This window comes from Streptomyces physcomitrii (genome assembly GCF_012273655.1).
In the GTDB taxonomy this organism is placed as follows: domain Bacteria; phylum Actinomycetota; class Actinomycetes; order Streptomycetales; family Streptomycetaceae; genus Streptomyces; species Streptomyces physcomitrii.
In genome coordinates this window covers 55,451-112,761 of sequence record NZ_JAAWWP010000016.1, presented here as the reverse complement: position 1 = coordinate 112,761, position 57,311 = coordinate 55,451, and the positions used below count along the sequence as shown (strand labels likewise).

Sequence of the window (57,311 nt, the reverse complement as noted above, 5' to 3'; positions counted from 1 at the left end):
GCCGCGAGGGTCGCCGGCGCCCGGCGGGTCGCCGTCGAGGCCGGGCCCGAACTCTCCACTCTGGTGGCGGTCGCCGGTGTGCTCGCCGCCGGGGCGGCAGCCGTGCCGGTGAACCCGGACGCCGGCGAGGAGGAGAAGCGGCATCTGCTGTCCGACAGCAAGGCGGACCTGGTGATCGGCCAGGTCGACCTGGCCGCCCGCGGTCCGCTGCCCGCGGCGCCCGCTGCCGACGAGGACCCCGCCCTCATCCTCTACACCTCCGGATCGACCGGCCCGCCCAAGGGGGTGGTGCTGTCCCGGCGGGCCGTCGCCGCCAATCTCGACATGCTCGGCGACGCCTGGGAGTGGAACCCCTCGGACGTGCTGGTGCACTCCCTCCCCTTCTTCCATGTGCACGGGCTCGTCTTCGGCGGCCTCGGCCCCCTGCGGATCGGCTCGCCCCTGCACTACAGCCCCGGCGGACTGCGGCCCCAGCAGGGCGGAAGCCTCTACTTCGCGGTACCGACGATGTGGACGCTCAGCTCCGACGAACACCTGCGGGCGCTCAAGGGCGCCCGGCTGCTTGTCTCGGGCGCCGCCGCGCTCTCCGCGGAGGCCTTCGCCCGGATCGAGGCGCTCAGCGGCCACCAGGTGCTCAACCGCTACGCCATGACGGAGACCCTGGTGGTCACCTCGCCCCCGCTCGGGGCGCGGCGCAGCGCCGAGGCCGTCGGACCGCCGCTGCCCGGGGTGCAGATCGACCTGCGCGAGGTGCAGGACAGCGGATTCCAGGAGATCCACGTCCGGGGGCCGCAGCTCTTCAGCGGCTACCTCGACGGCCCGCCCGCCTTCGACGCGGGGGGCTGGTTCGCCACCGGGGACCTGGGGCGCTTCGACGACAGCGGCTCGCTGCGGCTGCTCGGCCGCCGCAGCACCGACCTGATCAAGACGTCCGGCTTCCGGGTCGGGGCCGGAGAAGTCGAGGCAGCGCTGCTCGCCCACCCCGCGGTCGCCGAGGCCGCGGTCACCGGGCTCCCCGACGAGGTGCTCGGCGAACGGGTCGCCGCCTGGGTCGTCCTCACCGAACCGGGCAGCACCGAGGTGCGCGCCCTGCGCCGCCATCTCGCCGGGCTGCTCACGGACTACAAGCGACCCGCCGAGATCCGGCTGGTCGCCGCCCTGCCGCGCAACGGGCTGGGCAAGGTGCAGAAGCGGCTGCTGAGCACCCAGGACGGAGATGTCCGGTGAGCCGTTCCCCTGGAGGTCAGATGTTCTCGCACACGCTTCAGCTCCCTGCCCGCCAGGACAGGCCGCGCACCCGCGGGTTGACGATGGTCATCGACAACGGCCTGCCCTCGCGCCTGTTCGAGGACACGATGGCCGACTTCGGCCATCTCGTGGACCTCGTCAAATTCGGCTGGGGCACCGCCCTGGTGACCCCGCGGCTGAGCCGCAAGACCGCCGTGCTGAACGGCCTCGGGATCCCGTACATGTTCGGCGGGACCCTGTTCGAGAAGTTCGTCTCCCAGGACCGGGCCGAGGGCTTCGTCGCACTCTGCCGCGCCCACGAGTGCCCCTACGTCGAGGTGTCCAACGGCACCATCGACCTCTCCGCGTCCCGCAAGGCGGAGTTCATCGAGAAGCTGGCCGCCGAGTTCACCGTGATCTCCGAGGTGGGCTTCAAGGACCAGCCCCGCTCCGAACTGCTCTCCCCCAGCCAGTGGATCGACGCCATCCGCGACGACCTCTCGGCGGGCGCCTCACGCGTGATCCTCGAAGCGCGCGAGAGCGGGTCGAGCGGCATCTGCCGGCCTGACGGGCAGCTCCGCATCGGCCTGATCGAAGACATCCTGCGGGCCGGATTCGACACCGAGAAGCTGGTGTTCGAGGCGCCGAACAAGGCCCTGCAGACCTACTTCATCCGCCGGGTGGGCCCGGAGGCCAACCTCGGCAACATCGCACCCCGCGATCTCGCCGCGGTGGAGACGCTCCGCCTCGGACTGCGCGCGGACACGCTGCTCGACGACCTGCTCCACAAGCACGCACCGGAGGACACCTATGAGGACCGGTAGGGACGCGTTCCATCTGGCCATCCCCGCCCGCGACCTGGACGAAGCCGCCCACTTCTACTGGCGGCAGCTGGGCTGCCCCGTCGCACGCCGCTACGAGGACCGCATCACCCTGGACTTCTTCGGCGACCAGGTCGTCTGCCATCTCGCGCCCGAGACCCCGGTCACCGAACCCCGCCTGTATCCGCGGCACTTCGGGATCACCTTCCGCGAGCGCGCCGACTTCGACAACCTGCTGCGCCTCGTGGAGATCCGCAAGGTCCCGGTCTTCCAGGCGGCGCGGCTGCGCTTCGAGGGCACGGTCGAGGAGCACACCACCCTGGTCCTGCGCGATCCCACCGACAACCTCCTGGAGTTCAAGCACTACCGGGACCCCCGGATGATGTACTGATCCGCCCCCACGAAGAGTAGGGATGCGCAGATGAACGCTGTGGCCGCTCGCCTGCGGCCGATGCGGGAGTCCGCGGCGGCCCGGCGGTCGGAGATGCGTCTCCGGCGGCGACTTGCCGCCTCGGTGCGCTCGGCCGGCCGGCCCCTCGCGGCCGCGGTCTGGGCGGTGAATCTCGCACGGGCCCTGTCACCCGTCGCCGTGGGCCTGTTCACCGGGCTTCTGGTGCAGCACCTGGTGACCTCCCCGCGGGACACCGGCGGGCTGACCCGCCTCACGCTCGCGCTGTGCGTCACCCTGCTGGCGTCGCAGAGCGCCGAAATCCTGGCCGGTGCGGTCAAGTTCAGCGCCGCACGCCGCATCGACCGATGGCACCGCCTGCGGCTGGCGGACCTGATGGGCGCGCCCAGCGGCATCGGGCACCTGGACGACCCCGCGGTCCGGCAGGAACTCGATCAGGCGGCCCCTCTCAAAGGGCTCCCCGGCTGGGTCTCCTACACCTTCGGCACCAGCGCGGTGGGACAGGTCGTGATCAGCACCCGCACCGTCGGCGCCTGCTGCGCCGCCCTCGTACTCGCCTGCTTCTCCTGGCCCCTGGCGCTGCTGGCGCTGGCTGCGGCCATGGGGGTGCGCGCCGCGACCGGCCGGGACTGGATGGAGCAGCACGCGGTGATCCGCGGCTTCGCGCCCGCCACCCGGCGGGCGGAGTACTGGGCCGAGGTGGCCGCCTCCTCCTGGTCGGCGAAGGAGGTCCGCGTCTTCGGGCTGTCCGCCTGGGCGATCGGCCGGTTCCGCGAGGTACTGGCCGCCCGTACGGACCGGGTCGCGCGCGTCCGGCTCCGGCTCCTGCGCCGGCTCGGCGGCGCGGTACTGGTCCTGGCGCCCGTCGCGGCGCTCGGCCTCGGCGTCCTCGCCGCCGCGGGCGACCGGCTGCCTCCGGGCGAATTCGCCCTCCACCTGGGCATGTTCTGGGCGGTGCTGAGCGTCAGCCGCTGGGACGCCGACTCCTACGACGTGCAGTTCGCGGGCCTGCCGGCGCTGCGGGCGGTGGACCGTCTGGAGGCCCTCCTCGCCGACGCGGACCCGTACCCCTCGGGCGGGCTCGCGAGCGGGGCGCCCGCCGCGGGCGCCCCCCGGATCCGGTTCGAGTCGGTCGGCTTCGCCTACCCCGGCTCCGCGCGCCGGGTCCTCGACGGACTCGACCTGGAGATCGAACCCGGGGCCACGGTGGCGCTGGTGGGCGTCAACGGGGCGGGAAAGAGCACCTTCACCAAGCTCCTGACCGGCCTGCTGGCACCGACGACCGGACGGATCACCGTGGACGGCGTCCCCCTGGAAGAGATCGCCCCGAGCGCCTGGCGCGCGCGGGTGTCCGTGGTCCTCCAGGAATTCGTGCACTACGAGCTGCCGCTGTCCGACAATGTGACGCTCGGCGCGCCCGGGCACCGGCCGAGCACCGAGGCCCTGGACCGGGCCGCCCGGGAAGCCGGAACCGAGGACCTGGTGGCCGCGGCCCCGCTGGGCTGGGAGACTCCCCTGGCCCGCGGCTACCCGCACGGAATCGACCTCTCCGGCGGGCAGTGGCAGCGCATCGCCCTCGCCCGGGCCCTCTACGCCGTCTCGCACGGGGCGCGCCTGCTCATCCTCGACGAGCCGACCGCCCATCTGGACATCCGCGCCGAGCTGGAGCTCTTCTCCCGTATCGGCGACCGGGCACGGGACGCGAGCGTCCTGCTCATCTCCCACCGCCTGGCCACCGTCCGCCGGGCGGACCGGATCGTCCTCCTCGACGCGGGGAGGGTCGCGGAATCGGGCACCCACGAGGAGTTGATGGCGCTCGGCGGCCGCTACGCCGAGATGTTCACCCTGCAGGCGCGGAGGTTCACCGAAGACGAAGCGGACCCGCCGGGGGATCTTCCCTTCGTACCCGGACCGGCTCCGGAGGCGCATCCGTGAACCGCCTGTCCGTCCTCGCGGAGCTGTTCCGGGAAGGCTGGCGGTCCCGCCGTGCGCTGGTCCTGGCCTATCTCGGCGTCACCGCCCTCGACATCGCCGCCGTCGCCGGATTCGCCCTGGCGCTGCGGTCGTTCGTCCACCAGGCGCTTGCCCACCACTATCCGGGGGCGGTCCCCGGCGCGCTGGTGGCGGCCGTGTGCTGGTCGTTGAGCACCGCCGGAGTCAGCGCCCGTACCAACCTCGTCTATCTGCTCGCCGAGTCCACCGGACTGGAGCTGAACAGCCGTGTCCTCGCGCTCGTCGCGGGCCTGGAGGACCTGGCCCGGCTCGAACAGCCCGAGTACGCCGACCACGTCGACCTGGTCAGAGGCGGAGGCGACGTCATCGCCCGTTCCGCCTGGCTCTCGGTGGAGGTCCTCTCCGCGCTCACCCGGCTGACGGCGGTCCTCGTCGTGATGGCGTTCATCGCCCCGCCGCTGCTCGCCGTCGCCGCCGGGCTGGTGCCCGCGCTGCTGCTCTCCCGCCGGGGGCAGCACCACATACGCGGTGCCCTGAAGAGGACCGCGCCGCACGCCCGGCTCGCCGAACACCTCCACCACCTGCTCACCGAGCCGGCGCCCGGTATGGAGATCCGGATCGCGGGCGCCCACGAGACCCTGCGGGCCAGGGCACATGGGGCGTGGACCGCGCTGCTGACCGGCCAGGAGAGGGCCCAGTGGCGCGCGGCCGGGCTGTCGGTCACCGGCTGGGCGGTCTTCGCCGCCGGCAACACCCTCGCCCTGCTCCTGTTGGTGCGGTCGGTCGGCGCGGGCGACCTGGCGCCCGCCGACGTACTCGTCCTGCTCACCCTGACCACGACGCTGCGCACCCAGGCGGAGGGGACCATGGCCACGCTGCGCCAGGCGGCGGACGGCGTCCATCTGCTGGAGTCCTACTGCTACTTGACACGCGTCGGCAGCGGCCGTCCCCCCGGCAGCGGTGGCACCCGTCTCCCGCCTCCCAGCGCCCTGCGGGAAGGGATCGCCCTGCGCGGCCTCTCCTTCGGGTATCCGGGCAGCAAGGCCCCGGTGCTGCGCGACATCGACCTCCTGCTTCCCGCGGGCGCCACGGTGGCGCTCGTCGGTGAGCACGGAGCGGGCAAGACGAGTCTGGTCAAGCTGCTGTGCGGGCTGTACGAACCCACCGGGGGGAGCATCCTGGTGGACGCGGTGCCGCTCGGGCGGATACCGGCACCGGCCTGGTGGGCGAAGATCACCGCGGGCTTCCAGGACCACGCCCGCTTCGCCTTCCTCGCCCGCGAGGCGGTGGGAGCCGGTGAGCTGTCGGCCCTGGACGACCGGGAGCGGATCACCGAGGCGCTCACCGCGGGCGGCGCCCGGGAGTTCGTGTCCGCGCTGCCCGCGGGCCTGGAGACCCAGCTGGGCAGCGAGTTCGGAGGGGAGGAGCTGTCCGGCGGTCAGTGGCAGCGCCTCGCGCTGAGCCGGGCGGGCATGCGGCGGGCCCCGCTGCTGTGCGTCCTGGACGAACCGACGGCCTCGCTCGACGCCCGCAGCGAGTACGAACTCCACCGGCGCCAGGCCCGTCTGGCCCGGGTCACCGGCGCCCGGCACGGCACCGTGACCCTGATGGTCACCCATCGCTTCTCCACGGTGCGCATGGCCGATCTGATCGTCGTCCTCTCCCGGGGAAGCATCGTCGAACAGGGCAGCCACGCGGACCTCATGGCGAAGGACGGCAGCTATGCCTCGATGTACCGGATGCAGGAAGCCGGTTACCGCGAGAAGGGCGGCCGCTGACCTTGGAATCCGGCCCTGCCCGCCGCGCGGCGGGGCCCCCGGCAGGTATCGACGAAGCGGGAAGTCACCATGAAAAGGCCCTTGCTCAACCGCAGGCTCGACGGACTCGGCACCACGATCTTCGCCGAGATGTCCGCCCTGGCACAGCGCACGGGAGCGATCAATCTGGGCCAGGGGTTCCCCGACACCGACGGGCCGGAGGAGATCCGCGAGGCGGCCGTCCGCGCGCTGCGCGACGGCCGCGGCAACCAGTACCCGCCCGGCCCCGGTGTACCGGAGCTGCGCGAGGCGGTCGCCGCGCACCAAGCACGCTTCTACGGAACGTGTTTCGACCCGGACACCGAGGTCCTGGTCACCGCGGGGGCCACCGAGGCGGTCGCCGCCTCGATGCTCGCCCTCCTGGAACCGGGCGACGAGGTGATCGCCTTCGAGCCCTACTACGACTCGTACACGGCCTGTATCGCCATGGCGGGGGCCCGCCATGTCCCCCTTCCGCTCCGGGCGCCGGACTTCCGCCCCGACCTCGACGCCCTCCGGGACGCCCTCACGCCCCGCACCCGGCTGCTGCTCCTGAACTCGCCCCACAACCCGACCGGCACGGTCCTCACCCGCGCCGAGGCGAGCGCCGTCGCCGAACTGGCGGTCGCCCACGACCTGCTGGTGGTCACCGACGAGGTCTACGAACACCTCGTCTTCGAGGGCGCCCACCATCCGCTGATCTCCTTCCCCGGGATGCGGGAGCGGACCGTCTCGATCTCCTCCGCGGGCAAGACCTTCTCCTTCACCGGCTGGAAGGTCGGCTGGGTGACCGGCAGCGCCGCACTGGTGAGCGCCGTCCGGACGGCGAAGCAGTATCTGACCTTCGTCAGTTCGGGGCCCTTCCAGCACGCGGTGGCCGAGGCGCTGCGCCTGCCCGGCACCCACTTCTCCGCCCTGCGCGAGGACCTGCGCCGCAAGAAGGAGATCCTGTCGGCCGGTCTGGAGGAGGCTGGCTTCACGGTGTACCGGCCCCAGGGCACCTACTTCGTCACCGCGGACATCGGGCCCCTGGGCGAGGAGGACGACGTCACCTTCTGCCTGCGGCTGCCGGAGCGGTGCGGGGTGGTGGCGGTACCGCACTCCGTCTTCTACGACGATCCCGGCACCGGTCGGGGCCTGGTGCGTTTCGCGTTCTGCAAACAGGACGGCGTGCTGCGCGAGGCCACCGAGCGGCTGAAGACCCTGCGCGACTGATCCCGCCGCTCCCTCCTCGCTCCGGGGGCGCCTACGCCTGGACCGCGAAGGCACCCGGTGTCACCGGCGCCAGCGGGGGCAGGCCCGCGGCGTAGCGCTCCAGTTCGGTCAGCGCGGCGGTGTCGACGAGGGCGCCCCGGGCCGTGTCGACCAGGACGGCTCCGGGGGCAGGGCGGCCAATTCCGCGGCGTCGATGAGGTGGTGGGACTCGGGCAGGGACGGCGCGTGCAGGCTGAGTACGTCGGCCCCCGGCAGCGCCTGGTACTCGGTTTGCGGGATGTCCGGGGCGTTGTGCGCGCGCAGGCCGTTGGTCTGCTGCGCGTAGCCACCGGAGGTCCCGGCGGCGATACGCCGGAGGTCCGAGGCCGCGGACGGGCCCGGTTCCCCTGTTCCGTACGCGGATATGCTGCCCCGGTGGAGGAGCCCGATCAGACGCCGCGGAGCGGGGCCGACGGGCGGTCGACCCGGTGGGAGGCGCACCGCGCCCGGCGGCGGGGCGAGATCCTGGACGCGGCCCTCGCGGCCATCGACGAGGAGGGGCCCGAGGTCGGGGTCCGGCGCATCGCGGAGCGGATCGGCGCACCGCGCTCCGCCGTGTACCGGCACTTCCGGGACCGCGCCGACCTCGACGGCCGGATCCGCAGGCGCGCCCTCGACTCACTGCTCGCCGAACTGGGCCCGACGCTGGAGCCCGACGGCACCGTCCTGTGCGCGATCCGCCGCTCGGTGGACGCCTATCTGGGCTGGATCGCCGCGCATCCGCAGCGGTACGCCTTCCTCTCGGCCGGGGAGCACGGCGGCAGGTCGCCCGACACCGAGGGCACCAAGGCGGTGATCGCGCACCGCGCGGGCACGGTCTTCAAGGCGGTGCTGCGCGCCCTCGGCAAGGACGACGCGGGTCTCGCCGTGCCGCTCGCCTCCGGCCTCGTCGGCTTCGTGGACGCCACCGTCGACAACTGGCTGGCGGGCAGGCCGGACACGGCTGCCTCGGCGCCGCTCGCCGAGTTCCTCACCCGCTCGGTCTGGGCGGTGCTGGACGGCAATCTGCGGGCGCTCGGCGTCCAACTGGCCCCGGATCAGCGGGTGTCCGCACTCCTGGGCGACTGAGCCGCCGCCCCTCCCACGCTCCCCGTCCGGGCACCTTCGGCGCCGGGACTCTCCCCCGCCCTCGCGTGACCCAGCTCACACAGCCGAGCGATATCTGAAACAGGATGTCGCAGGTACTTTAGTGCTACCTCGGGTAACACTAACTTGTCGGCCGACCGCCGATCCAGAACACCGCCCCGGAGCACCGCCCGGTGCCGCGCCCCGGGGGCCCGGCCGCGGTCAGGGCCCGGTGGCCCCGCCCGGCGAGCACCGCCGGGACACCCGTGCCGTACCGGCCGCATCGCACGAAGGACCAGAGGAGCAGTACATGAAGCAGCAGCACGTCGACGTGATGATCCTCGGCGCGGGGCTGTCCGGCATCAGCGCGGCCTGCCATCTGGCCGAGGCCGACCCGGGGTTGTCCTACACGATCCTGGAGCGCAGGGACCGCATCGGCGGCACCTGGGACCTCTTCCGCTACCCGGGGGTCCGCTCGGACTCGGACATGTACACCTTCGGCTACCGCTTCCGCGCCTGGCACGGCACCAAGATCCTCGCCGACGGCCCCGGCATCCGGGAGTACGTGCAGGAGACGGCCGGGGAGCACGGCGTCGTCGAGCACATCCGCTTCGGGCGGCGGGCCGTACGGGCGTCCTGGTCGAGCGAGGACGGGCTGTGGACGGTGGAGGCCCACGACGAGGCCACCGGCGAGAGCGAGCTGCACACCTGCCGCTTCCTGGTCAACGCCACCGGCTACTACGACTACGACGAGGGCTTCCGCCCCGAGTTCCCCGGCGAGGAGCGCTTCACCGGGACCGTGGTGCACCCGCAGCACTGGCCCGAGGACCTGGACTACCGGGGCAAGCGCGTGGTCGTCATCGGCAGCGGCGCCACCGCCATCACGCTGGTGCCCGCGATGGCGGAGGAGGCGGCGCACGTCACCATGGTCCAGCGCTCGCCCACGTACATCATGACGCTGCCCACCCACGACCCGGTCTCGGTGGTGCTGCGCAAGCTGCGCGTCCCGGCCAAGCTGGTCTACGACCTCGGGCGGCGGCGCAACATCGCCCTGCAGCGCGGTCTGTACGCGGCCTGCCGCAAGGCGCCCCGGCTGATGCGCAAGGTGCTGCTCGCCGGTGTACGGGCGCAGTTGGGCCCGAACATCGACATGCGGCACTTCACGCCCTCGTACAAGCCCTGGGACCAGCGGCTGTGCGTGGTGCCGAGCGGCGACCTGTTCAAGACGCTGCGCAGCGGCCGCGCCTCGGTGGCCACCGACCACATCGAGACCTTCACCGAGAAGGGCATCCGCCTGAAGTCCGGCGAGGAGATCGAGGCGGACGTCATCGTCACCGCCACCGGTCTGCGGGTGCAGCTCGCCGGCGGCGCCGCGCTGGAGGTGGACGGGCGGCCCATCGCCACCCGCGACCACGTGATCTACAAGGGGGTGCTGCTCGACGGCATCCCGAACCTGGCGATCATCCTCGGGTACACCAACGCCTCCTGGACGCTGAAGGCGGACATGGCGGCCGACTATGTGGCCCGGCTGCTCACGTACATGCGCGAGCAGGGCCACGAGCAGGTCACCGCGGTCGCGACCGAGTCCGACCGGGCCGCGGAGTCCGCGATGGGCGACTCGCTCAACTCCGGCTACATCCAGCGCGGGGACGCCGTGATGCCGCGGCAGGGCACCCGCGCCCCGTGGAAGATCCTCAACAACTACTACCGCGACCGGCGGGCCCTGAGCCGCTCCCCGATCGCCGACCCCGCCCTGCGCTTCGGCTCCCGGCCGGGAGCCGCCCCCGCGGGCGGGGAGCCGAGGTCCGCGCAGGCGGACAGCACCGCCCGCGTGGCCTGAGCACGGCCCGCCGCCCGCCCACCCGCGAAGGAAGCCGAGGACCGCCGATGACCAGGCAGCAGACGTACGAGGATGTGCTGAGGACCCTGTCCGAGGGCTCGGTGCACACCCACTTCGACGCCTTCACCGACATCGACTGGGACAACCCGGACTGGGCCGTGGACAAGAAGGACCCCCGCTGGGTCCTTCCCGAAGCCGACCCGCTGGGCCGCCACCCCTGGTACCGCGATCTGCCCGTGGAGCGGCAGGCCGAGATCGGCCTGATCCGGATGGCCAATGTCGCCAGGGTCGGCATGCAGTTCGAGAACGTGCTCATCCGGGGCGCGATGGACTACCTCTTCAACCTGCCCAACGGGCGGGCGGAGTTCCGGTACCTCACCCACGAGTGCACCGAGGAGACCCATCACACCCAGATGTTCCAGGAGTTCGTCAACCGCTCCGGCTGCGACGTCCCCGGCGGGCGCCCCGCCTTCCGGGTGGTCAGCCGCTTCCTGCCGCTGGCCGGTTCGCTGTGGCCCGAGGTCTTCTTCACCGGGGTCCTCGCCGGTGAGGAGCCCATCGACCACATCCAGAAGGCGATCCTGCGCTCCGGCGGCCCCGCGCACCCGCTACTCCAGCGGATCATGCAGATCCATGTCGCCGAGGAGGCCCGCCACATCTCCTTCGCGCACGAGTTCCTGCGCACCAAGACCCCTCGACTGGGCGCCTTCCGCAGGGGCTTGCTCTCCCTCGCCTTCCCGCTCGTGATGCGCGCCCTCGGCGATGTCATCGCCATCCCGGACAAGCGGGTCACGCGCCAGATGGGCGTGCCCCGCCGGGTGATCCGGGAGATCTTCTGGAAGAGCCCCGAGGGCCGCAAGATGCTGCGCGACCTCTTCAGCGACGTACGGATGCTCGCCGAGGACAGCGGCCTGATGAACCCGGTCTCGCGCCGGATCTGGAAGGCGCTGCGCATCGACGGCCGCCCCTCCCGCTTCCGCGGCGAACCCCCGGCGCTGTCCGCCTGATTCCCCGACCGAGCACCTCGACCCGTCCGCGCCCGACCGAGCCCGGCTTCGTCCGCACGTCTCCGAACACGTCGGCCTGATTGCCTCCGTCTTCGCCCGTCTTCGCCCGTCCCCGCCCGAGCCACCGGGAAGCCTCATGCCCTACGTCGTCACCCGGTCCTGCTGCGCCGACGCCTCCTGCGTCCTGGCCTGCCCGGTCAACTGCATCCACCCGGCGCCCGGCGAACCCGGTTTCGCCGAGGCGGAGATGCTGTACGTCGACCCGCGCTCCTGTGTCGACTGCGGCGCCTGCGCCACCGCCTGCCCGGTGGACGCGCTGAAGCCGCACACCGCGCTGACCGAGACCGAGCAGCCCTTCCTCGACCTCAACGCCGCCTACTACGCCGACGATCCGGAGCCGCGGCGGACCCCGATGGCCCTGGTCGCCCGGCAGGCCGAACTCCCGCGCACCGGGCTGCGGGTGGCGGTGGTCGGCGCGGGACCGGCCGGCCTCTACACGGCCGACGAACTGCTCAAGAACCAGGGGGTGTCGGTGGACGTCCTCGACCGGCTGCCCACCCCGTACGGTCTGGTGCGCGCCGGGGTGGCCCCCGACCACCAGGACACCAAGAAGGTCACCGAGCTGTTCCGGGCCATCGAGGGGCAGCCCGGCTTCGGCTACCGGCTCAACGTGGAGGTCGGCCGGGACCTGGACCACGAGGACCTGGTCCGCGACTACCACGCCGTGGTCTACGCGGTCGGCGCCTCCGGCGACCGGCGGCTCGGCATCCCCGGCGAGGACCTGCCCGGCAGCGTCTGCGCCACCGACTTCGTGGCCTGGTACAACGGCCACCCCGACCGCGCCGGGGCCGGGCACCGCCTGACCGGCGAGCGCGCGGTGGTGGTCGGCAACGGCAATGTGGCCCTGGACGTGGCCCGGGTGCTGACCGCCGACCCCGAGGAACTGGCCCGTACCGACATCTCCGACGAGGCGCTCACCGCCCTGCGCGCGAGCGGGATCCGCGAGGTGGTGGTCCTCGGCCGCCGGGGACCCGGGCAGGCCTCCTTCACCCTGCCCGAACTCCTCGCGCTGGCCGCCCTGGACGGGGTCGACGTCCTGGTCGAGGGCGCGCCCGGAGAAGCACTCGCGGGAGACTCCGCCAAGGCCCGCGTCCTCGCCGGACTCGCCGCCCGCAGGCCCGTACCGGGCCGCCGCCGCATCGTCCTGCGCTTCCTCACCGCCCCCGCCCGGATCCTCGGCGAGGACCGGGTGACCGGCCTGGAGATCGCCCGCACCCGGCTGCACACCGGGGAGGACGGCACGGTACGCGCGGTCCCGACCGGCGAGCGGGAGGTCCTCGACGCCTCTCTCGTCCTCCGGGCGGTCGGCTACCGGGGCCTGCCGGTGCCCGGGCTCCCCTTCGACGAGGCGAGCGGCACGGTCCCGCACCAGGGCGGCCGGGTGGCCCCCGGGGTGTACGTGGCCGGGTGGATCAAGCGCGGCCCCAGCGGGTTCATCGGCACCAACAAGACCTGCGCCCAGGAGACCGTGGCCGCCCTCCTCGACGACTTCACCGCCGGGCGTCTGCCCGAGGCCCCGGGGCTCCGCGGACCGGTACGCGCCACTCCGGGCGCCCTCGGCCTGGCCGACTGGCGGGCCATCGACCGCGCCGAACGCGATAACGGCCACCGCGAGGGCCGCCCCCGCGTCAAACTCACCGACACCACGGCCCTGCTCGCCGCCGCCCGCCGACGCACCCCCGGGGAACGCGCTCCACGGCGCCGGCTGCCGCTGCTCTCTCTTCGGGAGGGGCGGGGGGCGCGGGGCGCGAAGAGCTGACGGAGGAGCACGGAACACGGAACGGGACGGAAAGCGGTAGGCGATCCGGGCCGCCCTACACCCCGTCCGCGCCCGCCGCCCCGCAGGCGTCCCTCAGTCCCTCAGCCCCTCAGTCCCTCAGCTGTCGAGGCCCCGCAGCCCGTCCTCCCAACGGCGCCTGCGTTCGGCCTCGTTCTGCTCCCACCACGGCGGGGTGCCCCGCTCCCCCAGCGCGACCTTCGCCCGGTGCACACGAGCGCGGGCCGAGCGCTCCGCCGCCTCGTCACCGCGGCGCTTCGCCACCCCGACGGCGGACCGCGCGGCCATCAGGTGGGAACGGAGCCGGGCCGCCGCGTCCTCGGGCACGGCGGGGTCCGTGGCCCGCCAGCGGCGGCCGCGGATGACCACGAAGTGGCCGTCGGGGGTGCGTTCGGGTTCCTGGTGCTGGGTCATCGTCTCGGGGAGCGGCCGGTCGGTGGGGGCTGCGACGATACCCCGCGGCTTCTCGTCGCGCCCCCGCCCGCCTGATCCCTCCCTGATCCGCCGGAACCCTAGATGACCCCCTGAGCCGTCATGGCCTCGGCCACCTTCAGGAACCCCGCGACATTCGCGCCGCGTACGTAGTCGTCCGGGCTGCCGCCGTAGGCCTCGGCGGTTTCGCGGCACTGGGCGTGGACGCCGCGCATCACCTTGGCGAGGCGGGACTCGGTCTCCTCGAAGGTCCAGCTGTCGCGGGAGGCGTTCTGCTGCATCTCCAGCGCGGAGGTGGCCACGCCGCCCGCGTTGGCGGCCTTGCCGGGACCGAAGAGGATCCCGGCCTCCTGGAAGACGTCCACCGCCTCGGCGGTACAGGGCATGTTGGCGCCCTCGGCGACGGCGCGGACGCCCTTCTTCACCAGGGCCACCGCGTCCTCGCGGCGCAGCTCGTTCTGGGTGGCGCAGGGCAGGACGATCTCGCACGGTACGTCGTAGACCGTGCCCCGGGCCGAGAAGCGCGCGCCGGGCTTCGCCTCCGCGTAGGCGGAGATCCGGGAGCGGCGCACCTCCTTGATCTCCTTGAGCAGCTCCAGGTCGATGCCGTCCTCGTCGACGAGGTACCCGGAGGAGTCGCTGCAGGCCACCACGCGCCCGCCGAGGTCGTGCACCTTCTCCACCGCGTACACGGCCACGTTGCCGGACCCGGAGACAACCACCCGGCGCCCCTCGAATCCCTCGCCGCGGGTGGCGAGCATCTCCTGGGCGAAGTAGACCGCGCCGTAGCCGGTGGCCTCGGTCCTGGCCTGGGAGCCGCCCCAGGCCACCGGCTTGCCGGTGAGGACCCCGGACTCGTAGCGGTTGGTGATCCGCTTGTACTGGCCGAAGAGGTAGCCGATCTCCCGTGCGCCGACGCCGATGTCCCCGGCGGGCACATCGGTGTGCTCGCCCAGGTGGCGGTGGAGCTCGGTCATGAAGGACTGGCAGAAGCGCATGACCTCGCCGTCCGAGCGGCCCTTGGGGTCGAAGTCCGAGCCGCCCTTGCCGCCGCCGATCGCCATCCCGGTCAGCGCGTTCTTGAAGATCTGCTCGAAGCCCAGGAACTTCACGATGCCGAGGTTCACGCTCGGGTGGAAGCGCAGGCCGCCCTTGTACGGGCCGAGAGCGCTGTTGAACTCCACCCGGAAGCCCCGGTTGACCCGTACCGAGCCCTGGTCGTCGACCCAGGGCACCCGGAACATCAGCTGCCGCTCGGGCTCGCAGAGCCTGTCCAGGATCCCGGTCTCGGCGTACTCGGGGTGCCGTTCGAGCGCGGGCGTGAGCGAGGTCAGCACCTCGGCCGCTGCCTGGTGGAACTCCGGCTCGCCGGGGTCGCGCCGGCGAACCTCCGCGTAGACGGCCTCGATATGCGCGCTGACGTCCATGGCTGCCTCTCGTTCTGCCTGTCCCTGGGGGTTCCGCTGCCCGTCCCCGAGCGAGGGCATGCGGTACGTGGCAGGGGTCACCCCTGGCGACGGGGCCCCTCCCCGTTCGACGTCCGGAGTCTGCCCGGTGCCGTACCGGCGGGGAAGCGGCTTGACGAAGACTGTGCGTAGCCGAGAGCGAACAATGGCGGGGAGTGACCGGCGCGGCGGAACACGCGTCGAGGCGGCCCGGTGGACCGCGACCGGGACAGGGCTCCCGGAGTCGTCCAGAGGTGCCCAGGGGCGTCCGGAAGAGGCGCTACTGATCCGAACCCGGCAGAACCGCTCAGACTCCGGGCAGGCTCTGGAAGACGCGGACGGCGGCGGTGGTCCGCAGGCCCGCGAGGAGGTCGATCTGGGCGCGTGCCCTGTCGAGGAGGGTCTGCACCCGGGGGCGGTCCAGGTCCGCCCGCGCCTCCTCGACGTCGAGGAGGGTGCGCCAGACCAGGGACTTGCCCTCCACGCCGAGCCGCAGGGTCTCCAGTTCGATGACGGTGCTGAGTCCGGAGCGCCGGTACAGCGAGCCGTTGAGTTTGAGGAGGCCGAGGCGTTCGGCGACCCGGCCGCCGTAGACCTTGTAGCGGCGGGCGGGGACGCCGAGTGCGGCCATGACGTCGAGGAGTGCGCGGCGGTCCTCGGTGATCTCCCGGGCCAGGCGCGCCAGTTCGGGCCCGGCCGCCGAGTCCCGGTGGCGGTGGGCGATGCGGTCGGCGAGTCCGGCCCCGAAGCTGGCCCCGGCGAGGTGGTCGTTGAGGTAGATGCCGAGCAGCTTGCGCTCCATGGTCCCGCCTTCCGCTGTCCGTCCCGGGCGTGCCGACGCGGTGCCGGTCCTCAGCCTTCGAGACGGCGGGCCACCGCTGACGTGCCCAGCCTGGTCGCTCGGCCGCCCGCGCACCACTCGGCGGCACCCGCACCGGGCCCGCTCACTCCGCCGTCAGCGCCGTGACCGGGTCCGGGTCCGCGGTGCCCCGCGGCCACCAGTCCTCCTCCCCCGCCTCGGACTCGTAGGCGTACCAGAGGCCCTCGCGGCCGAGGCGCAGCTGGAGGGTGCCCGAGGGGTGGCTGAGGCGGTTGTGCCAGGGGCGGAAGACGGGGTGACCGGCGGCGCGCAGGACCGGGCGGGCGCGGTCGAAGCGGCCTGCCGGGGGGTCCCAGGGCTCCTCCTCCAGCACGGCGAGGGCGTCGGGGCCGCCCTGGCGCCAAGCGGCGACGGCGCGGGCGAGGTCCCCGGGGGTGCGGCCGGCCGCCTCGGCGAGGGAGACGTACAGGGCCCGGCCCGCGCCGGTGAGTCCGGAGCCGGGGCGGGCGGCCGCCAGGCGGACGGCGTCCTGCCAGAGCCCGAGTCCGGCGAGCGGGTCCTCGCCGGTGCGCAGCCAGGCGTGGGCGCGGGCGGCGGCCTCGCCCGCCAGCTGGTCGAGGGCGAAGGGGTCGGGGCCGCCCTCGACCGCCGGGTACGCCGGAGGGTGGCCCGGGTTCGCGGGCGGTGGCAGCGGGGCGGGCAGCGGCCCCGGCGCGGGTCCGGCGAGGACCTCGCGGGCCGGGACCCCGGGGAAGGCCTCCTCGCCGGGGTCCTGCTCGGTGCGCAGGGCGGTGCCGCGGCGGGTCAGTTCGTCCAGGAGGTCGCGCTCGCCGCGGCCGCGGAGGAGCAGGAGCGCGAAGGGGTCGCCGTCGAGGATGGCCGCGGCGCGGTAGCACAGCGCCGCCGCGTGCTTGCAGGGCAGTCCGTCGTCGGGGCAGTTGCACTCCGCGCGCAGCTCGCCGGGGCCCGGCAGGAGCGGGCCCTCCTGCGCGAGGGCGGCCGGGAGCTCGCCGTCCAGGAGGGCGGCGAGGTGGGCGGGGGCGGCCGCGGCGGCGTCCAGGAAGTCGTCCCACTCGGCGGTGTCCAGGGTGCGCAGGCGGATCAGGGCGCGGTAGGGGCGGGGTCTGCTGCCGTGCACATAGGCGAGGAGCCGGCCCGGGGCGACGCTGACCGTGTCGACCCGGCCCGCCGCCGCGTACTCCCTGCCGCGCCGCAGCCGCGCCGGGTCGAGCGCCCTCTCCTCCAGCGCGGTGAGCCAGGCCCGGCCCCACCAGGAGTGCGGTGCCCCCGGGTCGGCGGTGCGGCGGGACCGGTCCGGGGCCCCGGACTGCCGCCCGGCGGCCCGGAGTTCGCGCGGCAGGGCCCGGGGCGAGGAGCCCGCGGGAGGGTCGGGGGCGAAGGTGCGGTGCAGCTCCGGGGGTACGGCGGCGGGGACGACGGGGCGGCGGCGCGCGGGCCGCACGGGTGCCGCCGGGCTCGCGGTCGGCGCCCGGTCGCGAGCGGCGCGCAGGGCCCGGCGCGCCTCGTCGGCGGCCCCGGGCTCGCCGCCCGCGGGGCTCATCGGGGCCTCCGCAGGGAGACCAGGTCGGTGAGCTCGCGGTCGGTGAGCTCGGTGAGGGCGGCCTCGCCGGAGCCGAGTACCGCGTCGGCCAGGGCGCGCTTGGCGGCCAGCATCTCGGCGATGCGGTCCTCGACGGTGCCCTCGGTGAGCAGCCGGTGCACCTGTACGGGCTGGGTCTGGCCGATGCGGTAGGCGCGGTCGGTGGCCTGGTCCTCGACCGCCGGATTCCACCAGCGGTCGAAGTGCACCACGTGTCCGGCGCGGGTGAGGTTCAGTCCGGTGCCCGCGGCCTTGAGGGAGAGGACGAGCACCGGGACGGCGCCGTCCTGGAAGCGGTCGACCAGGTGCTCCCGCCGGGCCACCGGGGTGCTGCCGTCGAGGAGGGCGGCGGGGACCGCGCGGGCCGCGAGGTGGGCCGTGATGAGCCGGGCCATGCCCACGTACTGGGTGAAGACCAGGGCGGAGCCGTCCTCGGCGAGGACCACGTCGAGGAGTTCGTCGAGCAGGGCGAGCTTGCCGGAGCGGCCCGCGGTGCGCGGCGGCCCGCCCGCGGAGGGTGCCTCCTTCAGGTACTGGGCGGGGTGGTTGCAGATCTGCTTGAGGGAGGTGAGGAGCTTGAGGACCAGGCCGCGGCGGCCGATGCCCTTCGCCTGCTCGATGGCGGCCAGCGACTCGCGGACCACCGCCTCGTAGAGGGAGGCCTGTTCGCGGGTGAGCGGGACCGGGTGGTCGGTCTCGGTCTTGGGCGGCAGCTCGGGGACGATCCCCGGGTCGGACTTCTTGCGCCGCAGCAGGAAGGGGCCGATGAGCCGGGCCAGGCGGTGGGCGGCCTCGGGATCCTCGCCGGTCTCCACGGCTCTGGCGTGCCGGGCGCGGAAGGAGGTGAGCGGGCCGAGGAGCCCGGGGGTGGTCCAGTCGAGCAGCGCCCACAGCTCGGAGAGGTTGTTCTCCACGGGGGTGCCGGTGAGGGCGACCCGGGCCGGGGCGGGCACGGTGCGCAGCGCGCGGGCGGTCGCCGAGCGGGGGTTCTTCACGTGCTGGGCCTCGTCGGCGACGAGCAGGCCCCAGGGCTGGGCGGCCAGTTTCTCGGCGGCGGAGCGCAGGGTGCCGTAGGTGGTGAGGACGAAGCCGCCGGAGAGGTCGTCGAGGCCCCGGCCGGGGCCGTGGAAGCGGCGTACCGGCTCGCCGGGGGCGAAGCGGGCGATCTCGCGCTGCCAGTTGCCGAGCAGGGAGGCGGGGCAGACCACGAGGGTCGGCTCGGGGCGGGCCCGGCGCAGGTGCAGGGCGATCAGGGTGACCGTCTTGCCGAGGCCCATGTCGTCGGCGAGGCAGCCGCCGAGGCCGAGGCGGGTCATCATGTCCAGCCAGGCCAGGCCCTGGAGCTGGTAGTCGCGCAGCCGGGCGTGCAGGGCGGGCGGCGCCTCGACGGGCGGCACCCCGGAGGTGAGCTGCTCGCGCAGCGCGGCGAGGGCGCCGGTGGGGACGATGTCGACGCGCTCGCCGTCCACCTCGGCGCTGCCGCTGAGCGCCGCGGAGAGGGCGTCCACCGGGTCGAGGAGGCCGAGGTGCCGCTTGCGGGCGCGGCGTACCAGGGCGGGATCCACGGGCACCCACTGGTCGCGCAGCCGGACCACGGGCCGGTGCGCCTCGGCGAGCGCGTCCATCTCGGACTCGGTCAGCTCCTCGCCGCCCAGCGCCAACTGCCAGCGGAATTGCAGGAGTTGCTCGCTGTCGAGGAAGCCGGTGCCGTCGGTCGCGGAGCCGGGCGCCGGGCGGACCACGGCCGCGGCGGTCAGCTCCCTGGTGAGCTCGCGGGGCCAGTGCACGGCCACCCCGGCGGCGGCGAGCCTGCTGCCCGCGGCGCCGAGCAGGTCGGAGAGCTCCTCGTCGTCGAGGGAGAGTACGTCGGGGACCTCGCGCTCGCCGAGGCGTTCAAGGGGCGGCCAGACGCGGGCCGCCCGGCGCAGGGCCAGCGCGGCGTCGACGCGGGCGCGGGGGCCGAAGGTGTGCTCGCCCTCGCCGGCCCAGAGCGCGGCGGCGTCGAGGACCAGGGCGGGGTCGGCGCGGCTGTGCACCTGGAGGACGGCGGCGGCGCCGCGCCCCTCCCCCTCGAAGGCGGCGAGCGGCGCCAGGTCGAGGCGCAGGGACAGGGCGGTGCCCGCGTCGTTCCCGGCGGCGACCTCGGCGGCCCAGGCGCGGGCGCCGGGCAGCTTCCGCGGGGCCCGCGCGGCGAAGGGGGCGCCGTGGGCCGGGGCGGCGGCCGGGGTCCGCGGCAGGGTGTCGGCGACCGCGTCGACGAAGGCCCGGACCAGTGCCTCGGGGGCCGGGAGCCGCAGGGGCCCCCGGCCGGGCAGCGGGGCGGCGTGCCCCTCGGGCGGCAGGGCGGCGGCGAGGGAGCGCAGGTGGGCGAGGTCCTCGGGGTCCAGGGGCCCGGCGCGCCAGGCGTCCGCGCCCTCGGCGGTCAGGCCCGGGAGCAGCCGCCCGCGGGCGACCAGGCGCAGGGCGTGCAGGGCGGCGCCGCCCCAGCAGGCGGTGGCGGGGTGGGTGCCGGCCGCGGTACGGGAGCGTACGAGCAGCGGGAGCGCCCGGCCGAGGCCGAGGAGAAGCGCGGGGACGGTGGCGGTACGGACGGTGGTGCCCCGGGGCCGGACCACCTTCAGCTCGGTGTGCTCGCCGGGCGGCAGCGGCCCGCCGTCCGGGTCCCAGAAGGCGAGGCGCCCCGCGCGGGGTACCTCACCGGGCAGGAAGAGGGCGGGGAGCCTGGTCAGCGCCTCGGGCACGGCGGGGCCGCGGGGGAGGTCCTCGGCTCGGTCGCCGGACGCGTCCCGGGTCGTGTTCCCGGACCCGTCCGCGGCTCCGTCCCTGCCCCTGCCCCTGCTGCTCCTGTCCCTGTCCCTGCTCCCGTCCCTGTCCAGGGTCGTGTCACCGGGCCCGTCCGCGACTCCGGCCTCTCCGTCCTCGGTCCGGCCCCGGGCCGTGCCGTGGGTCATCCGCTCCGCCTCCCCTCACCGTCCGGCAGTCCGCTCAGCTCGCTGCCGAGAATACGGGCGGGGTCCGACAACGGCCCTGACCGCGCCTCGCGGCCCGCCCGGCGGCGGGTTCAGGGGGTGGCGGCGGAGACCACGAAGACGCGCGGGTGCTGCGGGTCGCTGCGGTTCACCACGATGTCCAGGGTGGGCCGCGGGTCCTGCCGGACGCGGGTGAGGCTGCTCCAGGGTCCCTTGCCGGTGAAGTCCCAGCGGACGATCCGGCGGTCGCGGGCGGTGATGGTGAACTTGTCGTCCTTCAGCCGTGCGGAGCTGGTGCCGACCGTGCGCAGGAACCGGTCGAGCCCCTCGTTGCTGGTGAGGAACTGCACGTACAGGCGGCTGGTCTTCCAGTTGTTCGTCTCGTAGTAGGCGACGTTCCTGGAGTACGAGGGGATCGGGATCTCGTAGATGCGGCGCTGCACCCGGGAGGGCCATTCGTAGCGCAGTCCGCGGGCGGCGTACTTGGCCTCCTTGTCCTTGCCGCTGTCCCGGCTCTGGTTCGCGGAGATGATCAGATATCCGGCGGGGACACCGATCAGCAGCACAATGATCAGGAGGGTCAGGGCGCGGCGGCGGAACCGGTGGCCGCGGGCCTCGGGGCTCTCCTCACCCGGGGGCTCGGGCTGGCGGGGCACGACGGGCCGGTCGGCTGCGGGCATCAAGGGGTCCCCTGCTGGGTGGTGCGGGTGCGGCGGGCTTCGGCGAAGCGCTCGTAGCGTTCGTAGCGCTCCACGCGGCGGCGGTTGGCGCGCCGGAAGCGGCGGGCGATGAGCCGGGCCAGGTCGGCCGCGCCGACCATACCCGCCTCGGGTCCGAGCTGGGCGCGGGCGATACGCGCCTCGGGGCGGTAGCCGCGGCCGGTGAGATGGCGTTTGAAGGCGTCCCTGGCCGGGACGATCAGCAGGTCGTCGGCGGCGCTGACGCCGCCGCCGATGACGAAGCAGGAGGGGTCGAGGGCGGCGGCCAGATTGGCGATGCCGACGCCGAGCCACTGGCCGATGTCCTGGAGGAGTTCGACGCACATCGCGTCGCCCTCGCGGGCCAGCTCGGTGATGAGCGGGCCGGTGATCTCGGGGATGTTCCCCGCCACCCGGTCGATGATGCTGTACGCGACCGGCGACTCGGCGGCCGCCAGTTCCCGGGCCTCGCGGACCAGGGCGTTGCCGGAGCTGTACTGCTCCCAGCAGCCGCGGTTGCCGCAGGGGCAGCGGTGTCCGGAGGGCACCACCTGCATATGGCCGAACTCCCCGGCCACCCCGTACTTGCCGCGCTTGACCTGGCCGCCCTCCAGGATCGCGCCGCCGATGCCGGTGCCGAGCGTGATCATCACGAGGTGGTCCTCGCCGCGGCCCGCGCCGAAGCGCCACTCCGCCCAGGCGGCGGTGTTGGCGTCGTTGTCGACGAGTACGGGGACGGCGAGGCGTTCCGCGAGGCGGTCGCGCAGGGGCTCGTTGCGCCAGGACAGGTGCGGGGCGAACAGGACGCGGTTGCGGTCGGCGTCGACCCAGCCCGCGGCGCCGATGCCCACGGCGTGCACGTCGTGCCGGTCGGAGAGGTCGAGGACCAGCTCGACGATGGTGTCCTCGACGACCTTCGGGCTCTTGGACTTGTCCGGGGTCTCGGTCCGGAGCTTCTCCAGGATGATGCCGTCGGCGTCGACGACACCGGCCATCACTTTCGTGCCGCCGATGTCGATGCCGACCGTGGGCACGCGGGGCGCGGTCAGATGCGACCGGCGCTCGCGGGTCCCCACGGTCCGCAGGACGGTGGCCCGTGCGGAGCCGCGGTGGGTGAAGTCGCGGTAGGTGCTCATCGCGCCGATTCTGCCTCACCGGGCGGGGCCCGCGCATCGCGGCTCCCTCCGGCCCCGGGCGGCCGACTTGACGGCCGGGCAGAGGCACGGCGAAGAGCCGGGCGGTCAGCAGGGCGGGAGCTGCCTCCCGTCCGGTGGACCACCCGGCCCTCGTGCCTCGGCCCCGGGCCGGGTGCCCGCGCTCCCGCGGGGCCCCGGATCCCTACTCCCCCGTGTTCTCCGTCTCCTGGGCGGGCTTCGCCGGGTGCCCGCCCAGGTGGGTGGGGACCGGTGCCCGCTCCAGTTCGTGGCGCAGGTCCTCCAGCTCGTTGCCGCCCGCCATCTGCCGGGTCAGCTCGTCCAGGCTGATGTCGGCGCGCAGGTGGCTGCCGGTCATCGCGCCCCGCTTGAGCAGCACGAAGCGGTCCCCGACCAGATAGGCGTGGTGCGGGTTGTGGGTGATCAGGACGACACCGAGTCCGGCGTCCCGGGCGGCGGCCACGTACTTCAGGACGACCCCGGACTGCTTGACGCCGAGGGCGGCGGTGGGCTCGTCGAGGACCAGGACCTTGGCGCCGAAGTAGACCGCGCGGGCGATGGCCACGCACTGGCGCTCGCCGCCGGAGAGGGTGCCGATGGGCTGGTCGACATCGCGCAGGTCGATGCCCATGCGCAGCAGCTCGGTACGGGTGGTCTCGCGCATCCGCGCCACGTCGAGGCGCTTCAGCGGGCCCTTGCCGCGGGTGGGCTCGGAGCCGAGGAAGAAGTTGCGCCAGACCGGCATCAGCGGGACCACGGCGAGGTCCTGGTAGACCGTGGCGATGCCGCGGTCCAGGGCCTCGCGCGGGGAGGAGAGCGAGGTGTCCTCGCCCTCGATGCGCAGGGTTCCGGCGTCGTGCCGGTGCAGCCCCGAGATGATCTTGATGAGGGTGGACTTGCCCGCGCCGTTGTCGCCGAGCACGCAGGAGATCTCGCCCGCGTGCACCTCCAGGGAGACCCCTTCGAGGGCGCGGATGTTGCCGTAGAACTTGCTGACGTCGTCCAGCTCCACGAGCGGCTGCGGCTCGCCGGGATCCGGGGCGGGGGTCTTCGCGGTACTCACTTGCTCGCCTCCGCACGCTTGCGGACCCAGTGGTTGAGCAGGGTCGCCAGGAGCAGCATCGCCCCGAGGAAGAACTTGAACCAGTCCGGGTCCCACTCGGCGTAGACGATGCCCTTGCTGGTCATGCCGAAGATCAGGGCGCCGACGGCCGAGCCGACCGCGGAGCCGTAACCGCCGGTGATCAGGCAGCCGCCGATGACGGCCGCGATGATGTAGATCAGCTCGTTTCCGACGCCCTCGCCGGACTGGACGGTGTCGAAGGAGAAGAGCAGGTGCTGGCCCGCGATCCAGGCGCCGAGGCCGACGCCCATGTAGAGGCCGATCTTGGTGGCCGTGACGGGCACGCCGACCGCGCGGGCGGCCTCCTTGTTGCCGCCGCAGGCGAAGATCCAGTTGCCGGCGCGGGTGCGCAGCAGGATCCAGGTGGCGACCGCGACCAGGCCGAACCACCACAGGATGGTGACCTTGAAGTCGACGTCGCCGAGGGTGAGCGTCGAGGCGAACAGGTCGTGGGCGCCGGCGAAGCCCTCCATGTCGGAGATCTTCTTGGTGGAGACGGTGCCGCTGATCAGCTTGGTGAAGCCGAGGTTCATGCCGGTGAGCATGAGGAAGGTACCGAGCGTGATGATGAAGCTGGGCAGCTGGGTACGGGTCAGCATCACGCCGTTGAAGACGCCGATGGCGAGCGTGGCCAGCAGCGAGACGCCGACGCCGACCCAGACGTTCGCGGTCATCTGGTAGCTGAACATCGAGGAGATCAGCGCCGAGCTGGTCACCAGGACGCCCGCGGACAGGTCGAACTCGCCGCCGATCATGAGCAGCGCCACCGGCACCGCCATGATGCCGAGGGTGGAGGCCGCGTAGAGCACGGTGGCGAGGCTGGAGGCGCGCAGGAAGCTGTCGGCGAAGACGACGAAGAAGGCGAAGACCGCCACCGCGCCGACCACGGAGCCGAGTTCCGGCCTGCCGAGGAGCTTGCGCAGGGCGGAGGTCTCGACGAGCCGTTCGTCCGCCGTCTTCTGGGCGGTCGCGGTCATCGAGTGCCCCGCTCCGCGTAGTCGAGCAGTGCGTCGGCGTCCTTCTCGGTGACGACCTGGGGGCCGGTCAGCACCGGCCGGCCGCCGCCGAGGACGTCGGCGTTGTAGCGGTAGAGCCACAGCAGGTCGACGGCCTGGTAGCCCTGGAGGTAGGGCTGCTGGTCGACGGCGAAGCCGAGCTTGCCGCTCTTGAGGCCGGTGGCCACCGCCTCGTTGAGGTCGAAGGTGTCGATCTCGGCCTTGCTGCCCGCGCTGTCCTTCGCCTTGACCGCGGTGTCGGCGAAGGGCGCGCCGAGGGTGACCACCGCGTCCAGGGAGTCGTCGGACTGGAGCTTGGCCTCGATGGCGGCCTGGACGTCGGGCATGTTGGTGCCGTCGACGTAGAGGTTCTGCATCTTGCCGTCGAAGCTCTCCTTGGCGCCGTCGCAGCGCTGCTCGTGGCCGACGTTGCCCTGCTCGTGCAGGATGCACAGGGCCTTCTTGCGGCCGCGCTTGTTCAGCTCCTCGCCCACCGCGCGCCCGGCGACGGTCTCGTCCTGGCCGATGTGGCTGAGGGCGCCGAACTTCTTCGACTCGGCGGAGCCGGAGTTCACGGTGATCACCGGGATGCCGGCCTTGACCGCGCGGGCGACGGCGGCCTTCATCGCGTCCGGCTTGGCCAGCGAGACGATCAGGCCGTCGACCTTCTTGTCCACCGCGGCGTCGACGAGCTGGGCCTGCTGCTGGGCCTCGTCGTTGTGCGAGTAGAGGAACTTGATGTTGTCCTTGACGGCGGCCTGCTCGGCGCCCTTCTGCACGATGTCCCAGAAGGTGTCGCCGTCGCCGGAGTGGGTGACCATGGCGACGGTCCAGCGGGGCGTGTTCACCGCCGACTTGCCGCCCGCGGCCGCGGCCTTGCGGGCGTCCTCGGCCTTCTTGCCGCCGGTGCTGCTGCATCCCGCGAGCGAGACCCCGAGCGCCATCACCAGCACGGCACCGACCGCACGTACCCCTGTCCGAACCCTTGCCACGACGCCGTGTCCTCCTCGCAGTACCGCTGTCCCGCCGCGGCGCTGCCACCGCGAACGCCCCAGTATCACCGACCGCCGGCCGGGGCCGCCGCGCAGGTCCCGGACGGTGGCCCGGCTGCTCGGCGGCTGGAGGAGTTGTAGCGGGGCCCGTACCGCCAGTCAATGACTTTGTCGGAACCCGGCGGCGCGCTCCGGGGGCGAATCCCCCAGGGCGGTACGAGGGGCCGGAATCAGGGCCGTACGAGGAGCTGGAAGTCGAAGGAGTAACGGGAGGCGCGGAAGAGGTGGGCGCCGAACTCGACGGGCCGCCCGGTGTCGTCGAAGGCGGTGCGCTCCATGGTCAGGAGCGGGGCGCGGGCGGACTCGCCCAGCAGGGCGCCCTCGGTGCGGGTGGCGCTGCGGGCGCCGATGCGCTGCCGGGCGCTGTGCAGGGTGACGCCCGCGCCGCGCAGCAGGGCGTAGAGGCTGCCCTCGCGCAGCCCGGCGTCGTCGAGTCCGGGCAGCCGGGCGGGCAGGTGGTTGCACAGGTAGGCGAGGGGTTCGCCGTCCGCGAGGCGCAGCCGCTCGACCCGGCGGACCTCCTCGCCCGGCGCGACGCCGAGCGCGGCGGCGGCCTCCGGCGAGGCGGGCACCAGGGCGTTGGAGAGCACCCGGGTGGCGGGGCCGCGGCCGGCGGTGTGCAGGTCCTCGTAGAGGCTGCTGAGTTCGAGCGGGCGGCGGACCTGGCTCTGCACGACCTGGGTGCCGACGCCGCGGCGGCGCACCAGGAGCCCCTTGTCGACCAGGGCCTGGATGGCCTGGCGGACGGTGGGCCGGGAGAGGCCGAGCCGGGCGGCGAGGTCGATCTCGTTGCCGAGCAGGCTGCCCGGCGTCAACGAGCCCTGGGCGATGGCGGATTCGAGCTGCCGGGACAGCTGGAAGTACAGCGGGACCGGGCTGTTGCGGTCCACGCCGAGCCGGAGGCTCGCGGTCGGATCCCCTTCTGGACTGGGCACGCGGTGAGCGTAGTCCCGGCGGAGGGCCATCGGAAGTACGGAAGTTCGATTGTCAGGACAAAGTGTTGACAGGGCAGGGGGTTCGGTCCAGGTTGGGAGCCATGCGCATCGGACTCATCGGAGCGGGCCGTATCGGCACTTTCCACGCCGCCTCTCTGAGCCGCAACCACCAGGTGGGCTCCCTGCTGGTCACCGACGCGGAACCGGCGAGGGCCCGCGCGCTCGCCGACCGGGTGGGCGGTACGGCGGCGCCCGGCACCGACGAGATCTTCTCCTGGGGCGTGGACGCGGTGGTGGTGACGGCGGCGACCGCGGCGCACGCCGAGCTGATCGGCCGCGCGGCCCGGGCCGGTCTCCCGGTCTTCTGCGAGAAGCCGATCGCCCTGGACCTGCCGGGCACCCTGGCCGCGCTGCGCGAGGTGGACGAGGCCGGGACCGTGCTGCAGATGGGCTTCCAGCGCCGCTTCGACGCCGGGTACACGGCGGCGCGCAAGGCGGTCGGCGAGGGCAGGCTCGGCCGGCTGCACACCGTCCGGGCGATCACCTCGGACCCGGCGCCGCCGCCCGCGGCCTATCTCCCGCTCTCCGGCGGCCTGTTCCGGGACTGCCTGGTCCACGACTTCGACATCCTGCGCTGGGTGACGGACCGCGAGGTCACCGAGGTCTTCGCCTACGGCTCCGACGCGGGCGGCGCGCTCTTCCGCGAGGCCGGTGACGTGGACACCGCCGCCGCCCTGCTCACCCTCGACGACGGCACCCTGGCCACCGCGACCGCGACCCGCTGCAACGGCGCGGGCTACGACGTGCGGATGGAGCTGGCCGGGGAGGCCGACCAGATCGCGGTGGGCCTCGACGACCGCACCCCGATCGCCTCCACCGAACCGGCGGGACCGCCGCCCGCCGACAAGCCCTGGCCGGGGTTCCTGGAACGGTTCGCCCCGGCCTACGAGGCCGAACTCACCGCCTTCGTCGAGGTGGTGCGCGAGGGGCGGGCCAACCCCTGCGACGGCCGCGAGGCGCTGCACGCCCTGCGCGTCGCGGAGGCCTGCGAGCGCTCCCGCGCGGAACGGCGGCCGGTGCCGCTGGCGGAGATCCCCGAGTCCTGAGGCCCGGCGGGCCGCGGCCCGACCGCCGGCGGCCCGGCCGGCCCCGCTCTCACCGCTCTCACCAGCGCACCGGAAGCCTCTCCGGACCCCGGATCAGCATGCCCGTACGCCAGTCGAGCCGGTCCGGGGCGGTGTCCAGGGCGAGGTCGGGACAGCGTTCCAGAAGGGAGCGGAGGACGATCCGCGCCTCCAGGCGGGCGAGCGGGGCGCCGAGGCAGTAGTGGATGCCGTGGCCGAAGGCGAGGTGGCCGCGGGGGTCGCGGTGGATGTCGAAGCGGGCCGGGTCGTCGAATCTGCGCGGGTCGCGGTTGGCGTCGGCGAGGGCGATCAGGACGAGTTCGCCGCCGCCGGGGAGGGTGGTGCCGCCGATGTCGAAGGGCTCGGTGGTGAAGCGGTAGGTCGGGGTCTCCACGGGGCCCTCGTAGCGCAGCACCTCCTCCACCGTCCGGTCCAGGAGGCCGTCGAAGTCGGCGCGCAGGGCGGCCAGTTGCCCGGGGTGGGTGAGCAGGGCGAGGACGCCGTTGGAGATCAGGTTGACGGTGGTCTCGTGGCCCGCGACCAGCAGGATCCAGGCCATGCCGAGGAGTTCGTGGCCGCTGAGCCGGTCGCCGTCCTCGTCGCTGGTCCGGATCAGCGCGCTCAGCAGGTCGTCGCCGCCCGACTCCCGCTTGTCCGCGATGAGTCGGGTCAGATACGCCCGCATGCTCGCGGTGGCCGGTTCGCGCTCCTCGGCGGTGAGCCCGGAGACGGCGGCGTTCGACCAGCGGCGGAAGGGCTCCCGGTCCAGGCCCGGTACGCCGAGGAGTTCGCAGATCACGCCGAGCGGCAGCGGGAAGGAGAGCGCGTCCACCAGATCGGCCCGGCGGTCGGACGAGGCGAGCATGGTGTCGAGGAGGGCGTCGGTCATCCGCTGGACGCGCGGGGCGAGCGCCGCGACCCGGCGCGGGGTGAACTCCCGTGTCAGCAGGGCCCGTAGCCGGGTGTGGTCCGGCGGGTCGCTGCTCAGCAGGGAGCGACCGGAGGCGATCGCCTTCACCGGCAGGTGCGCGCCGGCGCTCGCCCACTCCTTGGACAGGCGCGGGTCGGCGAGGGCGGCCCTGCTCTCCTCGTGCCCGACGACCAGCCAGGCCTCGGCGCCCTCGGGCATCCGGATGCGGTGGACGGGGCCCCGGGCGCGCAGGGCGGCGTAGACCGGGAAGGGGTCGCGGAGGAAATCCTCCCCCAGGGCGAGGAGATCGGCGTCGACTGCGGAGGGCACGGTGTCCTTTCGCGGCCGCCCGGACAGCGGCCATGAGCCGGGGGTGAGCGCCTTGTCCGGAGAGTCCGGAGAGCCGGAGGGTCCGGAGAGTTCGGGAAGCCCGGAGAGCCGACCGGGGAGCCGGAGGCTCGGTGACACCTCAGACTGGCACGGCCGGACGCCGGAACAAAGACCCGACAGAGGCAGAAATCCGGCCAACCGCCGTACGGGGAAGGCCTGTTCGGCGGGGGCGGTTCAGTCGGTTCGGTCGTCGAGTCGGTCGAGGACGCCCGCGTCGTGGACCAGGAGGGCGATCTGGACCCGGTTGTTGAGGTCCAGCTTGGTCAGGACGCGCGAGACATGCGTCTTGACGGTCGCCACGCTCATATAGAGCGCGGCGGCGATCTCCGCGTTGGTGCTCCCCCGGCCGACCGCCACCGCGACCTCGCGCTCCCGGGCGTTGAGCAGGCCGAGCCGGTCCGCCGCCCGGGCCCTGCGGGTGTCCTGGCCGCGCACCGCCTGGGACACCAACTGCCGGGTGACGGCGGGCGAGAGGACCGGGTCCCCGGCCGCGACCCGGCGTACCGCCTCGATGATCTCGGCGGGCGGGGTGTCCTTGAGGACGAAGCCGGCCGCGCCCGCGCGCAGGGCGCGCAGCACCTGCTCGTCGGCGTGGAAGGTGGTCAGGACGACCACCTCGGGGGCCTGCCGGCGGGCGCGCAGCCGCTCGGTGGCGGTCAGTCCGTCCACCACGGGCATCCGGATGTCCATCAGGACCACATCGGGCTGGGTGCGCTCCACCAGCTCCGCCACCTCGCTGCCGTCGGCCGCCTCGCCCACGATCTCGATGTCCTCGGCGCCGCCGATCATGAAGGACAGGCCCGCGCGGACCAGGGGGTCGTCGTCGACGAGCAGCAGCCGGATCTCAGTCATGGGTGCACGCTATCCAGGGTCCGGGGGCGGTCGGTGCGGTCGGTCGCGCTGCCGGGCGGCGGGGGCCGGACCGCTCGGCGGGAGGGTGCTCAGGCATTACCGCCCGCCCAGGGCAGCCGGGCGCTGACCGTGAAGCCGCCGTGCGGGTCCTCGCCGTGGGTGATGGTGCCGCCGGCCAGGTGGGCGCGTTCGGCGATGCCGATCAGGCCCTGCCCGGAGCCGGGGACCGCGGGCACCTCGCCGGGCGGGGCGGGGTTGCGGACCTCGACGGTGAGGCCCTCGCCCGGGGCGCCCGCCACCCGCACCCCGACCGGGGCGCCCGGTGCGTGCTTGCGGGCGTTGGTGAGGCCCTCCTGCACGATCCGGTAGGCGGTCCGGCCGAGCGAGGCGGGCACGCCCCCGGTCTCGTCGACGCGGTAGTCGAGCGCCACCTCCGTACCGGCCTCCCGGGACTCGGCGACCAGGGCGCCGAGCGCGGCGAGGGTGGGCTGCGGGCGCCCGGAGTCCTCGCCCTCCCCGGCCCGCAGCACCCCGATGATCTCGCGCAGGTCCTGCAGCGCCTCGTGGGCGCTCTCCCGGATGACCCCGGCGGCGCGGCCGATCTCCGCCGCGGGGGCGTCCGGCCGGAACTCCATGGCGCCCGCGTGCACGCTGAGCAGGGTGAGCCGGTGGGCGAGCACATCGTGCATCTCCCGGGCGATGGCCTCACGGGCGAGCCGCTGCGCCTGCTCCGCGCGCAGCTCCGCCTCGGTCTCGGCGCGCCGGGCGCGGTCCCGCAGGCTCATCATCAGCTGCCGCCGGGAGCGTACGAACATGCCCCAGCCGACGACCGCGGAGACCAGGGCCACGGTGAGGACGATGGCGGCGAGGTAGGGCAGTTCGGGGTCCGGGCGGACCAGGAAGAACACCGGCAGGGTGGCGAGGTAGCTGCCGCAGATGGCGGCGACGTACTTGAAGGGCCGGTGCACGGCCAGGCTGAAGAAGGCGACGATCAGGGCGCCGCCCGAGGTGTTGGAGACCAGGGCGACGGGGAGCATCACCACCGCGAGCCCCACCGGCCAGCGCCTGCGCAGCCAGACCGCGCCGCAGGACAGGGCGCCGAGCAGCTGGTCGGCCACGCCGAGCGCGTGCGGGAGGTTCTCCTCCTGCGGCATCGCGTCGGCGGCGGACAGGCCGAGGCCCACCGCGACGAAGAAGAGGGTGAAGTCGACCAGCCAGTCGCGCAGCGTCCGGCGCGGCGAGCGCTCCCCGCGGTCGGGGTCGAGTTCCCGGGTCACCGCCGACGGCAGCAGCCACCGGTACTCCGGCACCGCCCACGCCCCGGTGCTCCGCTCCTTGTCCATGGTCGACAAATGTACGCAGGCCCGCCCCGCCCGGCGGCCCGGTGCGCCCCGGCGGCTACCAAAGTGGCGGCGGCGTCGACTTTGGTCGCGGACGGAGCCGTACCGGGCGGCCGGAAGTCGCGGCCCGGAGCGTCCGGCGGCCGATGATCCGGGCGGGCGCGGGCGGCCACGATGGGCGGCGTGAAGAAGCTTCTTGAGGTGTGTGGATTCCTCGCCTTCGTCCAGGGCGCCGGCGGCCTGGTGCACGAGTGGTCCGGGTGGTTCGACGGCTGGGGTCTGATCCAGCGGATCGGGTTCTTCGACGGCTACGAGGTCTATGTGAGCAGCGCCCTGGTCGCGCTGGCGATCGCCCTGTTCGCGGCGGCCGAGAGCATGCCCGCCGAGGAGGGCGGGGACGGCACGCAGAGCGGCAAGGGGGCCGGGGGCGGCAAGGGAGAGGGGCACGAGGACGGCGAGGACAGGGAGGACGGCGAGGACGGGGACGGCTGGGGCGACTAGGGATCCGCCCGGGCGTGCGGGCGCCCCGGCACCGTGGGGGGTACCGGGGCGCGGCGGAGGGTTCAGCAGTCGTGGTCGACCAGGTCGAAGGACTCGTAGTGGTCGGCGGTGTAGTAGTCCTCGGCGGTGGCCTCGCCGGTGACGATGCGGCGGGCACCGCGGTCGTCGGAGCCGGGCGTCTCGACGGTGTACTCGTGGTAGTAGCCGCTGTCCTGGGCGGGGAGGATGCCCTCGCGGTTCTGGAAGACGGTGCCGTCCTGCGGGTAGGGGTAGGGGCCGCCCTGGTCGATCAGGTCCAGGGTCTCGTGGGCCTCGGCGGGCAGGTCCGAGAGGCAGATGTCGCCGACGGCGGCGATCGAGACGGTGGCGGTCGGGGCGGGCGCGGCGGCGCTCGCGGCGGTGACGGAGCCGCCGAAGAGGAGACCGGCGGCGAGGACGGAGGCGCTGAGTACGCGTGTGGGGGTTCGCATGCCTCCTAGCATGACGCGCGTAGAGAGGCCGGTGTCAACGCCAAGTCGCCGGTGTTTTCCGTACGTTCACCACTCGGTGACGACGCTTCCCCCAGGTGGGCCTGGACGGATTCACCTCCGCCCCACCCGGCGCAGGGGCCCCACGCGGGGTGGCGCGGGCGCGGGTCAGCTCGTCTCGGGGTCCAGTGCGTAGGTGCCGTACTCGGGGCGTCCGGCGGCCTCGTAGGTGTGGATCACCACGCCGGTGCTCGTGGTGCGGACCCCGCCGAGTGTGAAGGCGGTGGGCAGGGCGCCGCCGCCGAACAGGGTGCGGCCGGAGCCGAGGACGACCGGGAAGACCAGCAGGTGCAGGGTGTCCACCAGCCCGTGGGCGAGCAGGGTCCGGGCGAGCCGGGCGCTGCCGTGCACCTGCAGTTCCCCGCCGGGCCGGGACTTGAGCTGCCCTACCCGCTCCGGGACGTCCTCGCCGAGGACCGTGGTGTGGGCCCAGTCCGCCGAGGCCAGGGTGGTGGAGGCGACGTACTTGGGCAGCCGGTTCAGCTTGCCGGCCACCGGGTCGGCGGGGTCGGTGACCCGGGGCCAGTGGGCGGCGAAGATCTCGTAGGTCCTGCGGCCCAGCAGGAAGGCCTCGGCCCGGTCGAAGACCTCGGTCATGAAGCGGCCGAAGTCCTCATCCCCGTACGGCACGGACCAGCCGCCCTGGGTGAATCCGCCGCTGGTGTCCTCCTCGGGGCCGCCCGGCGCCTGGTGCACGCCGTCGAGGCTGACGAAGGCGGTGAGGCTGATCTTCATGACGGTTCCCTCTCGTGACGGGGCGCCCTCGGTGGTGGCCCCTTCCCCCAGTACGACTGCACTCCGGCCACGGAATCATCGGTGGCGGGGCGGGAGATCTTCGCCGCGCCGCAAGGCTGCTGCCCCGGGGCCGGGGGTTCGACGTCCGATCGTTGCCGGCGGGGCGGCCCGGCCGCGGATTGCGTGGGAGACGTGTCCGGCCCGCAGGAGGCCGGAGCGGTTCCGCTCAGGAACCTCCCCGCACGTCCGAAGGAGAATCCCGTGAACGGCAAGGTGGCCCTGGTGACCGGCGGCAGCCGCGGTATCGGCGCGGCCACCGCGCTGCGGCTCGCCGAAGAGGGCGCCGATGTGGCGCTCACCTGTGTCCGGGGCGAGGCGGAGGCCGAGAAGGTCTGCGCCCGGATCGAGGCCCTCGGCCGCCGCGGTCTCGCGCTGCGCGCCGACGCGGGCGACGCCGGGGAGACGGCCGGCGCGGTGGAGCGGACCGTGGCCGCCCTCGGGCGCCTCGACGTTCTCGTCGAGCACGCGGGTATCGGGGTGCTTGGCCCGGGCGGGACGCTCTACGCGATGAGCAAGGCGGCGCTCGGCGGGCTGACCAAGGCGCTGGCCCGGGAGCTGGGCCCGCGCGGCATCACCGCGGACCTGGTGCACCCCGGCCCCGTCGACACCGACCTCAACCCGGCAGAGGGCCCGTACGCCCGCGAGCAGAGCGCGCTGACCGCGCTCGGCCGCTTCGGCACCGCCGAGGAGATCGCCGCCACGGTGGCGCATCTGGCCGGACCGGGCGGCGCCTACCTCACCGGTGCCGAGATCGCGGTGGACGGGGGGCATGCGGCGTAGGGCGGGCGGGGCGCGGATCTCCTGCGGAAGGAGCCGGGGGTGTCCGGGTCCCGGAAGCGGGGGCGGCTCTCCTCGCGCGGGGGCGGTGAGGGGTTCTCGGCCTCCTCGCGAGGGGGCGCGGGGGTCCGGTCCCCCGGCTGGTGAACCGCGTCAGCCGGTCAACTCCTCGTAGCGGGCGCGGAGTCGGCGGGCGCCCTCCGGGGTGGGGGTGCCGAGGAGGCGGAGGCGGGAGATGCCTCCGTCGGGGAAGATGTCCAGCCGGGCGTGGTCCGCCGCGGCGGGGGCGTCGAGGAGGAAGCGGTGGCAGGTGTCGGGCTGGAGGCGGGTGCGCGGCAGGACCTCGTGCCAGTCGCCGCCCTCGCCGGAGCGCAGCGAGAGCGCCGCCCAGCCCGCGGAGTTGCCCTTCAGATACGCGGTGTCGATCTCCACTCCGCGCACCAGGGACTCGGCGGCGAGGCGGTAGCGGATCCAGTCGTGGCCCCGGTCGCGGCGGCGGCGGGTCTCCCAGCCCTCGTCCATCCGCTGGGAGCGGCCGGGCAGCAGGGTGTGCGCGGGCGGCGAGTAGAAGCGGTCCGAGGCGTCCTCGACCCGGCCGCCGTTCTCCAGGGCGAGCACGTCGAAGGTGCCGAGGGCGAGCAGCCAGCCGGGGTCCGGCACCGCCTCGCCGTAGGCCCGCAGCCGGGCCACGCCGCCGTCGGGGAACTGCCGCAGCCGCAGATGGGTGAAGCGGCGGGGCACCTCCACGGGGAAGCCGTTGGCCGCGTGGCCGCCGACCTCGGTACGCGGGACCAGGGCGGTCCAGACCGTCTCGGGGGCGAGCAGTTCCGCGGGGCCGGGGGTCCCCTCGGCGCTGGTGGCCTCGACGGCGACGGCGTGCGGATGGTTGCCGCGGAAGTGGGCGGTGTCCACGACGAGTCCGTGCACGACCCCCGGCACCCCGAGCCTGACCAGGGCCCAGTCGTGGGCGTCCGCCTCGGGCCAGGGCCGGTCGGCGCCCTCGCCGCGCCGGCGCCGGGTCTCCCAGCCGTCCATGATCTTGCCCTTGTGCCCGAAGCGCTCGGGCTCGAAGACCGCCGGGTGCGGCAGGAGCAGGTTCTCGCGTTCGGCGAAGAACTCGTCGTTGGCGGCGAGTACGGAAGCGCCGAGCCTGCGGTCGGTGAGATGGGTGCGGTGGACGAAGGGGAAGTCGGCGGTGCGGTAGTCGGCGTAGGGGTCACCGCCGCCGTAGGGCTGGGCGGCGCCGGTGAAACGCGGGGGTTCGGTGCGGGTCACGGGTTCAGTCCGTCCTCTCCAGGAGCCGTCCGGTGGGCTCGGCGAACTCGCCGTCCGCCAGGATGCGGCGGCCCCGCAGCCAGGTCTGGGTGACCACGCCGTACAGCTCCTTGCCCGCGTAGGCGGTGACCGGGTTGCGGTGGTGCAGCCGGTGCGGGTCGACGGTGAAGCGCCGCTCGGGGGCGAGGACCACGAAGTCGGCGTCCCGGCCCGCCTCGACGGCGCCCTTCCGGTGCAGTCCGGCGAGCGCGGCGGGCGCCGTCGACATCCAGCGGGCGACGTCCGCGAGGCCGAAGCCGCGGGCGCGGGCGGCCGTCCAGACGGCGGGCAGGCCCAGTTGGAGGGAGGAGATGCCGCCCCAGGCGGTGCCGAAGTCGGCGGTCTTGAGCGCGGCGGTGGAGGGCGAGTGGTCGGAGACCACGCAGTCGATCCAGCCCTCGGCGAGGCCCTGCCAGAGCGCGTCCTGGTTGGCGGCCTCGCGGATCGGCGGGCAGCACTTGAACTCGGTGGCGCCGTCCGGGACTTCCTCGGCGGTGAGGGTGAGGAAGTGCGGGCAGGTCTCCACGGTGAGGCGGGTCCCGCGGCGCCGGGCCGCGGCGATCTCGGGCAGCACCTCGCCGGAGGAGAGATGCAGTACGTGCACCCGGGCACCGGCCCGCTCGGCCGCCGCGATCAGCCGGGAGACGGCCCGGTGCTCGGCGTCCCGCGGCCGGGAGGCGAGGAAGTCGGCGTACCTTCCGCCGCTGGGCTCGGGCGCCCCGGCCAGCTGCCCGGGGTCCTCGGCGTGGACGATCATCAGCCCGTCGAAGGCGGCGGTCTCGGCGAGGGCGGCGTCCAGCTCCGCGGGCGCGAGCGGCGGGAACTCCTCGACGCCCGAGGGCGAGAGGAAGCACTTGAAGCCGAAGACCCCGGCCCGGTGCAGCGGGCGCAGTGCGGCGGTGTTGCCCGGGACGGCGCCGCCCCAGAAGCCGACGTCGATCTGCACGCGGCCGCGCGCGGAGTCCTGCTTGGTCCGCAGATGGGCGGCCGTGGTGGTGGGCGGCAGCGAGTTCAGCGGCATGTCGACGAGCGTGGTCACCCCGCCCGCCGCCGCGGCCCTGGTGGCGGAGGCGAAGCCCTCCCACTCGCTGCGCCCGGGATCGTTGACGTGGACGTGGGTGTCGACGAGGCCGGGCAGCAGCGCCTGCTCCCCCAGCTCGACGAGGCGGACGCCGGGCGGCACCGCCGCGTCGTGGCCGAGCACCGCCTCGATGCGCTCACCGACCACATGGACGGCGGCGGGGCGCGGCCCTCCGGGCGTCAGCACCCGTGCGGACCGCAGGACAACTCCGGGCTCGGGCACCGGGGACCCCTTCTCTCCGGCGCCGTGCGCGGGGGCCGGCGCGAAGAATTCAACGTTCTGTTGAAGGAGTCTTCACTCCGGTCCGGGGCGCGTCAACCACGCCCCGTCCCGAAACGCGCTGTCCACGGGCGCGTAATCCCTCACGGACCCGTCCGCGGACCCGTCACGGGAAAGCCGCCATCGGGGACGCGCCGCTCGTGGCTCCGGGCCCGTCCCGAACCGTCGCCGGTCGCCTCTCGCCCGTCGCTCCTCATCCGGCCTCATCCGTCGTCCGTCATCCGTCGTCCGGAACTCGTGACGGGTCGCCCGGCATACGTTCTCCGGAATCGCCGGACGGACCGCACCCGCGCACTCCACCCACGGGTGCATTCCACCGGGTCCTTCCCGGGCCCGGTCCCCGGGCTCAGTCCACCGGCAGCTGACCGAAGAGTTCCACCGCCCGCCTGACCTGGGCGAGGCCGCCGCTGAGGGCGCTCACCGAGCCCGCCGAACCGGCGATCAGCAATAAGGACCGTCTGAGCCGTCTGAGTTCGGGCGTTCCCGAGTTCGCCATCACCTGCAGCGCCGCGAGTTCGTCCTCCGCTATCGCCCGCTCGGGGAATTCCGAGGGATACACCGCGAGTTCCCGCCGCAGGCGGGAGACGGCCTCGCGCAGTGCCGTCACCCTCGAGTCCTCGCCGGCCCTGACCACGGGCGTCTGTCCCATGCTCCGCAACACAGTCTCAAGCCCCCTCGCACGTCCTTGTGCGCCTGTTGTGCCCCTGTCCTGCTCTTGCGCGTCCCCCGTCGCCCCGGCGGGTTGTAGGGCACCGTTCGGGGTCGGGCCAGTAAACGCCACCGGACGGCCCCCGCGCCACAGTGCAGACGGAAATTCAACTGTGCTGTGGCTGAAGGGAATCGATACCTCCGCCCGTCGCCACGGCACCGCCCGGGGCCGGGCACGTGTCCCGCCGCCGGATGGCCCCGGACCGGCCCGCCCTGCGGTATGCAGGAGCAATGACCTCCCAGGGACCCGGCACCGCCCACCCGCCCGTGATCGCCGGACTGCTGCTCGCGGCCGGCGGCGGGCGCCGGCTCGGCGGGCGCCCCAAGGCGCTGCTCGCCGACGGGGACCGCCTGCTCGTCGAGAAGGCCGCCGCCGCCCTGCGCGCCGGGGGCTGCGCACCCGTGCACGTGGTGCTCGGCGCGGGGAGCCACGAGGTGCGGCGCTCGGCGCGGCTCGGCGGCTGCGTCCTGGTCGAGAACCCCGGCTGGCAGGAGGGCATGGGCTCCTCGCTGCGGGCCGGTCTCGCCTCCCTCGGGCCCTCCCCCGCCGGGGCGGCCCTGGTCCTCCTCGTCGACCAGCCCGGGATCGGCGCCGAGGCCGTCCGGCGGGTGCGGGCGGCGTACACGGGACCCGGTTCGCTGGCCACGGCCGCGTACGGGGGACGCGCCGGGCACCCCGTACTGCTCGGGCGCGAGCACTGGGCCGAGGCGGCGGCCGGGGCGGTGGGCGACCGCGGTGCCCGGGACCTGCTGCGCGCCCGTGCGTCGCAACTGCGGCGGGTGGACTGCGGGGACGTGGCCGAGGACCACGACATCGACACCCCGGCGGACCTCGCCCGCCTCGAAGGACCGCCGTGAGAGCCGCCATCCGGCGGCCCGGCCTCGGTGCCCGCCGTCCGGTATGCGCCACACCGGCCACTCAGCCGGCCCGACGTGGCGGGGAGGCCTCTCGCCAGGCACCGGGCCACGGCCGTACCGTGCACCTCAGGGGCCGCGCGGCCCCGGGCGGGCGCGCACCGTGGGCGCGGTGCGCGAGCCCGGCCACCGCTACGAACACGGAGCAGAGCGCACCATGGAGCAGAAGGAAGTGAGCCGCTGATGCCGGTTCCCGTGCCCTCCCCGGCCGTCGTCGAGGCCCCGGCGCTGCCCAGGCAGGACGAGGTGCTCACGCAGGCCGCCCTCGTCTTCGTCGCCGACCTGCACCGGCTGTTCACCGCGCGGCGGGACGAACTCCTCGCCCGCAGGACCCGGCGGCGCGCGGAGATCGCCCGTACCGGACGCCTCGACTTCCTGGAGGAGACGGCGCACGTCCGCGCCGACGACTCCTGGCGCGTGGCGCCCGCCCCGGGGCCGCTGGAGGACCGCCGGGTGGAGATCACCGGCCCGACGGACCGCAAGATGACCGTCAACGCCCTCAACTCGGGGGCCCGCGTCTGGCTCGCCGACTTCGAGGACGCCTCCTCCCCCACCTGGCACAACGTCGTGCTCGGTCAGCTGAATCTGCTCGACGCCTACAAGCGCCGGATCGACTTCACCGACGAGGCGAGCGGCAAGTCCTACGCCCTGCGCGCCGACGCCGAACTGCCCGCGGTCGTGGTGCGCCCGCGCGGCTGGCACCTGGACGAGCGGCACCTCCTGGTGGACGGGCGGCCGGTGCCCGGCGCCCTGGTCGACTTCGGCCTGTACTTCTTCCACAACGCGCACCGCCTCCTGGAGCGCGGCCAGGGCCCGTACTTCTACCTGCCGAAGCTGGAGTCCCATCTGGAGGCCCGGCTGTGGAACGACGTCTTCGTCTTCGCCCAGGACTGCCTGGGCGTCGCGCAGGGCACCGTCCGGGCGACCGTGCTGATCGAGACGATCACCGCCGCGTACGAGATGGAGGAGATCCTCTACGAGCTGCGCGAGCACGCCTCCGGGCTCAACGCGGGGCGCTGGGACTACCTCTTCTCGCTCATCAAGAACTTCCGTGACGGCGGGCCCCGGTTCGTGCTGCCGGACCGCAACGCGGTGACCATGAACGCCCCCTTCATGCGCGCCTACACCGAACTCCTCGTCCGCACCTGCCACAAGCGCGGCGCCCACGCGATCGGCGGGATGGCCGCGTTCATCCCCTCCCGGCGGGACGAGAGCGTCAACAAGGCGGCCTTCGAGAAGGTGCGGGCGGACAAGGACCGGGAGGCCGGGGACGGTTTCGACGGCTCCTGGGTGGCCCATCCGGACCTGGTCCCGGTCTGCGAGGCGGCCTTCGCGGGCGTCCTCGGCGACCGCCCGCACCAGAAGGACCGCCTGCGCGAGGACGTGGCGGTGGGCGCCGACGACCTGATCGCCGTGGAGTCGCTGGACGCGCGGCCCACGTACGCGGGTCTGGTCAACGCCGTGCAGGTGGGCATCCGCTACATCGAGGCCTGGCTGCGCGGCCTCGGCGCGGTGGCCATCTTCCATCTGATGGAGGACGCGGCGACCGCGGAGATCTCCCGCTCCCAGATCTGGCAGTGGATCAACGCCGACGTCCTCTTCGAGAACGGCGAGAGCGCGACCCCGGACCTCGTGCGCCGCCTCGCCGCCGCCGAGTTGGAGGCGCTGCGGCTCGAACTCGGCGAGGAGACCTACATCAACGGCAGGTGGCAGCAGGCCCACGACCTCTTCCTGCGCGTCGCCCTCGACCGGGACTACACGGACTTCCTCACCCTGCCCGCCTACGAGGAACTCACCGGCTGAACTCCCGTCCCCGCCGCGCCCGTTCAGCGCGGCGGGGCCTGGCGGCGGTGCTCCACGGCGGGCTTCCCGTGCAGGTCCGGCACCTCCTTGAGCCAGGCGGGGCGGCCCGCGCGGGTGGCGGCGCTGCGGCGTTCGTCCTCGGCGGCCAGTTGCTCCGCGCTGCGGAAGGAGGTGGGCAGCCAGGCCTCCGAGGCACGGGCCCGGGCCGCGAGCCAGCCCGCGTAGGCCGCGCGCACCTGCTCGGCGGTCTCGAAGCCCTCCTCCGGCAGCAGCCAGGCGTCGGGGACCAGGGCGGTGATCTCCCGCAGCAGTTCCTCGGTGATCCGGGGTGCGAGGGCGGCGTCGGCGGCCGCGGTGTCGGGGCGGTACCGGCCGAGGGCGTGATCACGGAAGTCGTAGGCCTTGCTTACGCTGGCGGCCGCGGACTCCCAGCGGTGGTGGAAGACGAGGGCGGCCCCGTGGTCGATCAGCCACAACCGGGGCGGGGCGACGCCGCGTCGGGGCCAGATCATCAGATTGGAGCTGTGGACGGTCCGGTCGACATTGGCGGTCAGCGCGTCCAGCCAGACCACCCGCCCGGCCTCGACCGGATCGACCTCGATCGCCTCCGGCCGGAAGTCCGCGGCCCCCGGCAGATGGTCCATCCCGAGGTTGAGCCCCGCGCTGGCCTCCACCATCTCCCGCACCTCCTGATGCGGCTCCCCGGCGGCCACGGCCGGATCGAAGTGGGCGAGCACCAGCTCCGGCACCCGCAGGCCGAGCCGCCGGGCCAGCTCCCCCACCACGATCTCGGCGACCAGCGCCTTGCGGCCCTGCGCGGAACCGGTGAACTTCACGACGTACGCGCCGAGATCGTCGGCCTCGACGAGACCGGGCACGGAGCCGCCGGTGTGCAGCGGCTCGATCCAGCGGGTCGCGGTGACCTCTCTCAGCATGTCCTCGGATCAGCCCCTCGTCAGCCTCGCGCCCCACGGCCGATCCGGAGCGCACCAGGGAGGGGAATCGCCCCGCCTCCGGCCTCCGGTATGAAGTGAGCATATTAACCAAGCGTGACGGCCGGGGACGGCCTGCCCTGCCCGACGTGAAGACGGCCGGTCGGCGCCGGGAGGCTCCCCGGTGCCGACCGGCCAGGGGCAGGGCGCCGTCAGACGCGGTCGGCCGCGATGAGGACGTACTGGAAGGATCCGTCCCGGTAGGAATTGATGAACGCGTCCTCGATCCCCGTGACCAGTGAGGACGTGGCCCGCAGCTCCCAGTAGGGCAAGGTGTCGGGGGTGAGGTCGATCACGGCCTGCGGCACGAGGCGGTGGTCGGCCATGGCGCGCAGGTATTCCCGGCGCGAGTGGATGTTGCACTCGAAGTGCGCGTTGATCTGCGAGACCCACTTCGACGGCTGGCCATAGCGCGGGTTCCAGCAGCCGGTGATGGTCACATAGCGGCCGCCGATCCTCAGGACGCGGGAGTGCTCGGCGAAGAGATCGTCCAGGTCCACGTACATGCTCGACTCGTTGTTCCACGAGGCCGCGGCGGAGCCGGTCGCGAAGGGCGTGGAGAGCATGTTGCAGACCGTGGCACGGACGTGGTCGTCGATGCCCAGCTCCGCGGCGCGCCCGTTGGCGAAGTCGGCCTGCTTGGCGGACAGGGTCACGCCTTCCACCGAGCATCCGAAGCGCTGGTGCGCCATCACCATCGAGCCGCCGCGGCCGCAGCCCGCGTCCACCAGGGTGTCGTCGCGTCCGATGTCACCGAGGTGCGCCAGGAGGACATCGGCCTGCGCCGACTCCAGCCGGTGGAGCTCGGCGATCAGCTTGTCCTCGCTGTCCTTGTCCTCCGGGTCGCCGAGCGCGGCGGTGTCGACCTCACCGATGCCGTAGTGGTGGTGGTAGAGGCCGTCGATGTCGCCGAGGCGCAGGTTCACGGGCCGGGCCTCTCCGTCCCAGTAGCGGGCGATGTCTCCCTGGTAGGGGGTCGCCGGGCCGGGAATGCGCAGTGCGGAGGGGGCGGTGGTGAGTTCAGCGCTGGTCACGGGTGGTTCCTTCTCTCTTACCAGAAGTCGGGCAGGCTGTAGCGATAGGTGTTGGACTGGTGCCAGTGGTGGTTGCCGTCGACCCAGGCGGCGACGCCCCGTAGGAAGCGCCCTACGCTCGGGACGGGACAGGCGGTGGCCAGTGCCGCGGCCTCGGTCTCGAAGTCGTGCATCAGTTCGTTGTGGATCTCCACCGACTTGAGGTAGGCCTCCTTGTCGGACAGCCCCTCGCGCTCGGCGATCACGACGGGCAGGTTCAGATGCCGGCCCGGAGCGTCGAGTTCCTTGGTGTACGAGTAGAGGTCGTTCACGATCGTCGTGGCGTTGGAGGCCAGGGCGATGACCTTCTGCAGGTCGGCCTGGGCGTGCAGGTCGGCCGGGAGTTCGTAGCCGCCGACGGTGTCGGTGATGGTGGGGCAGGGCCGGAAGTTGTTGAACTGGCGCATCGCCAGGTACTCCCAGACTTGCGGGACCTGGTCCTGCTGGGCCCAGGCCGCTTCGGCGAGGTACCCCAGGTGCAGTCGTGCCATGTCGTGGCGGAGCCGGTCCGCCTGGGAGGGCGCCGCCGCGCGGACGAAGTAGTCCATGGCGGAGCGGTAGGCGCGCCGGGGGGCGTCCGCGTGGAGGGAGGCCGCCCAGTCCGGCTGGTATTCCCGTGCGGTGTAGAGGGGGTCGAGTGCGGTGTGCGCGAGCAGCAGCCGCTCGCCGAGGCCGACCGGTGATCCGCCGTGGTCCTCGCAGTAGCAGTCGTCCACGGCGTTCTCGGCGACCATCAGGCGGGTGGCGAGCATCAGATGGTCGACGGTGGGTGCGTCCGGATGGCATCCGACCATGTAGCGGCCCACGGAGAAGCCGTCGAACTGCTCCTCCCATTCCTCGGGATAGAGGGAGACCTCGTCCAGCGCCCAGGCCTTGATCCTGCGGCTGACCTCGTCGACGCGCCCCGGGTCGGGCTCGGGGATCGGGTGGTGGTAGAGGCCCGGGACCGGTCGGCCCCGCTCCGCGGCCACCGGCGCGGGAGGCTCCTCGCGGGGGGTCAGCCGCAGACCGGCCGTGCCCAGGCCGTGCGGCCCGCGCAGCAGCCGCTCCAGTCCGGCTCCCGGCCCGAGCGTGCCGGTCGGCGGTACGGCGGTCGGTGACGGGCCGAGAGCGAGGCCGGCCGGCGGTGCCGGTGGTGCGGGTACGCCGGAGGAGGTGTCGCCGACGGCACCGGTTTCCTGGGCGCGGGCGGCGAGTGCGCCGAGTGCGGTCGCACCGAAGCGGGTGACGGCCTCCGGGAGGCTCGACCGCGGAGGCGGCAGCTCGGGCAGGGGCATGCGTGGCTCCCTTGGTGAGGTGGGCAGGCGTTCGACGGCATCCGGGCGCACGGTCCGGTTCACGGTGCTGCGCCGCGCCCCTACCTGGGCCGGTGGGCGATCTGTACGTTCTCCAGCACGCCGACCGCGTCGGGCACGAGGATGGCGGCGGAGTAGTAGGTGCTGACGAGGTAGGAGATGATCGCCTTCTCGTCGATGCCCATGAAGCGGACCGAGAGGCCCGGTTCGTACTCGTCCGGCAGGCCGGTCTGCCGGAGGCCGATGAGGCCCTGGTTCTCCTCGCCGGTACGTACGGCGAGGATCGAACTGGTCTTCTCCGCGGTGATGGGGATCTTGCCGCAGGGCAGGATCGGCACACCGCGCCACGCGGGAACCTGCTGGCCGCCGAGGTCGGTGTGGTCCGGGTAGAGGCCGCGCGCGTTGAATTCGCGTCCCATCGCCGCGATGGCCCGGGGGTGCGCGAGGAAGAACTTGGTGCCCCGGCGGCGGCAGAGCAGCTCGTCCAGGTCGTCCGGGGTCGGCGGGCCGGAGTGCGGCTGGATGCGCTGCTTGAAGTCGGCGTTGTGGAGCAGGCCGAACTCCCGGTTGTTGACCAGCTCGTGCTCCTGCCGCTCCCGCAGTGCCTCGATGGTGAGCCTGAGCTGCTCCTGTGTCTGGTTCATCGGACCGTTGTAGAGGTCGGCCACCCGGGTGTGGACCCGCAGAACGGTCTGGGCGACCGAGAGTTCGTACTCGCGCGGCTTCAGCTCGTAGTCCGCGAACGCTCCGGGCAGCTCGTACTCGCCGACGTGGCCGGCCGACATCGCGATCTCCGCCTCACCGCGGTGGTTCTGCCGCTGCCGCGAGCGTGCGGTGAACTCGGCGAGGTGGGCGCGGAGTTCCGGCGAGGTCGACACGATGGCCGCGAAGTCCGCGCGGGACAGGGTGAGCAGTGTGCCCGCGCTCTCGGCGGTGGCAGTCTGCGTCCACCGGGCGTCGTCGTCCAGCAGGATGTGCTCCCCGAAGTGGTCCCCGTCCGCCAGGACGTCCAGGGTGACCTCGTCGCCGTAGTTGCCGACGGAGGTCTGGCCGATCCGGCCGTGCGCGACCAGGTGGAGCCGGTCCGCGGCCGCGCCCCGTTCGACCAGCGTCTCCCCCGCCCGGAAGTCACGCTGTACGCACCGGTCGGCGAGGGCGGTCAGCACCTCGACGTCGTCGAAGTCCCGCAGCGGGGCCAGTTCGCCCAGCTCCTGGGGGATGACCCGGACCGCGGCCCCGTCCTGGACGAACTCCACCCGTCCGTCGCCCACCGTGAAGGACAGCCGTCGGTTGACCCGGTAGGCGCCCCCCTTGGTCTCGACCCAGGGAAGCATGCGCAGCAGCCACCGGGAGGTGATCTCCTGCATCTGCGGGGCGGACTTCGTCGTACTGGCGAGGTTGCGGGCGGCGGCCGTCCCCAGGCTGGACTGCCGGGGTACTTCCAGCCGCGCTTCCGAGCTCGATTCAACAGTCATCGGGCAAGCTCTCCTTGGTCGGGCGAGGTCGTGCATCAGGACGCGACGGTTCATAGGAAGGGAAAAGCGTGGAAAAGCGCCGAAAGGAGGAGAACCCTCCAGATCCAGGGGAACACTAAGGGCCCCTTCGTCCTCCGGACCAAGGGAATCCGCCGACATTCGCTCGATACGATGATCGCGCCCGAGGGACGTTTGCTCCTGCACCGATGGTTTCCGGACGTGATCGGGGAGAGCGTCCCGAAGTCCCTGCGGGGTCGCGATGCCCGGCACCGCGAAGACGCGACGAGATTCGGCCCACCGGGGCAGGCCGACGGCGACGGAAACGCGCGGGACACGGTAGGGCGACCCCGAAGGGCAGCTCCGCGCACGTACGTTGGCCCGACAGTGGACCGGGGCCACCGTACGCAGAGCTCATGGTCAGAGGGTCACCATCGACGGACATGCACGACGGGGTTGCCGGATCGGCCGGATTGACCGGGGTGTTCTGGGGGGGGCGGTCGCTCCGTCTGCGCAGACTGTGCGGGCAACCGGGCGGCTGGGCCTTCGCGTTCGGCCTGCGGTACGAGCGCGACCGCGACGCTCGGCGGGCAGCGGGAAGCACATCGGCTCTCTCGGGGCGCTGACCCTGTTCCGGCACCGCCTCATGGGCGCGTCGGACTCGGCGACGGCCGGGACGATGCCGGGAGTGCGGGCCTGGTCGGGGTGGATGGCGGGTGAGGAATCCCGTACGACGCGAACCCACCGGCCCCGAGGGGCTGTTCAGATCCAGGCGCCGTGCCGCATGACGCGTTGGGGACGGAGGTCCTCGTCGAGTACGACCAGGTCGGAGACGGCGCCGGGCCGGATGGCACCGATGCCGCCCGGCTGTCCGAGCAGCCGCGCGGGACGCTCCGAGGCCGCGGCGACCGCCGCCGGGACCGTCATCCGGCAGTCGCGGACGAAGTTGCGCACCGCCGCGTCCATGGTCAGGGTGCTGGCGGCCAGCGCTCCGCTCTCGTCCACGGTGGCCCGTCCCCGGTGGACGGTGACGGGGAGCGAGCCGAGCAGGTAGCTGCCGTCGCCGTGAGCGGCGGCGGCCATCGCGTCGGTGACGAGCACGGTGCGGTCCGGTCCGGCGTACCCGGCGGCGATCCGGACCATGGTCGGGTGCACCAGCACCAGGTCGCAGATGAGCTCGACGGCGACCCGTTCGTCGTCCAGCAGCACGCCGATCGGCCCGGGTTCGCGGTGGTGCAGGGGGCGCATCTGGTTGAACAGGTGCGTCGCCACCGTCGCCCCGGCGTCGACGGCGGAGCGGATCTGCGCCTCGTCCGCGTCGGTGTGGCCGATCGCGGCGATCACCCCCGCATCGGTGAGCTGCCGGATCGCGTCCGTCGCGCCCTCCAGTTCCGGCGCGAGGGTGACCATGCGGACACCGCCGCGTCCGGCGGCGAGGAGCCGGGCCACCGTGGCGCGGTCCGGCGGGCGCAGCGCCCTCGCGTCGTGGGCGCCGCAACGGTCCGCGGAGAGGAAGGGGCCCTCCAGGTGGATGCCCGCGAGCAGGCCGTCGTCCACGAGGTCGGCGAGCCGGCTGATCTGCGCGAGCAGTTCGGGGACCGGGCCGGAGACCAGGCTGGCCAGGGTCGTGGTGGTGCCGTGGCGGCGGTGCGCGGCGACCGCGGTCGCCAGCTGCTCCGTATCCCTGTCGGTGTACGAGGCGCCGCCCCCGCCGTGGCAGTGCAGGTCCACGTAGCCCGGCACCAGCCAGCCGCCGGCGAGGTCCGTCACCGGCTCGGGGCCCGCTTGCGGGGGCGCGGCGGTGACGGTCTCGATCACGCCGTCGCGCACGACGACCCAGCCGGGGTCGAGGACTTCCTCGGGGGTCACCACCCGGCCGCCGCCGATGACCTGCCGTCGCGGTGTCACGGTGCGACCGCCTCCCATGCCAGCAGGGCCGCGCCGATGCAGCCGGATTCGGCGCCGAAGGCGGCGCACCGCAGTTCGGGGCGGCGCTGGAAGGTGATCTGCTCGGTCAGCCGCCGGTTCAGGGGGCCGGTCAGCGCTTCCCCGGCCAGGGCCAGCCCGCCTCCCAGGACCACGCGCTGCGGGCCGAGCAGTGTGGCGAGGAGCAGCACGCCCCGGGTGAGCGCGGTGACCGCCTCGTCCCAGACCTCCGCGGCGACCCGGTCACCGGCCCGGGCCGCGCGCAGCACCTCGGCGGATCCCCGTACCGTACGACCGGAGCGCTCGCCGAACCGCCGGGCCACGGAGGCGGCCGAGGCCACATGGTCCAGGCAGCCGCGCTGACCGCAGGGGCACTGTTCGCCGTGGCCGATGTCGACGTGCCCGATCTCGCCCGCGTATCCGCCGGTCAGGGGCCGCCCGCCGAGGATCAGCGCCGAGGCGATGCCGGTGCCGATCGGCATCACCACCACGTCCGTCAAGCCCCGCGCCGCGCCGAGGCGCCATTCGGCGAGCCCGGCGGCCGCGACATCGTGCCCGAAGGCGACCGGCGCGCCGACCGCCTTGGCGAGCGCCTCGCGGAAGGGGTAGTCCCGCCAGCCCAGATTGACCGAGTGGACCCCGACGCCGTCCTGGACGATGCCGGGCACCACCACGCCTACCGCCTCCACCGGGCCGTGGTCCCGCTCGGCGAAGCGGGCGGCCAGTTCGGCGACGAGGGCCACCACCGCCTCGGCGTTCTCGGTGCCGTCCGCGCACCGGGGAGTCCGGACGCGCCGCCGCGCCCGTACGGCCGGGTCCTCGGGGCCGCCCTCGACGACGGCGGCCTTGGTCCACGTACCGCCGACGTCGACGGCCAGGACGCGTCCCGGGTCACTCATGGAAGCCCCTTCTGCCTCGGGCGTGCGCGGTGGCGGCCCGCGTCGCACGGCGTCGGGGACGGCGGCCCGTCGGCACAACTGCCCGGCCGGCGCACAGGAGTTAGGGGCGACGAGGCCGCAGTGGGCATTGAACAGGCCGCGTGGAGGGGCGTCATGTCCCCTGAACAGGTGACCGAGGCCCGGTTCCGCACCCCCGCCCGGCGACCCACCATGGACGGGGACCCCCGGGCCCCCGACGGTCCGCGGAACACCGCCCCGGCCGGAGGACCGGTCACCCGCCACGGTCGTCCCGAGAGTATGCGCGGGCGGGCCTCGGCCGGTGACCGAGGGGAAGCACACCGCCGAGGGAGAGGGCGTATGGCACGTCAGAGTCCAGCAGTCCTGGTCGCGACGAAACCGGCACCGGTCGTCCACGAGCGGGTCGACGAGCGCGTGGTGCCCCGCCTCTCGGTGAGCACGGGCAGCGTCGTCGGGGACATGGCCAGCAGGCTGCGCACCACGGTGGTCGCCAGTGCGGCCTCCGAGGAGGACCGCGCGCTCGCGGAGCGCTCCCCGGACGGCGTGACGGTACGGGCGGCGGGCGGTCAGGAGATCCGGGTCCGCCTGGTCCGGCACGCGCCCGAGACCCTGTCCACCGAGCACTACGGCCTGACCACCGAAGTGCTGTGGCACACCATGCACAACCTCTGGGACCGGTGGAGCGCGCCCTCCTTCGACCGGGCCTCCCGGCGCGCCTGGGAGTCGCTGCACGCCCTCAACGAGGACATCACCGAGGCGCTTCTCGCGCAGTCCCCGGGGGCGGGCGCCGGCTATCTGATCCACGACTACCAGCTCGGCATGGTGCCCGCCCGGCTGCGCCGGGCCGACCCCACCGCCCGGGTGCTCTTCTTCCACCACATCGCCTGGCCCGGCCCCGAGGGTCTGACGCTGCTGCCAAGGCAGTTCGCCGACGACCTCCTGCGGGGAATGCTCGGTGCGGACGTGGTCTGCTTCTTCGCCCGGCGGTGGTGCAGGAACTTCCTGCGCTGTGTCGAGGACCTGGTGCCCGGGGCGCGGGTCGACCACGAGGCGGGGACGGTGCGCCTCGACGGCCGGGAGGTCCGCGTCGCCGCCGAACCGCTGAGCTACAGCCCGGACGCGCTGAAGGGCCTTCCGCGCTCCTGGCCCGAGGAACTCGACGCCTGGGTGGGCGAACGGCCCCTGGTGGTGCACTCGGGACGGACGGATCCGATCAAGAACGCGCACCGGGCGGTGGCCGCCTTCCGGATCGCCGCGGAGCACCCGGCCGCGGCCGATGCCCGGCTGCTGCTGCGGATCAATCCCCACCGGCTGCACATCGGCGCCAATGCCGCGTATCTGCGGATGACCGAGGAGGCGGTCGACGCGGCCAACCGGCACTTCGGCGAGGAGCGGATCCGCCTGCTGACGGGCAACGACCGGGGCCTGACCTTCGGGGCCCTGGCGAGGGCCGACGCGGTGGTGCTCAACTCGACCGCGGACGGGCAGAATCTGACCGCCTTCGAGGCGATCGCCATGGGGGCACGCGAGCCCGTTCTCGTGGTGTCCCACACCTGCGGCGCCGGGGAGGTCCTCGGTGACGGCGCCCTGCGGGTGCATCCGCACGACCTGGTCGACCAGGCGGACGCGCTCGTCGAGGCGCTCACCATGACGCCGTCCCGGCGGACCGCGGCGAGCCGGGTCCTCCACGAGGCGGCGGCGCGCTTCGCCCTGCCGCACTGGACCGCGCGGCAACTCGGCCTGCTCGGGATCGACCTGCCCGAGTCCGCGGCGGCCGCCGTCCCCGCGGCGGGGCGTGCGCATGACGCGTGAGGGGAGGCGGCGCGGGGCTCTGCGCGCCACCTGGCTGGCGTTCGGATGGTTCTGGGGAAGCTGGAGCGCGCTGATCCCGGAGGTCAAGCGGACCACCGGTGTGGACGACGGATCCCTGGGCTTCCTCCTGCTCGCCGTGCCCCTGTGCGCGCTGCCCGCCATGATCCTCTCGGGGCGCGCCTACGACCGCCGGGGCGGGGCGGTCCTCTGCGGCGGGCTGCTCGCGATGGGCTGCCTCGCCCCCGTACTGGGCGGTGCGGGCGACGCGCTGTTCCTGGCCGTCTGCCTCGCGATGCTCGGGGCGGCCTCCGGAGTGGTGGATGTCGCCCTCAACTCCGCCACGGTGGCCGCGCATGCGCGCTCGGGGCGGAACTTCGTGCAGTCCGCCCAGGCCATGTTCCCGGTCGCCGGGGTGGTGGCGAGCGTGGTCGTCGCGGCGGGACGTGAACTCGGGGCGCCGCCCTGGGCGTTGCTGGGCACCGCCACGCTGTTCCTGGTGGCTGCCGCCGCCCTGCTGGCGACGACCGGCGCGGCGGCGTCCGCACCCCGCCCGAAGGAGGCTTCGGCGCCGGTGGGCCCGCGGCAGGCCCTGGTGCTCCTCGGCGTGACCGTCGCCCTGGCACTCCTGGTGGAGAACGCGGTCCAGCAGTGGAGCAGCAACCGGATGGAGTTCGAGCTGGATGCCGCTCCCGGGCTGGCCAGCCTGGCACCGGGGGTCTTCGCGCTCTGCATGTCCGCCGGGCGGCTCTACGCCCAGCGCACCGCCGACGCGAGCGCGCTGGCCCCCACCCTGCGCACCTGCGCGCTGGTCACCGGCTGCGGTCTGCTCATCGCCGCCTGGGCGCCCTCACCGCTGGTGGCCCTCGCGGGCTTCGCCCTCACCGGACTCGGTCTGGCCCCGGCGGCGCCCGCCCTCTTCGCCTCGGCGGACCGGGCCGTCCCGGAGAACGTCCGGGGCCGCGCGATCTCCATGGTCTCCACCATCGGCTACTCCGGTTACTTCCTCGGACCGGTGGCCGTCGGCCTCTCGTCCTCGATCGGGGGTCTGAGCGCGGGCTTCACCGTCCTGGCGGTCCTCGCCCTGCTCCTGCTCGTTCCCCCCCTGTGGCTGCGCGAGCCCGCGGCGGAGACGGCGCCATGAGGCACACCGCGGCAGGTCCCGGCCGCCCCGCCGACCGGCTCCGGGCACCGGACCGGGCCGTACTCGCCCCGTTCCCCGCCGTGGACACGCTGATCTGCGCCGACCTCGACGGCACCCTCGTTCCGCCGAGCCCGCCCACGCCGGACATGGCGCGGCACACGGCCGATCTCCGTGAACTCTGCGGGCGGTTGACGGCGCACCCGCGGCTCGCCCTGGTGTGCGTGACCGGGCGCCGCGCCCTCAACGCGCGGGAGATCCTCGACTCGCCGCTGTGGGTCGCCGGGGTGCACGGCGCGGAGTCGCTCGCCCCGTACGCGCAGGAAGCCCTGCCGCACCCCCGGTCGGTGCCGCACCTGCCCGCGGTACGGCGGGTGGCCCGCCTCATCCGTGAACTCGCCCTCTGCCCGCCGGAGATGCACATCGAGGACAAGGAGGTGGTCCTGGCGGTGCACCACGCGCGGCTGCCCGCCGACCGGGCGGCGAGCCGACTGTCCCGGCTGGCCCGTCTGGGGCGCGCCTCGGGCATGGAGGTGGTGGCCGGGCGCGGCTGGACCGAGCTCAGGCCCCCCGGCTCGCCCCACAAGGGGGACGCGGTCGCGGAGATGGTCCGGCGGTGGCGGCCCCGGCGGCTCGTCGTGGCGGGTGACGACCACGGTGATCTGGCCATGTTCGAGGCAGCCGACCGGCTGGCCGAGGAGGGCTCGATCGAGCGGGCCGTCTGTGTCGCGGTCCGGGGCCCCGGAGCGGATCCGGAGTGCCTGCGCCGCGCCCGGGTGGTCCTGGAGGGCCCGGACGCCTGCCGTAGCTGGTTCCGCGGCCTGGCGCACTCCCTCGCCACCGGGGGCGGCGCCCGGCTCGACGTCCCGGCTCGACACTGAGCCGGCCGAGGAGAGGCACAGAGCAATGGAGGCAATCGTGACGGCCGGGCAGGCGGGCCGAAGGGCGGCCGCGGACGAGGTGCGCGCCGTCCTCCTCGCCGGTGGCGAGGGACGGCGCATGGGGCCCCTGGGCACCGGTCGGCTCAAGCCCCTCATCCCCTTCGGCGGGACCAGCCGGCTGATCGACTTCAGTCTGGCCAACGCCCGGCGCTCGGGCCTCTCCGAGGTCCTGCTGCTGTCCCAGTACGAGGAACAGCAGCTCATGGACGATCTGCACCGGGTGTGGAACTCCACCCGGGGCTTCCGGGTCCACTTCGGCCCGTACGACGAGGCCTACCGGCAACTGCCCGCCGACGAACTGCCCGAGAAGCTGCCCGCGCGCGGCGGGCCCCGGGAGCGCGGCACCGCCGACGCCTTCCTGCACAAGGCCGCCCATGTGTTCGGCGGCCGTCCCTCGGAGATCCTGATCCTGCACGCCGACCACGTCTACCGCTTCGACTACCGGGAGATGCTGCGGGAGCACCGCGCCTCCCGGGCCGCCCTGACCATCGCCTACCAGCGCATCGAGCGGCGGTACGTCCACCTCTTCGGGATGGTGGAGTTCGACGCGGGCGGGAACCTCACGAACTTCGTCGAGAAGCCCGCCGAGCCGAGCAGCGATCTCGTCTTCGCGGCCTTCTGCGTCTTCGACTCGGCGTGCCTGCAGCGGTATCTGGAGCGGCTCGACGGTACGGACTGGCAGCACGACATCAGCCGGGACGTGATACCCGCCATGCTGGCGGGCGGTGAGCGGATCCGGGGCCATCTGGTGCGCGGGCACTGGGAGGACATCGGGACGGTGGACCGCTACCTCCGCGCCCATCTGGCGCTGCTCGCTGACCCGCCCACGCTGCCGCTCGACCGGATGCCGCTGACCGTCCGGCCGGAGGTCCCGCGGCGCTTCCTGTCCTCGGCCGCGGGCGTACGGTCCTCCCTCGTACCCTCCGATGTGCGCAACGCCGGGCTCGTCGAGCGCTGTGTGCTCTTCCCCGGAGTGCGGATCGGCGAGGGGGCCGCCGTCCGCGACAGCGTGCTGCTGCCGGGCGCGGAGGTGCCCGCCGGTGCGCGGATCGAGGCCTCGGTCGTCCTGGAGGACGGTTCGGTGCAGCCGGTCGGGCCTGACCGCCCGGAGGACACTTCCGCCCGGACGTGTCCGGGCATCGGCTGACAGGGCCGATTCAACCTCCCGTCATTTTTGGGGTGCGTTCGTGTCAGTCCTGTAAACATTCGGAAATCTCCGCCCTGGCCCTACTCGTGAGCAATTCGGCCGGACATCCGGCCAGTTGCCGAGAGGCGTGGCTCAAGAGCACCGTTGACATTCCACGAGTGAGCCAGTTAGCTTGCACACGCTTTCAACAAGTGCCTTTCTTCCGGCGCACCTTGAGGAGGCCATATGACCTCGCAGGATGGCTCTGGCAATACATATGTCTTAGGCGTGGGCATCGTCCACGCAAACCCCCTGACGTTATGGGCACTTCGGGAGCTGCTTTCCACGCAACCTGATATGAACGTCCTTCTCGCCGAGTCGAGCCTGGGCGGGACGGTTACCAAGGGACTGGATGTACTGATTCTCGATCCGGATACCGGAGAGAGGGCCACGGCCACCGGATCGGCCACCCCCGTCCCACCCCGCCCGCGGGTCCTGATGATGACCCCCACCGAGCCTGGCACCGGGTCACCGGAACCGGTCGCGCCCGCGCCGCTGTGCCGGCTGAGCGATCGCTCCAACCCCCGTTCGATCGTCGCGGCCGTACGCGCGGCAGGAACGCACCGCGGGCAGGCCCCCCTGGACTCCGCGGCCGACACCCTTCTTCCGGAACGCGAACCCGCCGCGCTCTCCGCGCGTGAGCGCCAGGTTCTGACGGGCATCGCCAAGGGCCTGACGCACGACCAGGTCGCCTACCGCCTCCAGATCAGCCGCCACACGGTCGACACGTACGTCAAGCGTGTCCGCAGAAAGCTCGGGCTGGGAAACAAGGCGGAGCTCACCCGGGCGGCCGTGGGTCAGGAGTTCCTCGCGGCCTCGTGGTGAGTCCCCCTCACCGGATCGGTGCTCCGCACGGCGGACCGCCGCTTCGAGCCGACCACCGCGCCACACCAGAGAACGGTGTTTCTGTGAATGGGGAACTTCTTCCCGGTGTCCTGGTTGTCAACAGCAATTACTTTCCGAGATCGCGCGGGGCGGCCGCCCGGGTGGGCGCCACCTCCTTCGCCCTGGAGGCGGCCGCCTGCTTCGAGGAAGCCGGGGTCTTCTCCGGCGTCATCCTGTACAAAAGGCAGGAGGGTCAGCGGACACCGACGCTGCACCCGGTCACCAGGAACGGCATGCCCTGCGTGGAATTGCGCTTCAACTTCTCCATGCCCACCGGGGAGTTGCGGGGTGCGCTCCGCAGTGCGGCCGAAGAGCTGACCCACCGGGCGGCGGCCACCGCCACGGGCCCGCCCATGCTCTACTACCAGACCGATACGCTGCTGAGGTATCACCCCCGTGACTTACCCGCCTGCGTCACCCATCACGGCCCTTTCTTCGACGACTTCGCGGACCGGTTCTCCACTCAGGACACCTTCCAGGCATTCGGAAGCGCGGAGAAGGCCCTGCACCTCATGCGCCAGCAGGAACAAGGACTCCTCGAACTCGTCGCCGCACGCCATATCTTCGTGATGCAGCACTCCAGGATGCAGCGCGACTACCTGGTCGGACAGGGAATGGATCCGGCACGTATGCGCGAGGTCAGCCCGCCCATACGCCCGGAGATCCCGAGTGTCCGCCCGCCGGCCGGCATCCTGCGTTTCATCGAATCGGCGCCGTTTCTCCTGTGCACCGCCGTGGCCCGACTCGACTACTTCAAGAACCTCGACCTGCTGATCAGCGCGGCCACGCAACTGATGGAGCGGGGACTTCCCGTGAAGGTCCTGCTGATCGGCGGCGACGAATGCGACGACGTCCTGCGCAAATCGCTTGTCAGAGAAGTCCCGGCACACCATGCCGACAGATTCCTGCTGACCCCGAGACTCACGAAGGGCGAACTCTACGCGGTGTTCCGGACGGCCCGGCGGACATCGGTGTTCGTCTGCACCTCACGGTACGAGACCTTGGGCATCACCCCACTCGAAGCCGCGCTGAGCGGCCTGTCCACCGTCGTCCCCGATTCCCGCCCCGTCGAGGCCGCCAGATTCTTCCCCGCCGACGCCAGATACGAGCCCACCGCGAACGGTCTGGTGAAACTGATCGAACGGATCGCCTCCGTGGACCTGTTCCGGCGCGGCGCGGAACTGCGCAGGCTGCTGGAAGGGCAGATCTCCGTCCCCTGGTTCCGCAGAGATCTGATGCGGGCCTGGCGCAGTTTCTCCGAGATGGGCAGGAGCGCCCTCCAGCAATGATTCTCGGTCAATCTTCCGGGATACGGAGCATGTTGTTCCGCCTGTGCTGCCGAACGGTCGGCCGATGTCCGAAAACAATCGATGTCACACCCGAGTTGCCGTTTCGTTAAATGCACCGTCCGCCGGTTTCGGCAAGCGGCGCAGCTTTTGATCCCACGGATTCCCCGAGACTTTTGGAGGTGCGGTGAACATTTCGACTTCTGCCCGCGGCGCCTCCGTTCACCATGCCACCGTCTATTACGGCGGCCGGCGACGCGACCGGCGAAAGGGTCCGGGGCGAAGGAGCCCGAAAACCCGGGGACGGACGCCCTGAGGAGGAAAGAACCACCGGGGCGGCCGGTGGTGTGCAAGAGCGCGCCGGGCAACGGCTCCCGAGGCGCCACCCGCGCGGCCCCGGTCCCGCGCGGGACCACCCGAAGCGCCCGGTCAACCCACCGAGGTCGGCAGCCCGTCATGGGTCGCCGCCGGCAATCGACGCAGAGCGAAGGAGAGCACATGCCGACACCGGCATGGGAGGTCCGACCCACCGGCGAGCGCCGAAGGCTCGTCCACGTCAACGCGACGGCCCGCGGCGGCGGAGTCGCGGAGCTGCTGCACGGCCTGGTGCCCTGCCAGCAGGCCGCCGGGCTGAACGCCGGCTGGGCCGTGATCGGCGGCGACGAGGACTTCTACGCGGTGACCAAGCTCCTGCATCACCTGCTGCACGGCACGGCCGATCCGGACCGGCTCCGGCCCGGGTCCGTGCGGACCTACCGCGAGCGGCTGGCCCCGCAGGCCGCCTGGTTCACCGAGTGGCTCACCCGCGACGACGTGGTGGTCCTGCACGATCCGCAGACGCTCGGACTCGCCCCGATGCTGAGCGCCACCGGCGCCCGCGTCGCCTGGCACTGCCATGTCGGCGCGGACATCCCCCCGGACCGGGGACCGGGTGCCGTCTGGCGCGCCTTCGCGGCCGAACTGTCCGCGGTCGACGCGGTGGTCACCACCCTGCCGGAGTTCGCGCCCCCCTCCGTACCGCTCGCCAGGAGGTTCGTCGCCGCCCCGGCGATCGACCCCTCGGCCCCGAAGAACCGGCATCTGGAGCCGGCGGAGGTCGCCGCGCTGCTGGACAGGGCCGGACTCACCGCGGACCGCACGGCCCCGGACGTCAGGGTCGTCCAGCAGACGACGCTGCCGGAGGGCGCCCGGGTCGTCCTGCAGGTCTCCCGCTGGGATCCGCTCAAGGACATGCCGGGCGTGGTGCGTTGCCTCGCGGGTCTCGCCCCGGATGTGCACCTGGTCCTCGCGGGCACGGACCCCACCGAGATACCGGACGACCCGGAAGGCCTGGCCGTCCTCGCCGACGTGGAGAAGACGCTCGCCGAACTGGCCCCGGCGGACCGGGCGCGCGTCCATCTGGTCAATGTCTCGATGCGCGACCCGCTGGGCAACGCGCTGCTCGTGAACGCGCTGCAGCGCCGCGCGGACGTGGTGCTGCAGAAGAGCCTGGAGGAGGGCTTCGGCCTGACCGTGACCGAGGCGATGGTCAAGGGCCGGGCGGTGGTGGCCTCTTCGGTGGGCGGACTGCGGCAGCAGGTGATCCACGAGCGCAACGGCCTCCTGGTCGAGCCGACCGACCTCGCCGGGGTACGGGCCGCGCTCACCCGGCTTCTCGACGACCCCGCCCTGCGCCGCCGGCTCGGCGAGCAGGCCCGCAACGACACCCTGGAGCGCTACACGATGACACGGCTCGTCACGGACTACGGAGCCATCGCCGGCTCGGCAGAGGAGGCCCTCGCATGAGCGTCGCCGTCGTCACCGCCGCCAGCGGCGGAATCGGTCGTGCCGTGGTGCACACCCTGCTCGCGGAGAAGGTCGTCTCCCGGGTGATCGCCGTCGACGTGGCGGACCCGCCGGGCTCCCTGCCCGACGGCGCGGAGGCGCTGCGCTGCGACCTGCGCACCGAGGAGGGCCTTGCCGCCCTCGCCGAGGCCGTGCCCGAGGAGATCACCGTCCTCGTCAACGTCCTCGGCGGCGAGCGGCAGCCGCCGCTGGAGCCCATCGAGGACGTGGCCTGGCCGCCGCCGGAGGTCTGGGACGACATCGTCGACCTCAACCTCTCCGGCGTCTACCGGGTCACCCGGCTCCTCGCCGGACGCCTCGTGCCGGGCGGCGCGATCTGCCAGGTCAGCTCCATCGCCGCCACCATGCCCTGGGTCGTCTCGCCCGCGTACGGGGCCGCCAAGGCCGCCCTGGAGCACTGGAACGACTCGCTCGCCGTGCTCCTGGCCGACCGCGGGATCCGGGCCAACCTCGTCCGCCCCGGGTTCGTCTGGAGCCGCCAGTGGCAGCTGGTCGACCGGGCCGAGTTCGAGGACGTGGTACGCGACCGGGTGCCGCTCCGGCAGGTCACCGGCACCACGCCGACCGACCGGGAGCAGACGGCGGACGACGTCGCCCAGGCGGTGTCGTTCCTCTGCTCCCCCGCGGCGGCGCACCTCACCGGCCAGGCCATCAACGTGGACGGCGGCGCGGCCCTCGTCCGTGCGGCCCGCTGAGAGGAGCGGCATGGAAAGCACCGCTCTGCCTCCGGCGGCCAAGCTGCGCGGCAGCACCGTCTTCCTGGGCTTCGGCGTCTTCGGGCTGCTGTGGGGCCTG

Annotated in this window: 49 protein-coding genes (2 of these 49 running past the window's edge); 24 read left to right on the top strand and 25 right to left on the bottom strand. The window is 73.4% G+C overall.

Annotation, left to right across the window (positions count from 1 at the left end; translation table 11 throughout):
• The 10 genes from HFV08_RS23475 to HFV08_RS23425 form a co-directional block, all read left to right on the top strand.
• Positions 1-1,227 carry the 3' portion of an AMP-binding protein gene (locus HFV08_RS23475; protein WP_246341961.1) on the top strand. 144 nt of this gene lie to the left of the window's left edge, so the window shows 1,227 of its 1,371 coding nt (coding positions 145-1,371); the start codon falls outside the window, past its left edge; the stop codon is at positions 1,225-1,227.
• Positions 1,228-1,247: 20 nt separating this feature from the next.
• The gene (locus tag HFV08_RS23470; RefSeq protein WP_168542137.1) at positions 1,248-2,051 is read left to right on the top strand and encodes a phosphosulfolactate synthase; all 804 of its coding nucleotides are present in this window, start codon (positions 1,248-1,250) and stop codon (positions 2,049-2,051) included.
• Positions 2,038-2,439 carry a VOC family protein gene (locus HFV08_RS23465; RefSeq protein WP_168542135.1) on the top strand — a complete coding sequence of 134 codons (402 nt, stop codon included), beginning with the start codon at positions 2,038-2,040 and terminating at the stop codon, positions 2,437-2,439. Before HFV08_RS23470 ends, HFV08_RS23465 begins: the two co-directional genes overlap by 14 nt.
• 30 nt (positions 2,440-2,469) lie before the next feature.
• Positions 2,470-4,392, top strand: a complete 1,923-nt coding sequence (locus HFV08_RS23460; RefSeq protein ID WP_168542133.1) for an ABC transporter ATP-binding protein — start codon at positions 2,470-2,472, stop codon at positions 4,390-4,392.
• Entirely contained in the window at positions 4,389-6,188 is a 1,800-nt protein-coding gene (locus tag HFV08_RS23455; RefSeq protein ID WP_168542131.1) for an ABC transporter ATP-binding protein, read from the top strand. Before HFV08_RS23460 ends, HFV08_RS23455 begins: the two co-directional genes overlap by 4 nt.
• A gap of 69 nt (positions 6,189-6,257) precedes the next feature.
• The gene (locus tag HFV08_RS23450) at positions 6,258-7,421 is read left to right on the top strand and encodes a pyridoxal phosphate-dependent aminotransferase (RefSeq protein ID WP_168542129.1); all 1,164 of its coding nucleotides are present in this window, start codon (positions 6,258-6,260) and stop codon (positions 7,419-7,421) included.
• 414 nt (positions 7,422-7,835) lie between these two features.
• On the top strand, positions 7,836-8,528 hold the full coding sequence (locus HFV08_RS23440; protein ID WP_168542127.1) for a TetR/AcrR family transcriptional regulator: 693 nt from the start codon (positions 7,836-7,838) through the stop codon (positions 8,526-8,528).
• 307 nt (positions 8,529-8,835) lie between these two features.
• A complete protein-coding gene (locus HFV08_RS23435) occupies positions 8,836-10,365 on the top strand; it encodes a flavin-containing monooxygenase (protein ID WP_168542125.1) in 1,530 nt (509 codons plus the stop codon).
• 47 nt (positions 10,366-10,412) lie between these two features.
• Positions 10,413-11,372, top strand: a complete 960-nt coding sequence (locus HFV08_RS23430) for an AurF N-oxygenase family protein (protein ID WP_168542123.1) — start codon at positions 10,413-10,415, stop codon at positions 11,370-11,372.
• 136 nt (positions 11,373-11,508) lie between these two features.
• Positions 11,509-13,191: an FAD-dependent oxidoreductase gene (locus HFV08_RS23425; protein WP_168542121.1), complete on the top strand. Its 1,683-nt coding sequence runs from the start codon at positions 11,509-11,511 to the stop codon at positions 13,189-13,191.
• A gap of 117 nt (positions 13,192-13,308) precedes the next feature.
• Here the strand turns inward: HFV08_RS23425 and HFV08_RS23420 are convergent, their stop codons facing one another.
• From HFV08_RS23420 to HFV08_RS23370, 11 genes are all read right to left on the bottom strand, one after another.
• A complete protein-coding gene (locus tag HFV08_RS23420) occupies positions 13,309-13,623 on the bottom strand; it encodes a hypothetical protein (RefSeq protein ID WP_168542119.1) in 315 nt (104 codons plus the stop codon).
• Positions 13,624-13,721: 98 nt separating this feature from the next.
• Positions 13,722-15,068, bottom strand: coding sequence for an NADP-specific glutamate dehydrogenase (gdhA, locus tag HFV08_RS23415; RefSeq protein ID WP_168542117.1), 1,347 nt, complete (start codon positions 15,066-15,068; stop codon positions 13,722-13,724).
• Positions 15,069-15,393: 325 nt separating this feature from the next.
• Positions 15,394-15,888, bottom strand: a complete 495-nt coding sequence (locus tag HFV08_RS23410) for a hypothetical protein (RefSeq protein ID WP_168542115.1) — start codon at positions 15,886-15,888, stop codon at positions 15,394-15,396.
• 142 nt (positions 15,889-16,030) lie between these two features.
• Positions 16,031-17,467 (bottom strand): SWIM zinc finger family protein, encoded by a 1,437-nt coding sequence (locus HFV08_RS23405; protein ID WP_168542113.1) that lies wholly within the window; start codon positions 17,465-17,467, stop codon positions 16,031-16,033.
• Positions 17,464-20,247 (bottom strand): SCO1167/SCO6262 family helicase, encoded by a 2,784-nt coding sequence (locus HFV08_RS23400; protein WP_168542111.1) that lies wholly within the window; start codon positions 20,245-20,247, stop codon positions 17,464-17,466. Before HFV08_RS23400 ends, HFV08_RS23405 begins: the two co-directional genes overlap by 4 nt.
• Before the next feature lie 320 nt (positions 20,248-20,567).
• Complete coding sequence (locus tag HFV08_RS23395; RefSeq protein ID WP_168542109.1) at positions 20,568-21,155, bottom strand: sugar kinase; 588 nt, start codon at positions 21,153-21,155, stop codon at positions 20,568-20,570.
• Positions 21,155-22,309 (bottom strand): ROK family glucokinase, encoded by a 1,155-nt coding sequence (locus HFV08_RS23390; protein ID WP_168542107.1) that lies wholly within the window; start codon positions 22,307-22,309, stop codon positions 21,155-21,157. Before HFV08_RS23390 ends, HFV08_RS23395 begins: the two co-directional genes overlap by 1 nt.
• 202 nt (positions 22,310-22,511) lie before the next feature.
• A complete protein-coding gene (locus HFV08_RS23385) occupies positions 22,512-23,390 on the bottom strand; it encodes an ATP-binding cassette domain-containing protein (RefSeq protein WP_168542100.1) in 879 nt (292 codons plus the stop codon).
• The gene (locus HFV08_RS23380) at positions 23,387-24,427 is read right to left on the bottom strand and encodes an ABC transporter permease (protein WP_168542096.1); all 1,041 of its coding nucleotides are present in this window, start codon (positions 24,425-24,427) and stop codon (positions 23,387-23,389) included. The genes HFV08_RS23385 and HFV08_RS23380 overlap by 4 nt, the downstream gene beginning before the upstream one ends.
• Positions 24,424-25,437, bottom strand: coding sequence for a sugar ABC transporter substrate-binding protein (locus HFV08_RS23375; protein WP_376770697.1), 1,014 nt, complete (start codon positions 25,435-25,437; stop codon positions 24,424-24,426). The genes HFV08_RS23380 and HFV08_RS23375 overlap by 4 nt, the downstream gene beginning before the upstream one ends.
• A 230-nt stretch (positions 25,438-25,667) precedes the next feature.
• Entirely contained in the window at positions 25,668-26,462 is a 795-nt protein-coding gene (locus HFV08_RS23370; RefSeq protein WP_168542094.1) for a GntR family transcriptional regulator, read from the bottom strand.
• Between the two features lie 71 nt (positions 26,463-26,533).
• Between HFV08_RS23370 and HFV08_RS23365 the strand changes: the two genes are divergently transcribed.
• The gene (locus HFV08_RS23365; protein ID WP_168542092.1) at positions 26,534-27,538 is read left to right on the top strand and encodes a Gfo/Idh/MocA family protein; all 1,005 of its coding nucleotides are present in this window, start codon (positions 26,534-26,536) and stop codon (positions 27,536-27,538) included.
• Between the two features lie 58 nt (positions 27,539-27,596).
• Here HFV08_RS23365 and HFV08_RS23360 read toward each other — a convergent pair whose 3' ends face one another.
• The 3 genes from HFV08_RS23360 to HFV08_RS23350 all read right to left on the bottom strand — a co-directional run bounded on the left by HFV08_RS23360 (position 27,597) and on the right by HFV08_RS23350 (position 31,051).
• Positions 27,597-28,796, bottom strand: coding sequence for a cytochrome P450 family protein (locus HFV08_RS23360; RefSeq protein ID WP_312885798.1), 1,200 nt, complete (start codon positions 28,794-28,796; stop codon positions 27,597-27,599).
• Between the two features lie 234 nt (positions 28,797-29,030).
• Complete coding sequence (locus HFV08_RS23355) at positions 29,031-29,708, bottom strand: response regulator (protein WP_168542090.1); 678 nt, start codon at positions 29,706-29,708, stop codon at positions 29,031-29,033.
• 89 nt (positions 29,709-29,797) lie between these two features.
• Positions 29,798-31,051 carry a sensor histidine kinase gene (locus HFV08_RS23350; protein WP_168542088.1) on the bottom strand — a complete coding sequence of 418 codons (1,254 nt, stop codon included), beginning with the start codon at positions 31,049-31,051 and terminating at the stop codon, positions 29,798-29,800.
• Between the two features lie 180 nt (positions 31,052-31,231).
• Here HFV08_RS23350 and HFV08_RS32405 point away from each other — a divergent pair, with 180 nt between their 5' ends.
• Positions 31,232-31,549, top strand: coding sequence for a hypothetical protein (locus HFV08_RS32405; protein ID WP_312885797.1), 318 nt, complete (start codon positions 31,232-31,234; stop codon positions 31,547-31,549).
• 62 nt (positions 31,550-31,611) lie between these two features.
• Here the strand turns inward: HFV08_RS32405 and HFV08_RS23340 are convergent, their stop codons facing one another.
• Both HFV08_RS23340 and HFV08_RS23335 read right to left on the bottom strand, forming a co-directional pair.
• Positions 31,612-32,019 carry a guanyl-specific ribonuclease gene (locus tag HFV08_RS23340; protein ID WP_168542086.1) on the bottom strand — a complete coding sequence of 136 codons (408 nt, stop codon included), beginning with the start codon at positions 32,017-32,019 and terminating at the stop codon, positions 31,612-31,614.
• Between the two features lie 165 nt (positions 32,020-32,184).
• Positions 32,185-32,811, bottom strand: a complete 627-nt coding sequence (locus HFV08_RS23335) for a dihydrofolate reductase family protein (RefSeq protein WP_168542084.1) — start codon at positions 32,809-32,811, stop codon at positions 32,185-32,187.
• 261 nt (positions 32,812-33,072) lie between these two features.
• Here HFV08_RS23335 and HFV08_RS23330 point away from each other — a divergent pair, with 261 nt between their 5' ends.
• A complete protein-coding gene (locus tag HFV08_RS23330; RefSeq protein WP_168542082.1) occupies positions 33,073-33,651 on the top strand; it encodes an SDR family oxidoreductase in 579 nt (192 codons plus the stop codon).
• A 150-nt stretch (positions 33,652-33,801) separates the two neighbouring features.
• Here the strand turns inward: HFV08_RS23330 and alc are convergent, their stop codons facing one another.
• The 3 genes from alc to HFV08_RS23315 all read right to left on the bottom strand — a co-directional run bounded on the left by alc (position 33,802) and on the right by HFV08_RS23315 (position 36,983).
• Positions 33,802-34,923, bottom strand: a complete 1,122-nt coding sequence (gene alc, locus HFV08_RS23325) for an allantoicase (RefSeq protein ID WP_168542080.1) — start codon at positions 34,921-34,923, stop codon at positions 33,802-33,804.
• A gap of 4 nt (positions 34,924-34,927) precedes the next feature.
• On the bottom strand, positions 34,928-36,265 hold the full coding sequence (gene allB / locus HFV08_RS23320) for an allantoinase AllB (protein WP_168542078.1): 1,338 nt from the start codon (positions 36,263-36,265) through the stop codon (positions 34,928-34,930).
• Positions 36,266-36,668: 403 nt separating this feature from the next.
• Positions 36,669-36,983: a DUF5955 family protein gene (locus HFV08_RS23315; protein WP_168542076.1), complete on the bottom strand. Its 315-nt coding sequence runs from the start codon at positions 36,981-36,983 to the stop codon at positions 36,669-36,671.
• A gap of 278 nt (positions 36,984-37,261) precedes the next feature.
• Here HFV08_RS23315 and HFV08_RS23310 point away from each other — a divergent pair, with 278 nt between their 5' ends.
• On the top strand, positions 37,262-37,888 hold the full coding sequence (locus HFV08_RS23310) for a nucleotidyltransferase family protein (protein ID WP_210430688.1): 627 nt from the start codon (positions 37,262-37,264) through the stop codon (positions 37,886-37,888).
• A 240-nt stretch (positions 37,889-38,128) separates the two neighbouring features.
• Positions 38,129-39,748, top strand: a complete 1,620-nt coding sequence (gene aceB / locus HFV08_RS23305) for a malate synthase A (protein WP_168542074.1) — start codon at positions 38,129-38,131, stop codon at positions 39,746-39,748.
• Positions 39,749-39,771: 23 nt separating this feature from the next.
• Here aceB and HFV08_RS23300 read toward each other — a convergent pair whose 3' ends face one another.
• From HFV08_RS23300 to HFV08_RS23275, 6 genes are all read right to left on the bottom strand, one after another.
• Positions 39,772-40,683 carry a HipA family kinase gene (locus HFV08_RS23300; RefSeq protein ID WP_168542072.1) on the bottom strand — a complete coding sequence of 304 codons (912 nt, stop codon included), beginning with the start codon at positions 40,681-40,683 and terminating at the stop codon, positions 39,772-39,774.
• 209 nt (positions 40,684-40,892) lie between these two features.
• Positions 40,893-41,774: a geranyl diphosphate 2-C-methyltransferase gene (locus HFV08_RS23295; RefSeq protein WP_168542070.1), complete on the bottom strand. Its 882-nt coding sequence runs from the start codon at positions 41,772-41,774 to the stop codon at positions 40,893-40,895.
• 17 nt (positions 41,775-41,791) lie between these two features.
• The gene (locus HFV08_RS23290) at positions 41,792-43,090 is read right to left on the bottom strand and encodes a family 2 encapsulin nanocompartment cargo protein terpene cyclase (protein ID WP_168542068.1); all 1,299 of its coding nucleotides are present in this window, start codon (positions 43,088-43,090) and stop codon (positions 41,792-41,794) included.
• Positions 43,091-43,170: 80 nt separating this feature from the next.
• Positions 43,171-44,583, bottom strand: a complete 1,413-nt coding sequence (locus HFV08_RS23285; protein WP_168542066.1) for a family 2B encapsulin nanocompartment shell protein — start codon at positions 44,581-44,583, stop codon at positions 43,171-43,173.
• A gap of 759 nt (positions 44,584-45,342) precedes the next feature.
• Positions 45,343-46,488 carry an N-acetylglucosamine-6-phosphate deacetylase gene (nagA, locus tag HFV08_RS23280; protein ID WP_312885796.1) on the bottom strand — a complete coding sequence of 382 codons (1,146 nt, stop codon included), beginning with the start codon at positions 46,486-46,488 and terminating at the stop codon, positions 45,343-45,345.
• Positions 46,485-47,405, bottom strand: coding sequence for an ROK family protein (locus HFV08_RS23275; protein WP_168542062.1), 921 nt, complete (start codon positions 47,403-47,405; stop codon positions 46,485-46,487). Before HFV08_RS23275 ends, nagA begins: the two co-directional genes overlap by 4 nt.
• 357 nt (positions 47,406-47,762) lie before the next feature.
• On the opposite strand from HFV08_RS23275, the gene HFV08_RS23270 reads away from it, so the two are divergent.
• The 9 genes from HFV08_RS23270 to HFV08_RS23230 form a co-directional block, all read left to right on the top strand.
• The gene (locus HFV08_RS23270; protein ID WP_168542060.1) at positions 47,763-49,235 is read left to right on the top strand and encodes a trehalose-6-phosphate synthase; all 1,473 of its coding nucleotides are present in this window, start codon (positions 47,763-47,765) and stop codon (positions 49,233-49,235) included.
• Positions 49,225-50,376, top strand: a complete 1,152-nt coding sequence (locus HFV08_RS23265; RefSeq protein WP_168542058.1) for an MFS transporter — start codon at positions 49,225-49,227, stop codon at positions 50,374-50,376. Before HFV08_RS23270 ends, HFV08_RS23265 begins: the two co-directional genes overlap by 11 nt.
• Complete coding sequence (gene otsB, locus HFV08_RS23260; protein WP_168542056.1) at positions 50,373-51,254, top strand: trehalose-phosphatase; 882 nt, start codon at positions 50,373-50,375, stop codon at positions 51,252-51,254. Before HFV08_RS23265 ends, otsB begins: the two co-directional genes overlap by 4 nt.
• 25 nt (positions 51,255-51,279) lie before the next feature.
• Positions 51,280-52,461: a sugar phosphate nucleotidyltransferase gene (locus HFV08_RS23255; protein ID WP_168542055.1), complete on the top strand. Its 1,182-nt coding sequence runs from the start codon at positions 51,280-51,282 to the stop codon at positions 52,459-52,461.
• Positions 52,462-52,686: 225 nt separating this feature from the next.
• Positions 52,687-53,325 (top strand): helix-turn-helix transcriptional regulator, encoded by a 639-nt coding sequence (locus tag HFV08_RS23250; protein ID WP_168542053.1) that lies wholly within the window; start codon positions 52,687-52,689, stop codon positions 53,323-53,325.
• Positions 53,326-53,486: 161 nt separating this feature from the next.
• On the top strand, positions 53,487-54,674 hold the full coding sequence (locus tag HFV08_RS32400; protein ID WP_168542051.1) for a glycosyltransferase family 4 protein: 1,188 nt from the start codon (positions 53,487-53,489) through the stop codon (positions 54,672-54,674).
• 495 nt (positions 54,675-55,169) lie between these two features.
• Positions 55,170-56,456: a glycosyltransferase gene (locus HFV08_RS23240; RefSeq protein WP_168542049.1), complete on the top strand. Its 1,287-nt coding sequence runs from the start codon at positions 55,170-55,172 to the stop codon at positions 56,454-56,456.
• Positions 56,453-57,211 (top strand): SDR family NAD(P)-dependent oxidoreductase, encoded by a 759-nt coding sequence (locus HFV08_RS23235; protein ID WP_168542047.1) that lies wholly within the window; start codon positions 56,453-56,455, stop codon positions 57,209-57,211. The genes HFV08_RS23240 and HFV08_RS23235 overlap by 4 nt, the downstream gene beginning before the upstream one ends.
• A 10-nt stretch (positions 57,212-57,221) precedes the next feature.
• Positions 57,222-57,311: the 5' end (the start) of an MFS transporter gene (locus HFV08_RS23230; RefSeq protein WP_168542045.1), read on the top strand. It continues 1,092 nt past the right edge of the window; the window shows 90 of its 1,182 coding nt (coding positions 1-90); its start codon is at positions 57,222-57,224; its stop codon lies beyond the right edge, outside the window.

Coding starts and splice junctions, on each gene's coding strand:
- HFV08_RS23470 (WP_168542137.1), top strand. CDS start 1,248: ATGTTCTCGCACACGCTTCAGCTCCCTGCCCGCCAGGACAGGCCGCGC.
- HFV08_RS23465 (WP_168542135.1), top strand. CDS start 2,038: ATGAGGACCGGTAGGGACGCGTTCCATCTGGCCATCCCCGCCCGCGAC.
- HFV08_RS23460 (WP_168542133.1), top strand. CDS start 2,470: ATGAACGCTGTGGCCGCTCGCCTGCGGCCGATGCGGGAGTCCGCGGCG.
- HFV08_RS23450 (WP_168542129.1), top strand. CDS start 6,258: ATGAAAAGGCCCTTGCTCAACCGCAGGCTCGACGGACTCGGCACCACG.
- HFV08_RS23435 (WP_168542125.1), top strand. CDS start 8,836: ATGAAGCAGCAGCACGTCGACGTGATGATCCTCGGCGCGGGGCTGTCC.
- HFV08_RS23430 (WP_168542123.1), top strand. CDS start 10,413: ATGACCAGGCAGCAGACGTACGAGGATGTGCTGAGGACCCTGTCCGAG.
- HFV08_RS23425 (WP_168542121.1), top strand. CDS start 11,509: ATGCCCTACGTCGTCACCCGGTCCTGCTGCGCCGACGCCTCCTGCGTC.
- HFV08_RS23420 (WP_168542119.1), bottom strand. CDS start 13,623: ATGACCCAGCACCAGGAACCCGAACGCACCCCCGACGGCCACTTCGTG.
- gdhA (WP_168542117.1), bottom strand. CDS start 15,068: ATGGACGTCAGCGCGCATATCGAGGCCGTCTACGCGGAGGTTCGCCGG.
- HFV08_RS23410 (WP_168542115.1), bottom strand. CDS start 15,888: ATGGAGCGCAAGCTGCTCGGCATCTACCTCAACGACCACCTCGCCGGG.
- HFV08_RS23405 (WP_168542113.1), bottom strand. CDS start 17,467: ATGAGCCCCGCGGGCGGCGAGCCCGGGGCCGCCGACGAGGCGCGCCGG.
- HFV08_RS23395 (WP_168542109.1), bottom strand. CDS start 21,155: ATGCCCGCAGCCGACCGGCCCGTCGTGCCCCGCCAGCCCGAGCCCCCG.
- HFV08_RS23390 (WP_168542107.1), bottom strand. CDS start 22,309: ATGAGCACCTACCGCGACTTCACCCACCGCGGCTCCGCACGGGCCACC.
- HFV08_RS23380 (WP_168542096.1), bottom strand. CDS start 24,427: ATGACCGCGACCGCCCAGAAGACGGCGGACGAACGGCTCGTCGAGACC.
- HFV08_RS23370 (WP_168542094.1), bottom strand. CDS start 26,462: ATGGCCCTCCGCCGGGACTACGCTCACCGCGTGCCCAGTCCAGAAGGG.
- HFV08_RS23365 (WP_168542092.1), top strand. CDS start 26,534: ATGCGCATCGGACTCATCGGAGCGGGCCGTATCGGCACTTTCCACGCC.
- HFV08_RS23355 (WP_168542090.1), bottom strand. CDS start 29,708: ATGACTGAGATCCGGCTGCTGCTCGTCGACGACGACCCCCTGGTCCGC.
- HFV08_RS23350 (WP_168542088.1), bottom strand. CDS start 31,051: ATGGACAAGGAGCGGAGCACCGGGGCGTGGGCGGTGCCGGAGTACCGG.
- HFV08_RS23340 (WP_168542086.1), bottom strand. CDS start 32,019: ATGCGAACCCCCACACGCGTACTCAGCGCCTCCGTCCTCGCCGCCGGT.
- HFV08_RS23335 (WP_168542084.1), bottom strand. CDS start 32,811: ATGAAGATCAGCCTCACCGCCTTCGTCAGCCTCGACGGCGTGCACCAG.
- HFV08_RS23310 (WP_210430688.1), top strand. CDS start 37,262: ATGACCTCCCAGGGACCCGGCACCGCCCACCCGCCCGTGATCGCCGGA.
- aceB (WP_168542074.1), top strand. CDS start 38,129: ATGCCGGTTCCCGTGCCCTCCCCGGCCGTCGTCGAGGCCCCGGCGCTG.
- HFV08_RS23300 (WP_168542072.1), bottom strand. CDS start 40,683: ATGCTGAGAGAGGTCACCGCGACCCGCTGGATCGAGCCGCTGCACACC.
- HFV08_RS23290 (WP_168542068.1), bottom strand. CDS start 43,090: ATGCCCCTGCCCGAGCTGCCGCCTCCGCGGTCGAGCCTCCCGGAGGCC.
- HFV08_RS23285 (WP_168542066.1), bottom strand. CDS start 44,583: ATGACTGTTGAATCGAGCTCGGAAGCGCGGCTGGAAGTACCCCGGCAG.
- HFV08_RS23275 (WP_168542062.1), bottom strand. CDS start 47,405: ATGAGTGACCCGGGACGCGTCCTGGCCGTCGACGTCGGCGGTACGTGG.
- HFV08_RS23270 (WP_168542060.1), top strand. CDS start 47,763: ATGGCACGTCAGAGTCCAGCAGTCCTGGTCGCGACGAAACCGGCACCG.
- HFV08_RS23265 (WP_168542058.1), top strand. CDS start 49,225: ATGACGCGTGAGGGGAGGCGGCGCGGGGCTCTGCGCGCCACCTGGCTG.
- otsB (WP_168542056.1), top strand. CDS start 50,373: ATGAGGCACACCGCGGCAGGTCCCGGCCGCCCCGCCGACCGGCTCCGG.
- HFV08_RS23255 (WP_168542055.1), top strand. CDS start 51,280: ATGGAGGCAATCGTGACGGCCGGGCAGGCGGGCCGAAGGGCGGCCGCG.
- HFV08_RS23250 (WP_168542053.1), top strand. CDS start 52,687: ATGACCTCGCAGGATGGCTCTGGCAATACATATGTCTTAGGCGTGGGC.
- HFV08_RS23240 (WP_168542049.1), top strand. CDS start 55,170: ATGCCGACACCGGCATGGGAGGTCCGACCCACCGGCGAGCGCCGAAGG.
- HFV08_RS23235 (WP_168542047.1), top strand. CDS start 56,453: ATGAGCGTCGCCGTCGTCACCGCCGCCAGCGGCGGAATCGGTCGTGCC.